Here is a 57,671-nt window from a genome sequence, read left to right as displayed (position 1 = left end):
TAACGCGTATCGGCAACTGACTGGTACGCGTTTTGCAATGGCATCGGCCATGTTAGGATAACTGATTGACCAGTTATTCATTTTGTAGGCAATTCAATTCGCGATATTTGAGTGGCGATAAGCCAACAGCCTTTTTAAATGTCTTTGAGAAGGTAGGGGTATCATAAAAGTGTAAAATAGACGCAATTTTGCCGACCGATAGCTGACGTTGTAACAGCAAACGCTTGGCTTCCAATAATTTAATATGTTGAATATATGCACTAATTGAAAAGCCAAGTTCCTTTTGGAATAATCTTTGAGTGTAATCATCGTTCAAGTTCAACGTATGCAGCACCTGATGGCTATTAATAAGGTCTTGTGGATGGGCACTGATGTAATAAGCCGTTAAGGCCACTTGTTTTGATAGATTCTGATAAGCAACATGAAAATCAAAGTTGTCTAATAAATTGAAGTAGGTGGTAATGATATCGTTACTTAATAGCCAAAATGTCGATGGTGTACAAGGTGACTTTCTCAGAAAACTAAAGAAATATAATCGCAATTTTAGGAAGTCATTTAGGTTGAGATTGTGGGTATAACTAGCTGCTGTTAAGCTGCCAATTAAGCCCAGTAGAAGTTGATTAAGTATTTCTGCATCAATACAATTTATAGAATGAACTTCTTTAAATTTGTTGACGCGACTAATTGCGTGATCAAAATCACGTGTTTTAAAAAAGTGTATCAGATCATGTTCCAATAATGAGAAATTCAAAATAAATTCTTGCTCGGATGATGAGATACGTAGGGGAGTGAAGCGCGCAATATTCATAATTAGAGACCTTCCATCATAATTATTAAATTTGATATTTTTCAATACAAATCGTCAATTGATAACACAAAATTTATTAAATGCAATTTATTTTTAAGTTGAAAGATGTTACTATCATGATTAATTAAGGTAACAAGGTAACATTAGCATGCTTTTGTAAAAAATCGTGCTATATATTCTGCGTTATCAAAGAGATAATGCTATACTTATCATAAATTCAACTGAGAAACTTTAACTACAATGCCCCATTTTATGCCTATCCTTTCGCACGATTTTTTACAAAATCGTGCGAAAGGATAGGTTTTTATGTTAAAAAAGGATAATTTTGGAGAGCCCAAAACGCACTATAAGCTTTATAAATGTGGGAAAAACTGGGCTGTTATGGGGATTACGCTGGTTTCATTGGGGATAGGTACCATTACCATGACACAAGCCGCTGCCGCAGATACCAAAGTGACGAATAATCCAGCATCCCAGCATGTGACGAGCATTTCTACTGACGAGTCTAAAAGTCATCACACGTCTAGTACTGTGGTTCTTACAGATGATAAGAGAAGTGTTAGTACATTAGCTAATCAAGTCACTAGTGCGAGTGGTGTCAAACAGGTCGTCAGCGCAAGCAGTCAGGAAGCTAATAGTGCCCAAAGGACCAGTCAGGCAACCAGTACCAGTAATCAAGCAACTAATAGTGCCCAAAGTGTTAAGCAGGTAATCAGCACAAGCAGCCAGGAAGCTAATAGTGTCCAAAGTGTTAAGCAAGTGACCAGTGCAAGCAATCAAGAGACTAGTAGTGCCCAAAATACTAGTCGGGTGACCAGTCCCAATAGTCAGAGGGCTAGTAGCGTTAAGATTACCAGTCAGGCAACCAATGCAAGTAGTCAGCACACTAGCAGTACCAAAGGGGTTAGTCAGGCGGGGAGTACAAGTAGTCAGAAGTCTAGCAGTGTTAAAAGCCAAGCCCAATCATTAACGACCACTAACAAAGTGGCTCGTGCTACCTCAACTAATACTAAAAAGAACTCCGCCCAGACAAAAGTATCATATAGCACATTATTGCAGCAGCTTCGTACAAGTAAAGCGTTGGTGTCTGACAAAGCAGCCCTGACCCATGTGGACAAGGACAATTTTCTAGAGTACTTTAGTTTAAACGGATCCGCAACGTATGATTCTAAGACAGGGATTGTAACCATTACGCCTAATCAAAATAATCAAGTTGGTAATTTTTCATTAACTAGTAAGATTGATATGAATAAGAGCTTTACATTAACGGGTCAGGTAAATCTGGGATCTGACCCGAATGGTGCGGATGGGATTGGGTTTGCTTTTCACAGTGGAAATACGACTGATGTGGGAAATGCTGGCGGTAATTTAGGCATTGGTGGATTGCAAGATGCTATCGGGTTCAAGCTAGATACATGGTTCAATAGTTACCAAGCACCATCATCAAATAAAAACGGGAGTGAAATCTCATCAACAGATTCTAATGGTTTTGGTTGGAATGGTGATTCAGCGAGCGCACCGTATGGTACATTCGTCAAGACAAGTAACCAAGAAATTTCGACTACGAATGGGTCTAAAGTACAGCGCTGGTGGGCTCAAGACACAGGAAAGTCGCAGGCATTAAGTAAAGCGGATATTGATGGTCACTTTCATGATTTTGTAGTTAACTATGATGGTGCTACAAGAACGTTAACCGTTAGTTATACACAAGCTAGTGGTAAAGTGTTAACTTGGACGACAACTGTTGATAGTTCTTATCAAGCTATGGCTATGATTGTCAGTGCCTCAACTGGTGCGGCTAAAAATTTACAACAATTTAAGTTGACTAGTTTTGATTTTCAAGAAGCAGCGACTGTGAATGTAAAATATGTTGATACCACTGGACATCAGCTAGCTCAAGGAACGGTTAATTATCCAGATGGGGCAAATGTTAACGGGCGATATACCACTGAGCAATTGGTGATTCCAAATTACAAGTTTGTTAAGATGGACGACGGTTCAGTCACCGGTACAACTAGTTTGGATGCCAATGGTACTTTAACTAATGCGGGTAACAACGGTACTGTCATCTATGTATATGCGCCTGCATATAAGGCTACTGTTAAAACTGTTAATGAAACTATCAATTATGTTGATGAAAGTGGTCATGTGTTGACCAATAAGTACACCGCCAACCCTATCCATATATTGACCGTGACAAATCCGGTGGATGGAACGACGACAACCTATTATTCAACAACTACAACATCGATGGAACTAGATGCGACAACTGGTAAGCCAGTCGATGCCGGATGGATATTGGGTAATAGTCAAGATTTTGATGCAGTTACACATCCGCAAATCAAGGGCTATACAGTAACAAGCACTGATGCACCTAATTCAGATTTGCAGCATGTGGCATCACAGACAATCACTAGTGATTCCAGTGACCTTGAGTTTACCGTCATCTACACTAAGAATGATCCAACCGTGACAACGGAAAGTAAAACGGTCAATGAGACGATTCATTATGTTTATACAGATGGCACCACAGCTCATGATAATTATGTGGCGCAGCCTATCACGTTTACGCGGACTGTATCGACAGATGCCGTTACGGGTGAAAAGACGTACGGCGCTTGGTCGGTAGCACAACAGTTTGCGGCCGTGGACAGTCCAGCAATTAAGGGCTACACACCAGATCAGGGTCAAATTGGTACGCAGACTGTTACCGGTGATTCCAGTGACCTTGAGTTTACCGTCGTGTACACTAAGAATGACCCAACCGTGACAACGGAAAGCAAGACAGTCAATGAAACGATTCATTACGTTTATACAGATGGCACCACAGCCCATGATGACTATGTGGCGCAGCCTATCACGTTTACGCGGACTGTATCGACAGACGCTGTTACAGGTGAAAAGACATACGGGGCTTGGTCGGTAGCACAACGGTTTGCGGCCGTGGACAGTCCAGCAATTAAGGGCTACACACCAGATCAGGATCAAATTAGTACGCAGACTGTTACCGGTGATTCCAGTGACCTTGAATTTACGGTAGTTTATAAGGCTGATAGCACACCAACAAAACCGGTTAAACCGGGACAACCAACAACACCAACAAAACCGGTTAAACCAGGACAACCAACAACACCAACAAAGCCGGTTAAACCAGGACAACCAACGACACCAACAAAGCCGGTCCAACCAGGACAACCAATGACACCAGCAAAACCGGTTAAACCAGGACAGCCAACGGCACCTGCAAAACCAGATCAGTCGATGGCATCTGCTAAGTCGGTTCAAACCGGTCAAACAACAACCACTAAATTTGTGGGTCAACGATTACCACAAACTGATGAAACGGATCAACAACATATGACGCTTAGTGGTTTATTACTATTGGCCATGAGTAGCTTATTAGGTTTCTTGGGTATGGCTAAGCGGCAACGCAAAGAGTAGGGCGGAAGTATATGGCAAATCATCAACAAATCAAGACCCAGTTTGAGAGCTTAGAAACGCTACAATCTATTCAGAAGCAGGTGCACCAGATGTTAACGCAAGGGCTTGCCGCAACCGGCCTTTCCATGCGTGAGTGGGAAATATTAGCCTATCTTGAGCAACATGAGCAAGCTAGTGCTAGTGAACTAGCGGATGCATTTAAGGTTACTCGCACACTAATTTCTAGAAATACTTGGGAACTCATTCAAGATGGTTTGATTCAGCCACAAATTAACCAAACCGATCGACGAATAGTTCGGTTATCATTGACCATTAATGGACAAGAAACTATTCAGCAAGTGACTCGACAAGTGCAAGCAAATTTACAAGCTTTTAATCAAAACTGTGAACTAACCATATTAACGAAACAACTGACACGCTTGAAACGACAATTAATGTCATTAAATAATTAAACAGCAACTCTTAAAAGCCCAACAACGTCAAATAAGTTGTTGGGCTTTTGTAGCCACTAGTAAGTGCTATTGTCGTTGATTGTGAAGCTAATGCAGATAAGTTCGTAATTTGGCCGCATTGTGTAATACAGGCGGTTGTAATAGTAAGAGTAGTCCAAGGTATAGCAAGACACCTACAAAAATTTGCAAACCAAGGTTTAAGTATGAGGCGGTCATGGTGACGTTTAGGCGAAATACGAGAGTGAACATTAATCCGCTGGCAAGTGTGTATTTCCAAATTCCAGTAAACAGAGATTGAGTACGCAAGATATGTCGGGTGACGACTAACTGGTAGCCAGTGACACAAACTTCCGAAATTAAAGTAGCGCACATGGCACCGGCCACGCCCCAAAACCAAATAAGCGGAATGTTGCAAGCGATGTTGACGAGGGCCCCGATAGTGACGGAAATCGTATAGGTCTTAGTCTGCTTAGTCGGTAGCAGAAACTGCTGACCAAGCACGTTGCTCATCCCAATTAGGATGATGACGGGTGCCTCAATCATTAACAGTCGGTCGACTGCCCCAAATGCCCGTCCAAAAAATAGAGGTGCGAGCGTCGTTGCGACCGCTGCCACGCCGAGGGCCATTGGAATCGCAATCGCGAGCACAAAGTCAAAGGACATGTATAAGTATTGTTTGACGCGTTCAAGTTGCTGCTTCATGAAGAGGTTGGCAATGTGGGGCAACATGACTGTTCCAGTCGCTGTCACGAGCGCTAAAACGAGCTTGATCAACTTGTCGGAGTAATCATAAAATCCGGCGGCGGTTAGCGAATCCATTTGCCATAACATGGTCTTATTCAAGGCAAGGTAAACCGTCGTTGCGATTTGTGGCACGAATAATGCTAATGAGGGCCGCAGATGCCGAAAGAGATTCAATTGATGCCAGTTGGGCCGTTCGACACTATGTCGTAAGTATGGCCACAGTGTCAGATTGCCCAAAACTTGTGAGCCCGCTAAAATCAAAATGTAGATTCCGGTATCTTGCCGAGTCTTCACGAATACGAAAATCGCAATCACAGAAGCAATCTTGACGAGCATGTTACGGAGCACGGTTTTCTTGAAATCCTCGAGACCCATAAAGTACCAAGAAATATCAACAGCACCCGCAATAATATAAAATGATTGATAGAAAAAATAAATCTGCAATTGGTGCTCAAAAAAAAGAAAAACTAAAAAGGCAAGATAAGCACAACTGATGGTCAATAACTGTAATATTTCAATTTCCCAAAAAGTTTTTGAGCGTTGCCCTCGATTATCGCGAATAAAGGCAATTTCGCGATTACCATAAATTGTAATACCGACCGTTCCGAACAATAGAAAGTAAGTAATGATCGAATTGGTCGTTGCATTGATACCGACGCCGGTCGGCCCTAAGACCCGTGAGATATACGGGACGGTTAGGAGGGGCGTTAGTAAAATTAAGAGGTTATACCCCGCTGTATAAAAGTAATTCCTTATGATTCGCATGAGTGGCTCCTTGTGGCAGTTAAGCAGGCTAACATCGAATTTCTCAACATTCAATTCATTGTATCACAGCCAATTAGCCGGTTGATAGTGGTTTTAACTGGCTAGGGTTGGCTATTAACAAACTTATTATTTTATAAATTGGAAAGTATTTTTATTGTTAATTAACTGAGGAGCGACATAGTTATATCAACGATAATTAAATTGGGAGACTGGCTTAATACTTGGAGAACCCCAGTGAGTTGTGTTCGCGCAAACTATGGTCAAGGACTGAAAAATTTGGCCGGTAGGGTCGTGGAATTAATGATGATTGCAGGAGAGATGAGATAACTTTGATGGTATGGCGAGCGAATGATGCGTGGTGTGTTCAAATCAATGGTTACAAAAACGCGCAACCAAATTCCCCCTTGAGTTTGGTTGCGCGTTTTGTTTTTATGTTTAATAAGCACCGTTTGGTTTGAACATAATGACCACCGTCTTGAATAGAATGTAGACATCGAAGGCCACACTGCGTTTGGAAATATAGGTCAAATCTAACTTGACCATATCATCAAAACCGACACTATTACGAACAGTTGCTTGCCATAAACCAGTACAACCTGGCTTGACGGCTAACCGTTGTTTGTCATAGTCGGAGTATTCTTCGACTTCTCGTGGCAACGGTGGCCGGGGTCCAACTAAGCTCATCGAGCCTTGGAGGACGTTTAGTAATTGTGGTAGTTCGTCAATGCTATACTTACGGATGAATTTCCCAATCTTAGTGACGCGGGGATCATCTTGCATCTTGAACATGGCACCGTCAATTTCATTATTTTTAAGTAGTTCTTCCAACAATTGGTCGGCGTTGGAAACCATTGAGCGAAATTTATACATCTTGAATGGGGTCTCGCCACGACCCAACCGTGTCTGTGAGTAGAAAACTGAGCCCTTAGGATCTTCAGCTTTAATCGCAATTGCGATAATTAAGAAGAGTGGTGATAAGATGATGAGGCCTAAGAGGCTAGCGACAAAGTCAAACACGCGTTTAACGAACCGATAACCATAACGACGATGCTGACGCCCAGCGTCAATCGTAATCGGTCTGATTTCTCGTTCCTTCAATTCCATAAGTAACACCCTATGCTTCCTTTAAATATTTTCCCCCGTAAATCACAGTCAGATTAATCTATTACTAGTGTTCGGGTTACCGCAAACTGACTATGTATGTACTGTATTGATACAACCTAATGATTATAGTACAAAATAGCTATCAAGTAAACATACTTGATATGATTAACTTGGCGGCATCGTTTAAGTTTATTATAGCAAACATTATGTTAGAGTAAACCAGTATTTAAGTCATAATTGTCGGATGGTTAGTTTTAACTAATTTGACTAGCTACAATTTGGCTAACTATAATTTACCAGCATTTTATCAAGATGCAATTATTAGTAGCCTGAAACGCGATAATAATGACTAAATAAAACGCGTGGTAAAATTAGTTAATGAACAGAATGAGGCCAGGCTCAGTAGTTCAAGTTTCTCACATTCCCCCTAGGTTTTCCCCACCGTTCACGGTACAATTAAACCAGAGCTCAAATTCAAGTGAAAAGGATGTCCGACATGAATGACGATTGGATCACGGTTTTTCCCGCGGATTATAATAATTCGTACCACTTAATTTTGAAACGGGGGACGGCCCATTTTGCGTACTACTACTTTAAGGTCGATAAGTTAGATCAGCGGGTCATTTTCTATGATGATATTGAGCGTAGCGGCATTTCAATCAAAACCCAAATTACGCGGACGTTTATGCGGGCACTCGTCAAAGCGATTGATTGGCATCCGGTCGGTAATAGCATTATTATCGAGATTTATCCAGTTGATCGCAATGAGACTAGGGCAATCCGGCTTTCTTGTGATATCTAGCGCCGAACGTGGTGCCATAAGCTAACTGAATAATAATAAAAAAATCCCCGGTCAGCAATTGACCGGGGATTCTTGTAATAGCAGGTAACGCGGATTAAGCCTTTGGTGCGGTGATAATTGGTGTTTCGATGGTTTCAACGTACTTGGCGGCGAGTGGTTCGGCAACGAGGTTCTCGCCGTCCTTAACGAACAGCTTCGTGGCTGCTAGATCCGCCATGGCTTTGCTAACGACATCCTTACTCAAGTTATCGTTGGCGTAGTGTAACTTCAAGTGGTGAACCTTGTTAGTACTGGTCTTAAAGCTTAAGTCTAAAGTTTTCATGGACGTTTCCTCCTATATTATGAGTGTGTTAAGCAACGGGTTGTGGATCGTAGCGGTAGGCGTTGACCAAGTTAGCGGCCATGAATTGATCGCCCGTCAAGACTTCAACGACCTTACCAAAAGCAGCGAGTTGTTCGTCAGTCGCGTCTTGGACGATGCCGTTAAACGTTTGTTTACGTTGTTCGTCCAATTCCGTTGTCGTTTGAACTGTCAGGGTAGCTTTTAACCAAGTTTTAGTCATGATGAGTTCCTCCTCGAATTTTGTGGTGGTAGGCTGGCCAGCTTACATTAATACAGACGGCTGAGCCTGTCGATTTGTGCACCGTTTGACTAAATTTTTTTGACTGGTGAGTGTTTAGTCGGCAAACTCTGTGACAATTTGGACAGTAATACTGATGATTGTGTCAGTAAATAGTGGGCGGAGGGCAGCGATTAGAATGGTGAGATCAGCGTCCGTCAGTTCTTGACCAGCGGACCAGTGTTGATGCGCCTGATGTTGTTTGGTATCAGTTGTTGTAATGATGAGGTGTGTGTTCATCCAATTATGCATATTACGCTCCTTTCGTATTGAGCAAACATCGGTTTTGGCATTAGTTATTGGCTTGTTGCTGATAGAGTTGGTGAGCTTTAGTGAGTAAGCGGGTTCGCCAGTTATAGACGGTCCGACGACTGACTTGATGGCGGTGCATGATACTTGCAACCGACTGTTCTTCCAGAAAAAATTCAGTAAGATAAATACGTTCACCCGGACGACATTGTGCTAAGAGTTCCGTTAATAATGCGGCTAATTGCCAATGGATCTCTTGATCAGCCATCGGGTCAATGGCGATGGGCAGGGCGTGCTCCAGCTTGACCTGCGATTGTGTCCGCAAAGTTTGTTTACGCAAATAGTCAACGGTCCGCCACTTGATGCGTCGAAAAGCAAATTTACGAAAGTCTACCAAGTTGGCAGGCAGTTCTGGCTCATAGTTCTGATAGGCGGCTAGCCAGGTCAGATGCGCCACGGTAACGCAATCTTCAAATTGCGGATGATATTTGGTCACGTGTGCGGCCTTCAAAGCGCCATACAACAGACGTTGGTGTTCAGGTTTTGCGAGCAGGTCAAAGGCAACTTGATTATCAAAACGATCAGCGTGCATTGAAATAACCTCATTTTATCGTTAATTTCCTTGGCCAAGGTTGAGTCTAGTTTAGTGGGTGGTCGGCAAACGTGCAGGTGGTGAAAATGGGCTGAAAAGTGACGATTTGTTTTCATTATTAATGTTCCGGTTAGATTTGAGCGATTCGCCAACCAAGTGCTTTCCTAGATTGTATGTAATTGTTATGATGTGATTAATCTAATTAACCGCGAACGGGCGGGGGCGTTCAGCTGGTGAATGTTAGAGAAAATACTTATCTCTAGGGGGCTTTACCACCTATGACCCAAAATATTGACGATCCGCATCACGTTAACTCTTTTTGGCATCTCGAATCTGGTACTTGGGACACCCGACAGCCACAGCGATTATTACCAATAGCTAAGCGTTCAGATATTGATATAATCGACGTGCTGGAGACAATTTTTCTGCTTGACATTAAACACTTGGCATGCGCCGAGAATACCTTGATTTTTGACCGTCAACGGGGACTGATTAAGACTAAGCTGACAACGCGACAAATCATGATGACTTATGCAGTCCAACTAGGCTTTTCTGGGACCCAACTAATTAAGCGACTGGCCAGTCAGTTAGGACTATCGATGCATAAACTACCGGTGATTCATGGTGCTGCCATCTTGATGCCGTTAGGAACGGCTAAACGAGGAACGACCAGTTGGTATAATCGGCATTATTTAGCGCATATCGAAGACCAAGGCTTTATGACTGACTTGATTTATGACGGTCCCATCACGGTTCGCGTCGATGCGAGCAAGCGGGTCGTTACTCGTCAATTGGCTAAGGCGGGGCAACTGCAACTAGCAGTTCAGGAACACCATCGCCGCCGCGCAGTCCCAAATCAGTCATCACCGACCGTATTGGATACGGATCAAGCGATGATGCAGTCATACACCGATCAGGTCTTAAAACATTATGGAATTTTAGCACTGCCTGGGGAAATTAGTTGGTTGACTCGGCAGTTTTTCGGTAAACTATAATCGTGATGATTAAATGAGAGGAGGGTGATGTCCGTGACGAAGAAAGTGACGAAAATCGTAGCCCAGAAACGTGCGGGGCGCTACAACATATACTTAGACGAGCAGTATGCTTTTCCAATCAGTGAGTCAGTGATGATCAAGTTCCGTGTTTTCAAGGGCATGGAAGTTGATGAACAACTACAAGCGGCAATGATTGCGGCTGACGATGTATCCAAGGCTTATACGCGCGCATTAGATTATTTATCACATCAATTGCGGACGGAGAAGGAAGTCCATGACAAGCTGCGGGATGAAGAGATCGACGAAACGGTGATTGACGCGACGATGCAACAATTACGCGAGTTACGGTTATTGAATGATCAACAGTATGCTGATGCCTTTGTACGGACGGCTAAACGAACTAGTGACAAGGGCCCACGTGTGATTCGGCAAAATTTGCGGCAAAAAGGCGTTGGTGAGCAGTTGATTGATGACGCCCTCACTGGGCAATTTAGTCCTGAAGAACAAGTTGATAACGCCAGTGAACTAGCGCGCAAGTTGGCTAAACGCTATCACCGGCAAGCCTTCAAGACGATGCAACAAAAAGTTCGTCAAGGAATGATGACGAAGGGGTTTGACAACGATACGATTACGGCGGCGATTGCTAGCCTAGAATTGCAACCGGATGAAGATGAACAGTGGACCGCCCTTGTGACGCAGGGCCAGAAGTTGTGGCAACGTAATCGCAAGTATGCTTTTCGTGAACGCACGATGCGTACTAAGCGAAGCCTGTTTCAAAAGGGTTTTATGATGGATGACATCAATCGATTTATCGACGAACAAGTCGCGGATGAGTGAAAAGGTTGAATTACCTGCCCGCACGCTATAAAAATCTGGTATAATGTTTAATGAAATTCGATGAAAATTTACCCTCAAGTTAGAAAGTTGGGTTAATATGGCGCGCGAGGCTAAAGGACCTAAGGAAGGCGACTTCATTACGATCAAAAGCTATAAGCACGACGGAAGTTTACATCGAACTTGGCGCGATACAATGGTACTCAAAACAAGCGAGAACGTACTAATTGGTTGTAACGATCACACACTGGTTACCGAAGATGATGGCCGCCGGTGGGTGACGCGGGAACCTGCCATCGTTTATTTTCATAAGCATTATTGGTTTAATATCGTGGCGATGATTCGCGATAACGGCGTTTCATACTATTGCAACTTAGCATCACCATACGTGTTAGATAAAGAGGCTTTGAAGTACATCGATTACGATCTGGATGTTAAAGTCTTTCCTGATGGTGAGCGGCGGTTGTTAGATGTGGATGAGTACGAAGAACACGGTGCCCAATGGCGATATTCAGCTGATACTGATCGCATTTTAAAAGCAAATGTGAAAGTATTGGTTGATTGGATTAAAAACAAAAAGGGCCCGTTTTCGCAAGACTACATCGATATCTGGTATAGTCGCTATCAAGAATTATCACGTCGGCAATAGTTCTGTTGACGGTCTGTCAGCGGCGTAATTAAAGTACTAAAGGGAGTGCCCCTACGGTGGGGTGCTCCTTTTGTGTTGGTTCGGTCATCTTTAGGGATGTTGATTAAAGTGATTAACTGACCGTCACAGTTGACACAGTTTGCTATAATTAAGAAAATAAAAAATGGCCCACAAGCAGCGCTTGCGAGTCATTGGGGAAAACTTGAAGTATCAATATAATTAAGCACCGAAGTTGACCGGACGTGAATAACCGACGGCATGCCACCAAGGAACATAGACTTTTTCATTCTTAACGCCATTATCTTGGGCATCAATCATCTTTCCACCACCGACATAGATGCCGACGTGTGAAATCGAGCCAGTATTACTGCCGAAAAATACGAGATCACCCTTTTGAGCGCGTTGCTTAGAAATCTTGGGATACTGACGGTATTGCGCTTGCGCGATCCGCGGCAGGGTCTTTTGGGCCGCTTGTTGGAAGACGTATTTGGTATAACCAGAACAATCGAAGGTGTTTGGACCGACTGCACCGTAAACATAGCGATGACCAAGCTTAGACTTGGCGACGTTGTAGAGGTTGGTGAAGGAGCGGGTGCTCTTCTTAACGGAACCGGTCTTGACCCAGCCCCGAACGCGGTTATTCGCACTCGTGATGAAATAATAATTAGCGGTCGTACGATTGGCTAAGCGGACTTGCCGTTGTTGGGTAACAAACCAAGTTGGATTGCCGTAACGACGGAGCGTACCGAGATTTTTGATTTTGAGATTGTTAGTTGCGCCACTCATATTATAAAGCCCACCCTGTGGATTTTTAGTAAGGTAGGCGCTTCGTGTGACGGTCGTGGTTTTGATGATACGATTGGTTGCTTGGGCATCGACGTTCGGCGCTTGCCAAAGTCCAATTGCGATGCCTAAAATAGTAACAATCAGTGCGATAAGGCGTTGTCTCATATGTAGTTCCTCCCCGAAATTCCCCGTGTCCATTCCATTCATTAACGCTGACCTTATCATAAGCGGTCATTGTGACAAAGCTGTTGCAAATGGATTGCGGTTCGATTAAGTAATGTCAACAGCTTGAGTGAATTAATAATAATTGATGAGATTTTGATTGATAGGAGTGACGAAGATGGCTTTTTTGAAGATTGATAATGGTGAACTACTTAAAAACATTCGGCAGTTTGCCAAGAAGAATGGGCTCACCTTAGCGGAAGTCGCAACCTTAGCGGGGTTGAGCGCGAGTGCCATCTATAGTTGGAAAAAACACACGCCGTCAGTGGGCACGCTTAAAGAAGTGGCCCAAGTGCTCGGTACGAGTTATACCAAGTTGGTTGGTAAGGATAAAGAACCGACTGCCAAGACTACGAATGCTGCGGCGGTCGATCTGAAAAAAGTAGTTGAAAACAAGAAAAATCAGTTTGAATATGACGGCCAGCCAATTACTAATGAACAGATGAAAATCATTCGCAACGTCTTGAAATCAATGTTCAAGACCCCGCGACTTTAATTTTAAGTAAAACTCGGTTCTTTTAGGTGCAACTGGGACCTGCTTAGTGTAAAATATTGCTCAGTTACTCGAATAATTGCTAGCAGCGCTTGACGGTTTTAGACGAATGGTGCACAATGGCAACAATTATGGAACGAATTGGGAGATGGGCGTATGAAAAAAGTTACTACCGCATTAGCAAAAAAGAATATCAACCAGTTGTTAACGATTGTTAATCAAAGCCACGATACCATTGAGGTGGAAAATCCCAATACCCAAGATTCGGCGGTGATGGTTAGTATGAAGGACTGGTTACAGATTGTTAGTCAATTAGCCAAAACGAATCATCATGATATGGAATTTAGTTAAATCAATCAAGCGAACTAACTTAACATCAGCAGGTTGGTTGTTAGTCCGATAATTTTAAAAAGGCATCGTCGACAGTGATTGTCGATGATGCCTTTTCAGTATGGGTTAAAGCGTTGCGGCTTGTGTTAAGATTTGCTCGATTTGGCCACCAATTGTATTCATAGTCGCCCATTTTGCTTGATTGGCAAAGAAGATCATCGTAATTTTACTATTATTAGAACCGACGTAAAGGCTGTACAAATTGTTATCGGCACCGCCGATGCGAATTGTCCCGTCATTTCGGTAGTAGATCCCGCCGGAATAAGTTGGCTGCAGCTTGTTAGCCAGTTCTTGGAAGCCTGTTGGTGTCACTAATTGACCATCGACCAGGTTATGAATGAAGGTGTAGAAGTCGCCAACACTAGCATATAAATTACCACAACCAAGTTCACTGGACAGTAAATTAGTTGAAATTGACCGAGGAACCGAAGCCCCGTTGCTAAAAGTGTAGGGCAACGGATGAACCGCGGTGGCTGGGACTTGGTTATAAACGAACGTATGTTGCAGATTGAGTGGCTTCAAGATGTCTGCTTGGACGTTAGCACTGAATGATTGGCCCGTCAGTTGGTCAACGATCCCAGCCAATAATGTGAAATTGGCATTAGAATAAGACCAATGATGTTGATTAGTCGAAGTCAGGTGGTTCAACGTGAAGGCGACAGCCTGTTGATCATCAGTTAACGCTTGTGCTGGTACTGGCTCGCCCATTTGAATGCCTGAAGTGTGGTCAAGTAATTGCCGAATCGTAATCGACTGGGCATAAGGGACTTGGGGGTAAAAGTGATCCAAGGTAGTGTTCATCGTCAGTTTACCTTCGTTAATTAGTCGTTGAATAACTGCTCCTGTCACTGATTTTTCTAGTGAAGCCAGGGGATAGGATTCATCGGCAGTATTGGCAATGCGTTGATTCAAATCAGCTGAGCCAAAGGTTAAGGTCTTAACACCCGCTGGCCCATTATTTGTGACGAGTAGGGTTCCCATGAAATGATTAGTGGTCATGAGTTGATTAATTGCCTGTAACGCTTGCTGCGCCGTATATTTGGGTGCTGGCGTGGCACTGGCTTGATTATTTGCCGAGGTACCAGTTGAGTGGGGACGACTTGATGTCGCAGCTGAGGAAGACAACTGTGCGTTGGTTGCTCCAGCGGTTTGCGTAGTTGTTTGAGCGGTACTGGCATTGGATGGGTAACGCATGCCTTGGGGATGGCTCGAAGCTGGTGGAACGGTGGCCGGGCTAGCAGCTGAAACGGAATCTTTAGTATTAATGTTTATGGCTGACGCAGAAGTCTGAGTGCTAGCGTTAATAGTTGCATTTGAATGTTGCTGATCGTCTTGACTAACCGGTACGTTAGATGTCGGGGGAATCTGCCGCACCACTTGTGACGGTTTGGTGACACCAATATTGGATTTAGTGGGTACTTGACTGGTGGCGGTCACGGTGGTCACAGTATGACTGACGTGATCAGCCGGTGTTGCCAAGGGTACCGGACTAGCGACGTGGTTATCATGGATTGGTTGTTGCGTATTCGTGGTTGCTGTTGTGTTCGTTGGTTTTATAGCGGGGGGTGCGGAACTAACCGTTGCGGTAAACTTCTGGTTGGATCGAACCATTGTCGCTGGGGATGTTGACTGTGGTACTCGTATCGGTTGTGTGTCGCCGTGCACCTGTGTTTGTTGGGCATTTGGGATATTAGTAGGAGCTAGCTTAGCTGGTGTCGTTTTGATGACTGAAGTGTGTCGCGGCGCTGAGACCGCAGTGTTTTTATCAATGTATCGGGATTTAACGTTGGTGGTTGTCATTGTTTGACTCTTGGTAGTCGTGTTCAGTTTTGCCAGTGTCGGTGCTTTGACAGTTTTTGTGAGCGCCTGACGTTGACCACTTTTTGATTGGAACCTTGCCTTAGTTAATCGCTGTTTTGGACGTGATTTAGCTGTCGTAAGCTGGGATTGCCTATTAGTGATTGGTAGCCGCGCGTGAAAGCCATGGTTGCCGATAATCTGGAAGTAGTGCTCATGAGTTGTCCAGACGATCTTGCCGATACGTAGATGTAGCTGCTTAAACTGTTGGCTGCTAAAGCGGTGTTTTATTGCCAATTGCAACTTACGGTTGGTAAGGTGTGGCCACGTAGCCGAATTTGTTGACGATATTAAAGCCGGCTTTGCTACGTGGTTGCGGGTGATTTTTAATGGGCGTGTTGTTGAATGAATCGTAGCCGGGATTACAGTGTTGGCAGCAATCCAACCACCGTAGTGGCCAATGATGATCTGCAAGTAATCACCGCCAATTCCACGTTGTTGCCGACTGATCTTAAAAGTTGTGGCCGTTAAACGGCGTGTGAAGTGGCCACGACGTAACTGTTGCCGATTAATTGGTAATCGAGGATAGATCGTGACCCCATGGTTGGCACGGAGGTGACCATAAGTCGGCTTCGTTGTGGCCAGCACTGGTTGAGCTAGTGCACCGCTACTGAGGCTGATCAAGGCCAATAGGGTGGTTACGGATAATCGATTTTTTAACGTCAAAGCAATTCCCCCTTTTAGTTGCCCATTAATATAAAACGGGGGAGCGTGGTTTGCACGTTTTTTCGAATTGGCGGTAAATTTCCTAACATGTTTTGGTAGGGACCGGTGTTTCTTAAGTTAACGTTGTTTTAAAGGGCGCCCTAATAAAAACCGGTTAGCGAGTATTGAGCTCGGTAACCGGTTAGAATAATCATATGCATTGAACTAGTTATTGTTTAGTGTGAATCGTGGTTAAAAGATGTCGTTGTTAGATTACTGTTTGTCAGCAATGCGCGTCCTAGGCTGACTTCCGGGGCTGGGGGCTAATTGCTGGAACGTAGCCGACGTCGATTTGAGCTAACGCCCAACCCGCGTCATCTCAAATACGAGTCTTATTCTAAGCCGGAAGAAATTCACTTCCAGCTAAGAATAATTTGGCTACTGAGCATTGTCCCCCAGCCCCTCCGGTCTAAAAGCCTGTGCGGGGTCACGGGTTGAAGCCGAGCACGTTTCGGCGGCTGCTAAAATGGCTGATAAACGTTCACGATCCTTGATACAATTGATTGTGGAATAGTTGTTGTGTGGAACTTTTAGCTAACCATGGTGTTAGTCTGAATCTGATGTTTGAAATACTGAAATATTAGCATGGCAACTAAAAAACGAACTGATTGCAGCTATTGCCAATCCAAATAATCGCATCTTAAGCTGTTGCTGTATATGAAACAACGACTAGTTTAATTAAAGTAGAGACCATCAATAACTGCCATTCAAATACAATCTCGGCTGGAAGGTATTTCTGACAATGCTCAGTGGTGAAATTCCACTTAGCAAGCGTCCTTTGCTTGGTTAGTGGAAGACCAGTATTTGAGACGCGAACTTCGGCTCAAATCTGTGTCCACCACGTTCCAGCAATTGGCAGGAATGCCTGGAAGCCGACGTAGGACGTTCCAACTAAACAAGTTTACACTAATTGAACTGTTTCCAGCAGGTCTAAGTTGGCGGCTTTTAAATTAACTAACGGCATCTTTTTAACCATAATTAATAACAAATTACTAGCAAAACGCGTGTCATCATATATGAGCGCAGTTAACTGAGTATCAGCTTAATCAGTCTGACTTTCCGCATACTTTGTCTTGATGTAATCTGCTGAAACTTGTAATTTCTTTAATTCTTCATCGGTCAGATCCAATTGAACTTGTTCGACGATGCCGTTGCGGCCAACGACTGCTGGATATGAGAGGTAAACGCCGTATTCTTCCCGGAAGTTTGAGACGGGGAGTTCGGTGAGTGCGTCATTTAAGACCGTGGTAGCTAAGCGCACCGCAGCCGTTGCAACGCCGTAACTCGTATACTTTTTACCATGAAAGACCCGGAAGCCACCATCCCGTGATTCGGCATCTAATTTTGCTAAATCCAAGCCGCGTTTGGCCGCTAATTCAGTAATGGGCTGGCCCAGAACTCGGACGGTTGACCAAGCCGTGAATTGAGAATTACCATGTTCGCCTAAGTTGTAGCCGGCCACTGATCGTGAGTCAAGGTGTAAGGCACTGGCAACAGCGCGTTTCATCCGTGCAGAGTCCAGCAGAGTCCCGGTTCCAATCACGTGATTCTTAGGCAAACCAGTAACTGCTTGGTAGATCGAGGTGATGACATCCACGGGATTGGTGATGACAACTAAAATCCCGTTAAAGCCACTCGCTTTGATCTTAGCAGCAACGTCCTTGACTTGTGTGCTGGTGAAGGGCAGTTCAAGAAAGCGGTCGTTAGTTGGTGAATCTTGTAACTTAATATTACCAACGGCTGAAATAATAACGTCGGCATCAACTAGACTGCTATAGTCATTAACGATAATGTTTGTGTGGTAAGGTAAATTGGGCATGGCGTCTTGAAAATCGAGAGCGTCGGCTTCTACTTTGCTATTATTCGTATCAATCAGAACGAGGTCGTCTGCAAATCCGTTGGCAACGATGTAGTGTGCAGCGGTTGAACCGACGTGGCCCATTCCGATGATGGCAATTTTACGTGACATAAATAAAAACTCCTTTAAAAGTTTATCGTTCATTAATTAAATTACCATTATTCTCATTGATTTTAAATAGAATTTGTGAGAAACTTCAAAATCGTATTCGAATGAATTGAAATAGGGTATAATTAACGCATTATATGGTTGTATCAGGAAAGGGAGGAGCGCGAGTGTTTAAGCGCCTAAAAGATTCGGCCTTGTTATTTTGGTCACTTGAGATTTTAATTGTAGCGACCTTAATCTGGGTCTGCACGAACATTGGCTTTTTATTTCAGCCGATTGGCACCTTTTTAAGTGTCGTGTTCATGCCAATTGTGATTTCAGGATTTTTATTTTATATGTTGAATCCCTTAGTCAAATTATTGACGAAGGTTCATTATAAGAAGTTTCGAATTTCGCGAACCGGGGCCGTTGCGATTGTGTTTGTGCTATTATTTGGCCTATTAGCGTGGGGGGCCGTTTCCTTGTTGCCACGGTTAGTCAGTCAGGTCACCCAACTGATTTATAACTTGCCAAGCATTGCGACTGAAATGCAAAAGGCCGCGACTAAGATGATCAACAATAGTTCGGTGTTGCAAAAAATCGACATCTCTTCTTATACTAAGCAGTTTAATGGGGAGATCAGTAAGTACGCCCAGAACTTTTTGTCATCATTGTCAAGCAGTGTTGTGACCGTGATTTCCACGGTGACGAGCGTGACAATCATGGCGATTACGATTCCAGTCGTGTTGTTCTACATGTTGAAAGATAGTGAAAAGTTCATCCCAGCCATTAGTCGGTTCTTGCCTAAGAAGCAACGGCCCGAAGTCATTGGTTTATTACAAAAGATGGGCGATACGATTTCAAGTTACATTAGTGGTCAAGTGATCGAATGTCTATTCGTGGGGACATTTACGGCCATCGGTTATATGCTAATTTCCCAGCCATACGGGTTATTACTCGGGGTGATTGCTGGGTTAACGAATATTATTCCATATGTTGGTCCGTACATTGGGATTGCGCCATCATTAATTGTGGCGTTTACCAAGTCACCGATGCAGGTAGTGTACGTAGTCATTGTGGTGGTGATCGTGCAACAGGTTGATGGTAACTTGATCTACCCGAACATTATTGGGCGAACACTCAAGATTCATCCGTTGACAATTATTATTTTGTTGCTGGCGGCGGGAAATATTGCCGGTATTTTGGGCATGATCCTGGCGATTCCATTCTATGCCGTGGTACGGACCGTGGTCGTGTACCTCTATAATATTGCCGAGTTACGTAATGAGGAGCACTTGCGTAAGCAAACAACGGTCTATCAACCACAACCACCCAAAGCGACTAAGGCTGATTTGACGGCGAACTCAAAATTAAAGAAGTAACCTGTGCTATAATGGGTGAATTAATCTTGAACGCGTCACAAGGAGTGATTTTTTGAAGAAAGTAATTACGTACGGGACATTTGATTTGTTGCACAAGGGTCATATCCGGTTACTCAAGCGTGCACGCGCTTTGGGTGATCATTTGACGGTGTGCGTCTCAACCGACGAGTTTAATGCCGAAAAGGGAAAGCATGCGTATACGTCGTATGAAGACCGCAAGTATATTCTACAGGCGATTCGCTATGTTGACGAAGTGTTACCTGAGAAAAGCTGGGATCAGAAAATTAGTGATGTCGTCGATAATGATATTGACGTTTTCGTGATGGGAGACGATTGGCGCGGTAAGTTCGACTTTTTGAAAGATTACTGTGAGGTTGTCTATCTACCCCGCACCGCGGGTATTTCATCAACGCGTATCAAGCATGATTTAGGTAGTCATCTAGATGAACAGTAGCATCGTTTGACATTGAATTAAGCGACTATCAAATACCGTCGTTACTCAGCAAGTGGATTGCGAGTAACGACGGTATTTGATTTAGTGCCGGTTTAAGCTGACATAATGGTTAACTTGTTACCAGATTAACTGATATGTAGCTGTCACCAGGCCGGACTTATAGATTTAATGGAAAATAGCATTTAAGGCCAACACGCCACCGAGACCACAGAAGGCAATAATGGTTTCCAACATAGTCCACGTGAGCAAAGTCTGCTTGACGGTTAGGTCGAAATATTCTCGGAACATCCAGAAGCCAGCATCGTTAACGTGTGAAGCGGCGACACTCCCAGACCCGATGGCAATTACCATTAAGGCCGGATCGATACCTGCTTGAGTCATTAATGGGGCAACCAGACCGGCTGCAGTTAAGGCTGCGACGGTCGCTGAACCGAGTGAGACCCGCAAGATGACGGCGACTAACCAACCTAAAATCAGTGGTGAGATGCTGCTGCCGCTAAATAACTGGGCAACAGCTTTGCCGACACCACCATCGATTAGAATCTGCTTGAAGGCCCCACCACCACCAATGATTAGGAGCAGCATGGCGATTGACTTTGTAGCATCTTCAATAGTGGCTGTCATCGCTTTATTGGTCTTGTGTTGATGAATCCCCATAGACCAAAGTGCGAATAAGAGTGAAATCAGCATGGCGATACCTGGGGCCCCAATCAAACGGATGATTTGATCCGTTGTTGAGGGGTTCTTAGGTGTGACACCATGGTCGACGACCAATTCATAGACAGTAGTGATCGTCATTAAAATCACGGGGAACAAAGCAGTCAATACACTCAGACCAAAGCTCGGTGCTTCGGATACTTTGAATTGCCGTTTACTACTGTTGAGCGGTAAGTGCGGTTTGGCAGCGAAGGCTTCCGGCACCATTTTTTGTGCCCACCGTGAAAAGAGCGGGCCCGCAATATAGACAGTGGGGATCGCGATAATAATCCCAAATAATAACACGTGCCCAACGTTGGCATTTAACGTAGTTGCAATGGCCGTTGGTGCCGGGTGGGGTGGTAAGAAGCCATGAGTGACGGATAGGGCCGCCCCCATCGGTATTCCTAGGTAGAGAACTGGAACTTGGGCTTCAATGGCGATGGCAAAGACGATTGGGATCAATAAGACGATACCAACTTCAAAGAATAGTGCGATCCCAATAATAAAGGATGCGATCACAATGGCAATTTGTAGACGTTTGCGACCAAAGATATCAATCAACGTGGTCGAAATTGTATACGCACCACCAGCATCTGCCACTAAGCGGCCAAGCATCGCGCCGAAGCCAAAGACGAGGGCCAATTCACCGAGCTGTCCGCCAATGCCGTTTTGGATACTAGTCGCAATCTTTGTTAGGGGCATTCCTAGACCGATCCCGACGACAACCGCCGTAACGATCAAGGCGATATAAGTATTCAATTTGAACTTAATAATGAGAATTAATAATAATAAAATGCCGAGTGTCAGAACAACGAATGGCATGATGGTCACTTCCTAACGGTTTAAAGTTGCAATTTCATGGTATAAAGGTACTAATTGCGCCGTAACGTGGTCAAAGACGACTTGATGTTGATGATAGCGTTCGTGGTTGACGGCATTAGGTTGATACGTTTCGGTAGCCCCAATCATGGCATGAATGGCATTTAAATCATCAATGTGGCCAAGTGCTTTTAAACCAATAACCGCAGCTGCCAAGCAGGAACTCTCAAAACTAGCCGGAATTGTGATTGGTTGGCCTAAGACGTCCGTTAAGATTTGACGCCAGAGACTTGAACGTGCAAAGCCCCCGGTCGCCCGAATCGCGTGAACGGGTTCGGCAGCGGCGGTCAGTTGTAAGACGGTGTTCAAGTTCATCACGATGCCTTCCAAAACAGCCCGGGCAATGTCAGCTTTGCTCGTCGTGGTCGTCACTCCGAGCAAAGAACCGCGCGCATCGGCATTCCAGAGTGGTGCCCGTTCGCCACTTAAGTATGGGTGGAATAATAGGCCATGGGCACCGACGGGAACGGTCGCGGCAAGCGCTGTCAATTGATCATAAGGATCTTGTTGATTAGCACGGGCCGTTTGACTTTCCGTGGTAAATAGTTCGTCGCGAACCCAGCGAAAGACTTGGCCACCGTTGTTGATCGGTCCACCGACAATCCAGTGATGGGGGGCGACGTAGTAACAAAATAGACGTCCCTCGGGATCTAAGTACGGCTGCTTAGTCATCACACGCACTGCCCCAGAAGTACCGATCGTAATAGCTGCGACACCGGGTTCATCGGCACCAACGCCTAAGTTAGAGAGGGCACCATCGCTGGCTCCCATGATGATTTTAGTGCGGGCTGTCAAGCCAAGGGCTGTAGCGGCGTCAGGAGTTAGACCATCAATCACGGCATCAGTATCAACTAACGGTGGCAGTTGAGTTCGGGTGATGTGAGCATAGTCTAGAGCAATTGGTTCCCAGTCAAAATTATAAAGGTTGAATAAACCAGTGGCGTTAGCCATCGAATAATCCATTTGAAGTTGACCAGTCATTAAGTAAATCACGTACTCTTTGATGCCGACCACGTGGCCAGTTTGTGCAAGTAATTCGGGTTCATGGTGAGCCAGCCAGTGTAATTTGACGAGTGGACTCATCGGGTGAATCGGCGTTCCTGTGAGGTGATAAAGCTGGTCACCGAGTGGTTGCGCCTTCAACTTGGCCGCGTCCTGGGCCGCACGATTATCTGCCCAAGTGATGACTCGGGTCAGCGGTTGCTTGTTGTCATCTAGCAAGATCAAACTGTGCATGGCGGATGAGAAGGCGATACCTTCGATTTCGGCAACATCAATGCCAGCGCTCACTTGATGAATCGTTTGTTGGACCGCCCGCCAGATTTCACGGGGGTCTTCTTCAGCCGTCGTAACGGTATCGTGATAGAGTGGGTAGCCAACGTTGGCACTCGCAATTACGTGCCCTTGATGATCGTATAAGACAGACTTGGTACTAGTCGTTCCTAAATCAGTTCCAATTAAATAAGTCATGGTGCTAGGTTCCTCCTATTCGTGATCGACAGCGTGACCGCCAAATTCGTTGCGTAACGCAGCGACAACTTTACCAGTGAAGGTATCGTCAGTCTCTGAACGATAACGCATCATTAAGGCCATCGCAATAACGGGAGTCGCAACTCGTTGATCCAAGGCAGTGTCTAAGGTCCAACGACCTTCTCCGGAAGAATGCATGACGCCCTTGATTTCGTCTAAGTTGCCATCCTTGCTGAAGGCATCTTCTGCGAGGCCCATGAGCCAGCTGCGAATAACTGAGCCGTTATTCCACATCTTAGCAACGGCGGCGTTGTCGTAAGTGAACTGGCTATGCTGTAAAACATCAAAGCCTTCACCTATTGCTGCCATCATACCATATTCGATTCCGTTATGGACCATCTTCAAGTAGTGACCACTACCAGTAGGGCCGGTGTACAAATAACCATCGGGAGCAGCGATTGCTTTAAAGATTGGTTCAACTATTTTGAAGATAGCGAGATCTCCACCAATCATGAAATTACCGTTTTGCCGCGCGCCAGCTTGACCACCGGAAGTACCGACGTCTAAAAAGTTGATATGGTGCGTAGCTAATTGTTCGCCATGGCGAATGCTATCTTGATAGTGCGAGTTACCACCGTCAAGGACGATGTCACCGGCACTGAGCATAGTTGTTAGTTGATCAATGACATTAGTTGTTGCTTTGCCCGCGGGGACCATGATCCAAACAATCCGGGGTGTTGGTAATTGATCAAGCAAATGACTGAGATCAGTTGCCGTTGCGAGCCCCTGATTGGAAGCGGTCTGGAGATTGTATGGATTTAAATCCATACCGACGGGCGTGTGTCCGTTGTCTTGCATATTTAATGCCAAGTTCATACCCATTTTTCCTAAGCCAATCAATCCTAATTTCATAATGAAACCCCTCTTTTAATTGAAAATTATAAGTGCTTTTTGTATTCGCTTACATTGTAATAAAATTATTTACATAAATCAACCTTATATTTGTAAAATATTTTCACGTTCAGCCAAATAATGGCAACTAAGCCCAATTTGACAGGCCTAGTTGCCATGTGGAAATTTTTGTTAAATTGCTGACCAAACTGCCGCGCCGATACTTGGGAAGAGGGTGACTAGTTGTTCACGTTGTGCCGGAGTCAGTTGATATTGAATAGCTGGTAACAACGTATTGATGGTGTTTTCAGCCTGTTCACCTAATTCGGCTGCACCAATTAAGCGTTGTTCGCTATCGGTGACAAGTAGGTTATGGCCCACCACGTCGCGCGTAGTTTGTCGGAACCAGTCGTCTTTTAGATCATTGACGGTGACCGTTACGTCACTGGTTGTATCGGTCGGAATGGTGCCGACTTGGGCTAGGCGTGGTGACGTAAAGACGACTGATGGAATGGCCGGATACTTGATGGGGGCGGTGGTATCGCCCGTAAACAAGTGGGTCAGATATTGTGACTCGAAGATGGCCGTCGGGGTCAGTTTCGGTTGGTCCTTAGCAAGGACGTCACCAGAAGCGTAGATCCCAGCAACACTCGTTTGTAAATGGTCATCAACGGTAATACCGGCGGCGGTGTAATCGACACCAATCTTTTCAAGGCCTAAGTTGGCTGTGTTCGGTTGGCGACCGGTAGCATCTAAGATCCAATCAGTTGTAACCGTATCATCGTCACTGATCACAGCTAATTGATCACCTGCAGGCTGGATGGCCGTCGGAATCCATTCCCGTTTGAGGTTCAAGCCCTGGTCAACGAGCTTGGCCAGTAGTCGCTCAACAAAGGGTTGGTGGAAACTACGGAGCGCTTGATCGCCACGCATCAGGAGCGTAACTTGACTGCCCGCGGTCAACGCCATGTTGGCAAATTCAAGACCGATGTAGCCGGCACCAATTACCGTAATGTGATGCGGTAAAGTCGTTAAGTTCAAAAAGTCATTACTATCATGAGCGAGGTCGGACCCTGGAATATCGAGGCGGTGAGGGTGCTGACCCGTTGCAATGACGATCTTATCAGCGGTGTATGTCTTATCCGCTACTTGGACCGTGTGGGTATCGACAAAGGTACCATGGCCATGAATAAGCGTGACGCCAGCGCCGGTCATTAACCCGGCAATCATATCCGGTAAGCCTTCAATGACGGCCCGTTCGTGTTCGAAGTTCGCTTGCCAGTCGATCGTTGGTTCACCGGTCAGACCGTAGCCTTGAAAGTTGGCAACTTGGCTTTTTAACGCAACTGGCTGGTCTAAGGTGATTTTGGCATTGCAACCGCGGTTGGGACAGGTACCACCAATCAGATCAGTTTCGATGACGGCTACTTTTTGACCACGTGCCGCTAACGGAATGGCCCCGTCAAAAGTACCGTGACCACTACCTAAATATAAAACATCAAATTTTTCTGACATATTAAAATCCTCCTCGTTCCCAAGTGACACTTAATTTAAAAACAAATACATTGTACACAACTTAATTTGCGATGCCAAATAGAATGCAACATTAATTTAGTTCGATGGTATGTAAAACGGTTACAAATAGATGATAACGACTTAGTAAGGTGAATTCGCAATGAATCATCGTAAGATAATGGGTGGTACTGGATTTTTTAGTCAAATATCAGTAAAATATATAAGGCTATGTTTTTTTACGGTGGGACGGTACCACCGTGCACGTTGAATATACAGGTTATGATGAAAGGAATTTTTAATGAATAAGACAGAACTAACCGCCGCGGTCAATACCCGGCGTACCTTTGCGATTATTTCTCACCCGGATGCCGGGAAAACGACCATTACGGAACAGATGTTATTGTTTGGTGGTGTCGTTCGTCAGGCCGGTACGGTCAAAGCCCGTAAAAGCGGGAACTTTGCTAAGTCTGACTGGATGGAAATCGAAAAGAAGCGGGGCATCTCAGTGACGAGTTCCGTGATGCAATTCGATTACGATGGTAAACGGATCAACATCTTGGATACCCCCGGACATGAGGATTTCTCGGAAGACACTTACCGGACGTTGATGGCGGTCGATTCCGCTGTCATGGTCATTGACTCGGCTAAGGGGATCGAACCACAAACGAAGAAGTTATTCCAAATTTGTAAGATGCGGGGCATTCCGATCTTTACGTTCATGAACAAGTTGGACCGTGATGGTCGCGAACCATTGGATCTGTTGAACGAAGTCGAAGAAGTCTTAGGGATTGAGACGTATCCAATGAACTGGCCAATGGGCATGGGTAAGGGACTGAAGGGCTTATATGATCGTTATAATCATCGTGTCGAACTTTATCATAATGAAGCTCATGGTGAGACGTTCTTACCATTAGATGACAATGGCGAACTTGATCCTAGCAATGAATTAACGAATGATAGTATTTATCGCGACACGTTAGAGGAAGTTGAATTGATCAACGAGGCCGGCAATGACTTTGACGAAGCTAAGGTCATGGCTGGAGATATGACGCCGGTCTTCTTCGGCTCAGCCCTGACTAATTTTGGGGTCGAGACGTTCTTGAAGACTTATCTCCAGTATGCGCCTAAACCAGCGGCTCATAAGACGCGCGATGATCAAGTGATTCAACCAACTGATGATGAATTTGCCGGTTTTGTCTTCAAGATTCAAGCGAACATGAATCCAAATCACCGTGATCGGATCGCCTTTGTCCGTATCTGTTCTGGCGAGTTTGACCGGGGGATGGACGTGGTCTTGCAGCGAACTGGCAAGAAAATGCGGTTGAATAATTCAACGCAATTCATGGCCGATACCCGTGAAACGGTGGAAACTGCCGTTGCTGGCGATATCGTCGGCCTCTACGACACAGGTAACTTCCAAATTGGAGACACGATTTACGCGGGCAAAAATGCGGTTCAATTCGAAAAATTACCACAATTTACACCAGAATTGTTCATGCGGGTCACGGCCAAGAACGTGATGAAGCAAAAGTCTTTCCACAAAGGAATCGAACAACTGGTTCAAGAAGGGGCCGTGCAATTGTACACGTCATATTCAACGGGTGACTACATTCTCGGGGCGGTCGGTCAATTGCAATTTGAAGTCTTCAAATTCCGGATGCAAAATGAATATAATTCGGAAGTTGTCATGGAACCGATGGGTAGCAAGACGGCCCGGTGGATTGATCCTGAACAATTGGACGAAAAGATGTCCAGTTCACGGAACTTATTAGTCAAGGATCGCTACGGTGCACCACTCTTCTTATTTGAAAATGCCTTCGCGGAACGTTGGTTTGCGGATAAGTATCCGGATGTCAAGCTGACATCGAAGCTGTAGGATCTAGCTAATAATTGCCGGATTTGAGTTAATCGAGATAAGCCACTTTCTGGCGCACGTTTCGACAATATTGTATAGAAAGATTGTCTCGGTTTCTTGAGACGAACCAGCCCTTGTCAAGTTGACAGATGAAATAATATAATTTTGTGCTTCACTAAACGGCCTTATTCCAGTATTCTGCTGGGGTAAGGCCGTTTTTTTGCTGATGAACGGTCTCGGTTGCTGAATATAGTTGGATACCTTCTTCAACTAATTGCACTTAGAACCGGTCTGGTTTCAAGTTGGAACTAACGGAACCATTTGATTGTGTGTTAATACCAAGCTGTTATCAACACATGAGACGTTTGTGCTAGTTACTGTTTGGGATAAATCATGATTAAAACGTGCTGGTTAGGTGGTTTGTTGTTCGTCCTATGCCGACCTCCAGGGCTGGGTGCCAATTGCTGGAACGCAGCCGACGTCGATTTGAGCTAACGCACGGCCCGCGTCATCTCAAATACGAGTCTTATTCTAAGCCGGAAGAAGGTCACTTCCAGCTAAGAATAATTTGGCTACTGAGCATTGTCACCCAGCCCCTACGGTCTAAAAAAGTGTGAGGGGCCGGGTTGAAGCCGAGCATTGGCTGGCCAACGGATTAATGTGGTCTTGGCATTAGTTCGTTGGCGTAGCAAGCACAGGCTTCAGTGGCACCGAGCACGTTTCGGTAAGCCGCTCGAATGGCGGATGAACGGCCACTTAACTTGGTACAATTGCTGGTTGTATATTCTGATATTGGAACTTCAATTGAACACTAAGTTATCATTGGCTATTTTTTAATACTAGTATCGTGATTTAGAATCAGACAAACTATCACAATAGCATTATTAGTCTGACAGTTGAATGACAAAATTACTGATCGTGAAAAGCAACGACTAGTTCATCAAAAAGTTGGGTACGTCTATGTCAGCCATTCGAATACCATCCCGACTGGAAGGCGTTTCTGCCAATGTTCAGCACTTCAAGAGTGTGAGGTCCAACCGGGTTGGGTTGAGGATTAGCCTAGCGATGTTGCTAAGCGGGTGGTCTTCCCCGATTGGCAATATTGTGTAGCTAACCGCAGACCCAGGTTGGCCCGAACACGTTTCGACAATATTGCATGCCTATGGAAGACCAGTATTTAAGACGTGGTCTTCGGCTTAAATCTGTGTCCACCGCGCTCCAGCAATTGGCAGAAATGCCTGGAGGTCGGCGTAGGACGCAGTTAATTAGGCAGGTTTACGCTAACTCGAATTGTTTCCAGCGGGCCAAAGCTGGGTGCTTTTGACCTTAGCTGTTTGGCACGTTTTAATTATGATTCATGATAGATTAATTAGCACAACGCGTGGGCTACTGATCACTGCTCACAAGTGGCTGTCATATGTACTTGGATGTGACCATATTGTTGTAAATTCACCATGTAAACCAACATTGCCATTCTACTAACTTATTAGAATTACGATACAATCGACCTGCAACTCATATTGTGTAGGGGGCGATGAGAGTGAGATTAAGAGGGCGCTGGTTATTGGGACTATTATTAGGGATGGGGTTATGGGGTGAAATAACGGTGCAAGCGGCGACTGACATGGTTCGTTGGCCGGTGGTACAAAGCTTGACCCCTCGTAATTGTGAACTCAAAGCTAAACAAACCCGACTATATCAACTAAATTATGCAACCATGCAAGTTACGCCACGCGGGATTGCCCGGACTACTAAAAAATGGCAACGAACTGGGCAAGTGATGCTAACCCAAAACGGTCGGCTAGTGACTTACTGGCAAGTACATCAGCTACGCTCTAATCAATCCGGTTGGGTCCTAGCCGCCAATGTTCAAGTAACCGGGGCGCGTGCTAATGATATTGTCATGCCTAAGCGACAACCAATGCATCCAGTGACTCAGTATCAACAAGTAGCTGCGGTAACTAAAACGGTGGCTAAAACCAGCTATTTGTCACTGAAAGGTGCGGGCCGTTACACTACCAACCGGATTTTATTCCACCCAACGGCTGCGTACGTGGCAACGCAGGGAATGCAAAGCCGACCAGACAAGTTGATGCAAAGTGGCGGCTACCGCGACCATTATCATTTTAAAACGGCGCTATATTTGCCCCAACAACTGGGAAGCCGGCCGCTAAATGACCCTCAGAGTGCGACCTTTTCAGCTGATAACCGCTACTTGTACGTTATGTACGTCAATGATCAGCAAGTTGCGGGTGCCAATCAGACTGGGTGGGTCGTACGCTATGATTGGCAACGATTGATGGCTTTAGGTGCAGGAGAGTCAGGTAAGATGTCGATGTTAAGGGTGGCAGCGGCCCACCAATTTGATGGGACCATGACGGCCTTTGACCGGCGAGTATTGGCTGCCATTGAAGTAGGACCGGAATTTACGGCGGGACATGTGCAATCCCTGGCTCTGAATCCCAAAACGAACGAACTTTGGTTTATTGCATCTACAACACGTAATCACTTAGCGAGCGTTGCCCGATTAAATCCACAATCATTAACGCCGGATCTCAAGATTGCTTTCACAGCGGGTGGCGGGCGCCTAGGTGACGAACTAACTTTTGATCGCGCCGGTCGGGCCTATTACTGGACCCATGCGAGCCAGTTGCGCAATGGAAAAGTTAATCTTTATCGGGGGACTATTAGTCCGTCGACCGGTGTGCACTTTGAACAAGTGTCACAAGGACTGGCTAATAATCCCGGCTTTTTTGCACAGTCGATGGGCTATAATGAGGTAACGGGCCGCTTATATCTCGTTGCTGATGAGAGCATTACGTCTATTCCGGCGGCTCAATTGGGTCATTTGACGGCTAGTCAGGTCGGCGAGGCTAATTTTGCTGGTGATCGTGAATTTGAAGGGTTAGTTTTCATGCATCGTAAAGATGTGGGCTTCTTGCTGACGAATCGTGGGATTGAAATGATGCGGATTGTCGTTGATAAGTAGCCGTTTAAGCATATAAAATCGCCATCATCTAGACATAGTGTGTGCTAGTCCCTGTCAATCTTAAGAGGACTATAGTAGCGAAACTAGATGGTGGCGATTTTTAAGTTGGTTTAAAATAGCGAGAAGACTATTGAGCAAACTATTAATGCCGTGGATCTTAAGCAAATGGTGGATCTAATTTAGTTAAGTAGCGACCAGGCAAGTAACCTTGGTCCTGAAGTCGATACCAGACAACGCCATTATCATCAGCCATCCGTTCAATAAGGTTGACGGTGTCGCCATGGCTCACAGTGGTTAAGTAACGACCATACGGCTCAATGTAGGTATGAACCTGTTTGCCGGGGACAAAGCTGACAACGCCGGTCTGCCGCACGGGGCGTTGATTTTGTACGCGATAGCCGGCTGGTAGTTTGAGCAATAAATTATCACCCGTGGTTAACTGTAGATGGGTCTCTGGAATCCACTGGTCATCACCAATCGCATACCAAGTTTCATGGGTGACTAGGCGCACTCGCATGTACGTTTTGTAAGTACTACCGGGTTGGAGCTTAGTTAAGTAGTTGGTTGTAGTTGCCCCAGGATAAGGGTAGACGGCAGTCAACTGATTAATTTGGATAAAACCAGTACTGAGGTCCGTTTGCTGCCAGTTTTGATTACGGTAGAAGAAGAGCACTGTTTTTGAGGTGGTCGTGTATTCACCGGTGACGTCCCCAACGGATCGGAGCAGTTTAAAACCAGCGACAGTTGGCGCGGTGACTTCGTATGGGGTTCCTAATTGCCCCCGGTACATTGTGGGCCGACCAATCAGCTCGCGTCGATCAATATCGTAGGCGTACATCCAGATTGGTTGGCCGGCTTGACGCTCGTAAGTTAACGTAATGCTAGCTTGCGGTGCTGTAAACCAACGGGTCAGGCCTTCAATATGGACGAGATGATAACCAGCAATATTAACGGCTGGTAAGTGAATTTCTTCACCGATAGTTCCAGCAATCATATCGGCAGCCTGTAATTCGTTACCGTTTTGGTCAAGGTGATGGACAAGAATTAGCGCTTCCGTTTGGTTAACAGCGGGAGTCGCAGTATCTTGAGCGGTAATCGCCCGTGGCGTGGCGGTTGTTTCGTCAACGACTTCTGTGCTATTTAAGGCTTGTAGCATATTTTTGAGCCGATCGAGAAATGACACGTGACCACTCCTTTCATTAATAAATTAATTATCACTAGTATAACGCATTCACGACAGTTCTGGCACGTCTTAAATAAAATGTAAAATACCGGCTTGGTAAGACGTGTATACTGATATTTAATTACAGGGGGGCGCTAACGGATGAACTTGAAACAATTACAATATTTTTTGGCAGTTGCAGAAGAGGGCCAAATGACGGCCGCTGCCAAGCGATTACATGTTGCACAGCCACCGTTGAGTTATCAGATCAAGCAATTAGAACTGGAACTGGGAGTCACACTCTTCAATCGGTTGCCGCAAGGTGTGACGGTCACCGAGGCCGGCAAATTATTGGTGGGCTATGCACAGCAGCTTACCCAACTATCGGCGACGGCGGAAAATAAGGTGCGTGCCTTGGCGCATGGTATTACGGGGACCATTAATCTGGGCACGGTGTCATCGTCGGCAGGGGTGATACCCAATCCAGCACTATTAAAGTGGTTGGCTCAACATTCAGACGTGCAATTAGCCATTACAGAAGGCAATACGTATGAATTGTTAGATGATTTACATAAGCGGTTACTGGACGTGGCGGTGTTACGAACGCCGTTTAACGCGCAGCATTTAGTCTGTCGTTACTTTTCCGCAGAACGGATGGCGGCGGTTATTCCTATGCGATATACTCAGTTTGAAAAGCGTCGGCAGTTACGATTAAGCGACCTCGCAACGTTACCATTGATCAAATACCGACGTTTTAACGAATTATTTCACGTTGCTTTTCTGGAAGCGTCGGTTACGCCAACCTATATTATGACTTGCGATGATGCCCGGACGGCGATGCACTGGGCGAACCATCAAGTAGGCGTTGCCCTAGTTCCCCGTTCATTAGCGGAAACGTATGACGGTGGTGATGTCTTGATTCGTTCATTAGCTGATCATCGTTTTGAGACGCGGCTTGCCTTGACGACTACGACTGAAGCATTGGCAACACCATTAGTAGCTGGTTTGATGGCGCAATTTAAGCAGGCACAATCGCTAGACGAGTTTAATTAATTTGTTATCTAAAAATTTAATCGCAAAAAAGACTAATTCCTGATTTAACGGTATTGTTAGCGCTTACTGTGGGGATAAACCGTTAGATAACTTGGATGCTTAATTATCGCTAAAGCCTTTCATATCAGTCAGCACCGCGCCTTCATTGAATAATTAGATGTGGTCTCCATTAAATGGTACACTAACAGTTGAAACTTAAAGGGTGAAGGTGAATGCAATGATTTATTCGTTAGGTCTGATGCTCGGTGTTGGGGTAATTGCCGGGATTTTTGGGGCCATTTTAGGTATCGGTGGGGGGATGATTGTCACGCCGATTTTGACACTGGGTCTGGGGTTAGATATTAAGTATGCGATTGGGGCTAGTATTATTGCCGTGATTGCAACGAGTTCTGGTTCCACGATTGCTTATTTACGTGATGAGATGTTGAACTTACGGGTTGCCATGTTTCTTGAAATTGCGACTACGGTTGGCGCCGTCCTCGGTGCGGTACTGACTGGGGTACTGAACGCGACTTTCTTATATTTTTTATTTGGTGCGCTATTAGTGTTTACTACGTACAATATGATTCGCAAGTTAATGAGTAAGAACGGTGAATTGCCATCAGTCAAAGACGACAAGTTAGCAACGCAGCTGAATTTGAATGGGACTTATTATGATAAGGCACTGAATAAGCAAGTTGATTATCAGGTTGAGAATGTTCCCGGTGGGTTTTCCATGATGTTCGGGGCCGGCTTTGCCAGTGGTCTGCTCGGGATTGGGAGTGGTGCTTTCAAAGTACTCGCCATGGATACGATTATGCATATGCCGCTCAAACCATCATCAGCGACTTCTAACCTGATGATGGGCGTGACGGCGGCGGCGAGCGCGATGGTCTACTTCTTTAATGGCTCAATCAAGCCCGGGATCGCGGCGCCGCTGGCAATCGGCATCATCGTGGGGGCTTTAATTGGCTCACGGATTATGACGCGACTCAAGCCACGGCTGATTCGGATGATCTTTGTACCGGTAATGCTTTATTTAGGGATTCAAATGATTGCTAAGGGATTCGGGGTGACGATCTAATGGATAATCAAAAACCAACTAAAGCCCAAGAAATGCATGCCGTTGAAATGATGATTGGTTATATTTTAAGAATTGGTGTCATCGTGTCAGCGATTGTGATCATTATTGGGATGCTTCTGATGTTAATTGAAGGCAATGGCGGCTACGCGAATGGTATGGAACCGCACACGGTTGCTGATATTTTAGCCGGCATTGTGGCACTTAAACCGTATGCCGTGATTATGTTAGGTCTATTTCTATTGATTTTAACGCCAACATTGCGGGTCGCCGTTTCGATTTACGCTTTTGCAGTAGAAAAAGATCATCTATATGTTTGGATTACGACGGTAGTTCTGATTATTTTAATTGTCGCGTCGGTGATTGGCTATTTAGGTAATTAGACCTAAATTAGGTGTTTGAAAGTGTCCCGGTGATTCAAGTTTTAAGGTTGATATCGGATTGACCGGCGTGAATAAATGGGGAAACATTCAAAAACCGCTACAATAATAATTTGGTGCTACTGGACTAACTCAATGAATGTACTGACGATTGTTAGCGGTTAGTGACCACGTTATTATAATTAGTAAAGTCATTTAAATAATAAGAGAATGCTGATAAAAAATCAGCATTATTTTTTTGTCGGTGCGCTTTTAGCTGTTTTGACTAACTCTAAAAAGTCTAATTATCGTCAAGATTGGATTGATTTGAATTATTTATTAAGAAAAATTGACGATTGTGTTCACTTGATAATTGAACATTTTTGTGGGACTATAAACGTTGATAAATATGCATTTTGAGTGATTAGTAATAATGCGAATAATATTGATTAATCAGAATAATTAAGACAATTATGACGAAATAATGATAAAAATTAGAGTTTAGGATTGATTTTAATTTATTTATAATATACAATTACTTTAACTTTTCGAGGGAAAAGCACACACAGACTATTTTAAAGTTAGGGGTTGGGTTATATGAATTTCAAAACAGCTGCAAAAGTAACCGTCGTTGCCGGCGCATCCGTACTATTCTTAGCTGCTTGTGGCTCAAGCAAGAGTTCATCAAGTTCGTCTAAGCAAACGGCCAATTGGACCGAATCAGCGGAATTACCAACGATGGACATTTCTAAGTCCACCGACGTGGTTAGTTCTAACGCGTTGAATAACACCAATGAAGGGTTATACCGTCTTGGTAAGAACGGTAAGGTTACACCCGGAATTGCAAAATCCACTAAGGTTACTAATGGTGGGAAGACATATACGTTCACTTTACGGAAGAACGCAAAATGGAGTAACGGGGATAAAGTTACTGCCAAAGACTTTGTTTATGGTTGGCAACGGACCGTTAATCCAAAGACTGCGTCACAATACGCATACTTATATTCAGGGATCAAGAACGCTGACGCTATCGTCAATGGCAAGAAGCCCGTTTCTAGTTTAGGAATCAAGGCTGATGGCGATTACAAGTTGACGGTCACGTTGGATAAGCCAATTGCTTACTTTGACAAGCTGATGGGCTTTGTCAACTTCTTCCCACAAAATGAAAAAGTGGTTAAGAAGTACGGTTCTAAGTATGGGACGAGCAGTAAGGCTATGGTTTATAACGGCCCTTACAAGATGACTGGTTGGACTGGGACAAACCTTTCTTGGACCTTGAAGAAGAACAATGATTATTGGGATAAGAAAGCTGTTAAGATGGACAGCATCAAGTACCAAGTTGTTAAGGATGCTTCAACTGGCTTGAACTTATTTAATTCCAATAAGCTCGACTTTACGACGCTTTCCAACGAACAAGTTAAGAATTATAAGAATGATAAGAACTACTTAGTTCGGAAGACGGCCTCGACTTTCTATATTGAATTTAACCGTAAGGACAGCGATGCAACATTGGCGAAGGCTTTCAAGAACCAAAAAATTCGTCAAGCCTTGTCATTGGCTATCAACCGGAAGTCATATGTAAACAATACCTTGGGTAATGGTTCAACCGTTTCTAAAGGATATGTTTCTGAAGACTTAGCTAAGAACCCAACGACTGGTAAGGACTTTACGACCGATGCCGCTGTTCCTTCTGCAGTCGACTACGACTTAACGAAAGCTAAGAAGTTGTGGAAAGAAGGAATGAAAGAAATTGGCGAAACGAAGCTGAATGTTAAGCTACTTTCTGACGATACTGATGGTGGTAAGAAGACGACTGAATTTATTCAAGGTGCTTGGGAGAAATTGCCTGGTCTGACTGTTACTAACCAGAACGTGCCTTTTAAGACCCGTCTCCAACGGTCACAAAATGGTAACTTCGATACAGTGGTCTCTGCCTGGAACGCTGACTTCACTGATCCAATTTCCTTCTTGTCACTCTTCACGTCTGACAACTCATACAACAATGGGAAGTACGACAGTGCCGCATATGACGCTGCTGTGAAGAAGGCTGAAGGGGCCGATGCCAACAACAAGACGGCTCGCTGGGCTGACATGGTCGCTGCCGAAAAGCAATTGATGAATGATCAAGGGGTCATCCCAATCTATCAACAAGCTTCAGCAACGTTGACACGGAAAGATTTGAAGGGCATCATCTACAACACTGCGGGCTCTAACTACAACTTCAAGTACATGTCCGTTAAATAATGATGTAAATCCACAAAAAAGTGTGTGTGCTTTAACTGAATGAATGTGAAGCAAAGGGGTAAGGATTGACACATTGTTAATCCTTACCATTTTGTTTTATAATGAGGGATGTCATTATTTTTTAAGTTGATTTTAATAGAATGCGAGGAATTCTCATGAGAAAGTATCTTTTAAAGCGGATATTTTACTTGTTCCTGACATTATTCATTGTGGCGACTGCCACGTTCTTCTTGATGAAGTTAATGCCCGGAACACCGCTGCAAAATGAAGCTAAATTGACCCCTAGCGAAAAGGCATCGATTTTAGCCCAATATGGGTTGGATAAGCCCGTATGGTTGCAATACTTCATTTATATTGGCGGAATCTTCAAAGGGAGCTTAGGATTATCCTTTCAGTTCTCTGATCAAGCCGTTAGCTATTTAATTGGTAGCCGGATGGGACCATCCATGCAATTAGGTGGTCAAGCCATGGTTGTTGGGATCATCTTTGGGATAATCCTTGGGGCCGTTGGGGCCATCAGAAAAGATACTTGGGCTGACCGCTTAGCAACGATTTTATCGATTCTAGGAATTGCGGTACCAAGTTTCGTGTTGGCAATCTTGCTTCAATACTACCTTGGCTTGAAGGCCGGCTGGTTCCCAGTTGCTGGTTGGGAAGGCTTCGCTTACACGATCTTACCAACGTTAGCTTTGGCCGCCAGTCCGTTGGCCGAGACGGCTCGGTTTATCCGAACCGACATGGTCGACGTGCTAAGTTCGGATTATATTGAACTAGCTAAGGCCAAAGGGTTGTCGAAGTTTGGTATCGTGTATCACCATGCGTTGCGGAACAGTTTGATTCCAATGGTTACGCTGATTGGACCATTGGCCGCCGCATTGATGACGGGTTCAATGGTTGTTGAAAATATCTTCTCAGTACCTGGGATTGGGGAACAATTCGTTAAATCAATTCTGGTTAACGACTACCCAACGATCATGGGTGTGACGATTTTCTATTCAGCACTCCTTTGCTTACTATTATTGTTGACCGATATTGTCTACGGAATTATTGATCCGCGGATTCGTTTAAATGGAAATGGGGACTAGTTAATGGCAGAAAATCCAAGCAGCATTGATATTAAGCCCGGCGACTTCGAGCCGTTAGATAAACAAGCGGGTCCTGATAATGAACGGATCGCAGCGCCTTCATTGACGTTCGGCCAAGATGTTTGGCGGCGGTTGAAATCAAATAAGACTGCCTTTGTCAGCTTTATCGTATTAGTATTCTTGTTCTTAGTGGCGTTTGGTGGCCGCGCAGTCTATCACGTTGATCCTAACGCACAATCACCACGGTACGCGAACTTACCACCGAAGATTCCGGGTGTTAGTATCCACGGTTTGAATGGTCATTTGACCCAATCTGGTAAGGATGTCGATGCGTACGCGGCAGCTGGTGCCAAGTCGGATGTGCATTATCTTCTTGGGACTGATTATCTCGGCCGGGATTTACTTGCACGGATCATGTATGGGACCCGGATTTCACTTGAAATTGCGCTGATTGCTACGTTGATTGACTTGACGATTGGGGTCGGATTCGGGATACTCTCCGGTTGGAAAGGTGGGCGAGTCGATTTGTTCATGCAACGCGTGATTGAAATCCTCTCGTCCATCCCACAATTGGTTATCATGGTGTTGATGGCCACAGCCTTTACAAAGACTGGGATGGCCTCAATCATTGCGGCGATCGCGATTACTGGTTGGACCACGATGGCCCGGCTGACTCGGGCACAGACCTTGCAATTGAAGAACCAAGATTTTATTTTGGCTGCGCGGACACTGGGTGAATCACCCGTCAAGATTGCTTGGAAACACTTGTTACCAAACCTTTCAAGTGTCATTATTATTCAAACGATGTTCACGATTCCCAGTGCGATCTTCTTCGAAGCGTTCTTGAGTTATATCGGGATTGGGATCAGTTCACCACAAGCTTCATTGGGGACATTGATCTCTGATGGGCAGAAGAACTTCCAATTCTTGCCATATCAGATGTGGTACCCAGCCATCGTGCTGATCATCTTGATGCTCGCCTTTAACTTGTTAGGTGACGGGATGCGCGATGCGTTTGATCCAAAGTCAAAACGTTAGGAGGACGGCAGCACTATGGAAAAACCAGAAAATGTGATTGAGGTCCGCAACTTGGAAATCAATTTCCATACTTATGCGGGCGAAGTTAAAGCCATCCGTGACGTTAGCTTTGATTTGCGTAAGGGTGAAACCTTGGCAATTGTTGGTGAGTCAGGCTCAGGTAAGTCAGTGACGACCCGTTCACTGATGGGCCTGTTAGCACCCAATGCTGAAATTAAACGTGGGAGTATCATGTTCCACGGTGAAGATATTATAAAGAAGTCCGAAAAAGACATGCAACACATTCGTGGTAAGGATATCGCCATGATCTTCCAAGATCCAATGACTTCGTTGGACCCAACGATGCGGATTGGTATGCAGATTGCGGAACCTTTGATGAAACATAAGGGTTTGAAGAAAAAAGAAGCGATTGCCCAAGCGTTAGAAATGCTGAAGCTGGTTGGGATTACTAATCCTGAAGGCCGCATCAATGATTATCCATACCAATTCTCAGGCGGGATGCGGCAACGGATTGTGATTGCGATTGCGTTGGTCTGCTACCCCGAAGTCCTGATTGCTGATGAACCAACGACTGCCTTGGACGTCACGATTCAGGCCCAAATTTTGGATTTGATGAAGGATTTGCAAAATCGAATCGATACGTCGATTATTTTCATCACCCATGATTTGGGAGTTGTGGCCGGAATGGCTGATCGGGTTGCCGTCATGTATGCCGGTAAGATCGTGGAATACGGGACGGTCGATGAGATCTTCTTCAATCCACAACATCCTTATACTTGGGGGCTACTCAACTCGATGCCAACCTTGGATACTGAAAGTGGCTCATTATCCGCGATTCCAGGGACCCCACCAGATTTGTTGGAGCCACCAGTCGGCGACGCTTTTGCCGCGCGGAGTGATTACGCGATGAAGATAGATACTGAGAAAGAACCACCATTCTTTAAGGTATCTGATACCCATTATGCGGCGACTTGGTTATTACACCCAGACGCACCAAAGGTAACGCCTCCCGCCGAAATCGTGCGGCGACAACAAAAGTTTGCGGCTATGCAAAAACCGCAAGCACCAATTTCAGATTCCGTAGCAAAGGAGTAAGTAGACATGCCTGATGAACGCAAAAAAATTCTAGAAGTTCGCCATTTAAAGCAGTACTTTAATGTCGGCAAAAAAGATGAAGTCCGGGCCGTTGATGACGTCTCCTTTGACATTTATGAAGGTGAGACATTCGGTTTGGTTGGTGAATCTGGTTCTGGGAAGACCACGACGGGTCGCTCGATCATCCACTTATATGAACCGACTGATGGTGAAATTATTTTTGACGGCAAGGACGTTTCCAAATTACACACTAAGAAGGAACGCCACGAATTCCGGCGAGAAATCCAAATGATTTTCCAAGATCCATATGCCTCACTGAACCCGCGGATGAAAGTTAAGGATATTGTTGCTGAAGGCATCGATATTCATGGTTTAGCCAAGGACGATGCTGACCGAACGAAACAAGTAGAAGACTTGCTTGAAACTGTTGGGCTCAATAAGGACCATTCTAGTCGGTATCCGCATGAATTTTCTGGTGGGCAGCGACAACGGATTGGAATTGCCCGGGCATTAGCTGTGGAGCCCAAATTTATTATTGCTGACGAACCGATTTCAGCGCTGGATGTCTCGATTCAAGCACAAGTTGTCAACTTAATGAAGGAACTTCAAGTTAAGCAGAATTTAACGTACTTATTTATTGCCCATGACTTGTCCATGGTCAAGTACATTAGTGACCGAATTGGAGTTATGCATTACGGTAAAATTCTTGAGATTGGTCCAGCTGATGAAGTCTATAATCATCCGTTGCATAAATACACCGAGAGTTTGATCTCAGCAGTGCCGGTCCCTGATCCGGAATTTGAACGTAATCGTAAGCAGGTGCCTTATGACGAAACGACCGAGCACGACGGCAAGAAGCGTCGAATGGTTGAAATTGCTCCGGGACACTTTGTACGAGCTAGTGAGGAAGAAATTCCAGTCTATACGAAGCGGGCAGTTGAGGCCGGCTTAATTACGGAATTTTCTGAATAGTGGTTAGTAAAACAGACATTGAGTGCGAATACTCGATGTCTGTTTTATTAATGCAATCGAATATTTGAGCCAACTGTTTTTATAAGTTTAATGATTGATAACTATTATAATCAACTCATGTTAACTTGATATGTAAATTTAATATATATAAAAATTCGCAATGAATGGCAATTGAAATACTGATACTATAAGGATAGCGGCTAGCTCTTAATCACACAAACTGTGACCGGTAGTCAAAGTTATTTGTGTAAAGCGTGTAATTATGCAATAATAATGTTAATAAAGTTTATTAACAAATATAACTATTCATCTTAATAATTGATTCGCACCATTTTTAAAAAAATACTGCGAGTAAAACGGTGATTTCATTGAAGTTATCCAGGATAAGGTTAGCAGCAAGTAATGACCAATTACATTGAAAAGGTTGCTTTAATAGTAATCAGCTCGCACTATTTTTTTAAAAATCATGCGAATGACGGTTTGACTATTTGGGTGGTTAGTGAAAAATGACAACTTTCAGGAAGGATGCTATTAACATGCAACAATCAATTAATTATATTATGAATATCATGCACCTTGAACGCGACCTAAAACGACTCACATCTAATTGGTCGTCCGCTACGGGGCTTAGTTTGAATGAATTACGGATTTTGGTCTACGTTGAACAACATCCAGGCATTCAGATTGGTGACGTTGCGGATGCGTTGAACGTGGCTAAGGCCTCATTGGCACAAAATATTGGGACTTTGATTACCCAGGGATGGTTGAAAAGTCAACCAATTAAACAAGACCGGCGTTTGCGGGTATTAACACTCACTAAAACTGGTCAGGAGCGAATGAAAGAAGTCGATGCTCAGTTGACCCAATCACTCGATACAACGCCGGCAACGCAATTAGCGGATCAATTATCGGCCTTACAACTATAGACTGACGTACACGCTCACGGATGATTAAGTGAAGGTATAACCTTAACGCGGGACAAAGGGAAAGACTCTTTGTTCCGCGCTTTTATTTTAATATTTACTGATGAGAGGAGCGTTATAAGTTAACAATTGCTTAGTTTAGTTTACGCTGGGTTAAGTAATTTGGAGTTAATAAAATTGATTGAGGTGTGATAAAACGTATGCATTATAATGTTGAACCGTTGCGAACTGCACAAGAAATCGATGATTTTTTATGGGCTGTATCGCAAGCGCGTTATGGGGAGCGTAACCGCATGATTGTTTTGGTGGGTATTAATACCGGGTTACGAATGAGTGACATTTTAAGACTAACAGTTGGACAAGTTCGTGGCAGAGATCGCGTCATGATCATGGAACAAAAGACTGGTAAGAAGCGGTGGCTATTTTTGAAAAATCTCAAGGCTGAATTGGGCCGCTTTACGCGCTATCGGGCCACTAGTGAACCATTATTTTGCAGTGATCGGGGGGGTGCGTTGACTGTGAATGGTGTCTATCGGGTCTTCCAGACTGCTAGTGAGTATCTTGAACGTGATGATATTGGGACACATACATTGCGTAAGACCTTTGGTTACCACTATTACCAACAGACGCATGATATTGCTGGTTTGATGATGATTTTTAATCATTCTAGTGAACAGGTCACAAAACGGTATATTGGTATTGAGCGAGATAACTTAGAGCGGCAATTATGGGACTTTAAACTAGGGGTTTAGTTGTGGGTCATGTTGCTAACACCGTTTTGAAAATTGAAATAAAAAAAGAGCTAGTGACGTAAATGAGATTTACATCATTAGCTCCTTTTTACAATTTTAATCAGTCTTAGTCTCAGCCGCTAAAACAATCTTACCGTCTTCAACTTTTGCGACCATATTCTTAACGTCGCCATGGTCCAAATAGAAGTCGGCGATGCGATCTTCGATTTGTTCCTGGATAACGCGCCGAAGTGGCCGAGCGCCCATTTGTGGGTTGTAACCTAGTTCAACCAGCTTTTCCTCAACGGGTTCCGTCACGTGAACATGTAAGCCTTGGTTAGCTAACATGCCGTTGACATCTTCAATCATCAAGCCAACAATCTTCATCAAGTTTTTCTTGGATAGCGCGTTGAACTGGATGATGTCATCAAACCGGTTTAAGAATTCTGGTTTGAAGTAATCTGTCAACCGGCTAGTGATGTCGTGAGTCTTACCTTCAGCAGCAGCGCCAAAGCCAACGTTAGCCTCACTGTCGCCAGTTCCGGCGTTGGAAGTCATGATGATAATCGTATCCTTGAAGCTGACTGTCCGGCCTTGTGAGTCGGTCAACCGACCATCATCGAGGATTTGCAAGAACATGTGCATGACATCTGGATGAGCCTTTTCAACTTCGTCTAGTAAGACCAAGCTATAAGGATGGCGCCGAACTTGTTCAGTTAACTGACCGGCCTCTTCGTAACCAACATAGCCAGGCGGTGAACCAATCAACTTAGCCACTGAATGAGGCTCCATGTACTCACTCATATCAAACCGAATCATGGCATCTTGTGAACCAAACAGTTCTTTAGCCAGTTGCTTAGCTAATTCAGTTTTACCAACCCCGGTTGGGCCGACAAACATAAAGGAACCGATTGGCCGTCCCGTCCCATTGAGACCAATCCGATTACGCCGGATGGCCCGGGCAACGGCTTCAACAGCTTGGTCTTGGCCGATAACCGTACTCTTAAGATCGGGTGCTAAGGTCTTCATTTGGGCCTGTTCCTTAGCTTGTAAGTCACCAACAGGAATACTCGTCTTTTCTTCGACGATTTGTTCCATGTCCTTGACTGTTACAGTGGCAGTGTCGTTATTAGGCTGGCCGGCACTTTCATCAGGCTTAGCTTTTTCTAACTTAGCCACTTGATCACGATAGTAGGCCGCTTTTTCGTAGTCTTCCTTCTTCAAGGCGTCCTGTTTCTGCTTTTCGGCCTCGTCGATCTTTTCTTGGATCGTCTTTGGATCGACCGTCTTCAACGTCAAATTCTTACGTGAACCGGCTTCATCGAGTAAGTCGATGGCCTTGTCAGGTAAGAAACGATCTTGAATGTAACGGTTTGATAACTTAACTGCCGCTACAATAGCATCTTGATCATACTTAACGTGATGATAGTCTTCATACTTCTTTTGAATCCCTTCTAGAATCTTGATGGATTCTTCGACACTTGGTTCGTTAACCGTGACCGGTTGGAACCGGCGGGCGAGGGCGGCATCCTTTTCGATGTCCCGGTATTCATTTAATGTCGTGGCTCCAACTAATTGGAAATCACCACGAGCAAGGGCGGGCTTCAAGACGTTACCAGCATCCATACCACCTTCAGCATTGCCGGCCCCCATGATTTCATGGATTTCGTCAATGAAGAGGATAATGTTCGGATTACTTTGAACTTCCTTCATTAATTGCTGCATTCGTTGTTCAAATTGACCCCGAATACCAGTCCCTTGAACAAGCGAAGCCACGTCCAAACGAATAATTTCTTTATCTAACAGTTTTTGTGGAACTTGACCAGAAACGATCTTCTGTGCTAAACCTTCTACGACCGCCGTTTTACCAACCCCAGCTTCACCAATCAAAACGGGGTTATTCTTGGTCCGGCGATTTAAGATCTCGATAACACGATTGATTTCGTTATCGCGACCAATCACTGGATCAATTTTGCCCTGTTTAGCTTGCGCAGTTAAGTTGAAACCGTATTGGCCAAGGAGGCCACCGCCGTTGTTATTGCCACGACGGTTACCGCCATTAGGACCAGCTGGCTGGGTCGGTGGGGTCTGTTGTTGCCGGTACGCGTTAGAATCAACGCCGCCCTGCATTGCACGGAAAATGTCGTCAAGACCACCAAAACCGAATGGATCTTGTGCCATATCAGCACCTCCAACTCCGTTATTTGGTTGCTGTTCCTGATTCTTTAGCAGTTGATAGCAATTTTGACAAAGGTTGATTTGTCGCCGCTGACCGTTGACGCTCGTATATAAATGAATCGTCGCTTCGTTCTTATGGCAATTGTCACAAAGCATTATGCTGTCACACACCTTTCGCATCAGAAATATAACTAAATCGATTAGGATCATAGTTAAAGGTTCATCGGCTCTTTGACCTTTGTTGACCTTTGACTATTAGTATAGCGAATTTATGGACTGTTGCAAGTGAAAAGCCTCAGGGTCAAAACTGGACGTGCGGCCTAATTAATTCGCAACGACTAATTGATTCAAATATTTCTGAAGAGTCTGGATAGTTGCAACTCATAGCTTGTCATGTAACCGGATTCGTTGTATATTAATTATCTGGCTAGGATAAGTTATGTGTGCAACTGTCTGTCTATATTATAGTACAAAGCGGTTTTTTTGCATGCATCGAGCCTGACCAGTTTTGATGTTTGTTAGGAATGGCCTTTCATTGGCAGTCACCAACTGTCAGTGAGCGGCGGAGGGCCTTAACCAACGGCATTGATTGTGATGCAGCAATGTGTCAACCTAACTTTGAGGAGGCGGTAATTGTTTGGCAACGGATTATACCCAATTAATGGAAGCGTTACGTCATGGCGAACGCGAAAGTTTTACCGTGACGCCGGATGAATTTATGACTTTTCACGATGCTTATATGAAATATGAGTATCGGAAACGAGTCATTGGTATGGCGGACTTAGATGGCCGTATCGTTTACCATTTCGAGAAGGATGGTAAGACAACCAATTAATAGGCCTAGCTTGAATGAAAGGGCTTGTATTTTAATTGGATAATTGCTATCATCATTATTAAGGGCTCTTGAGCATACGTGTTGGCGGCAACTCGAATGGACTCGGAACCAATTTTAAATTTATTTATCTTGAAGGAGATCGAATAGTTATGGAAAAGAAAGAATTTCACGTAATCGCAGACACTGGTATCCACGCACGTCCCGCAACTTTATTGGTACAATCAGCAAGTAAGTTCAACTCAGAAATTACGTTGCAATACCAAGACAAGTCCGTTAACTTAAAGTCCATCATGGGCGTTATGTCACTCGGTGTTGGTAAAGATGCTGACGTTACCATTTCTGCTGAAGGTGCCGACGAAGCCGACGCCATCGCAGCTTTAACTGATACGATGAAGAAAGAAGGATTATCTGAATAATGGCTGAAAAGGTACTAAAAGGAATTGCGGCCAGTGATGGTATTGCAATTGCTAAGGCCTATATGCTAGTTGATCCAGATTTATCATTCGAAAAAACAACGGTTTCTGATACGGATGCCGAAGTTGCACGGTTACATGACGCTTTCGATGCTTCCAAGGCTGAACTAAAGGTCATTAAAGACAAAGCGGTTGAAAACTTGGGTGAAGAAGAAGCGGAAGTTTTTGAAGCTCATATCACCATTTTGTCTGACCCAGAAATGCTTGGGCAAATTGAAGGTAAGATTAAGGATGATAAAGTCAATGCTGAAGAAGCGTTGAAGGAAGTTACCGATACTTTCATTTCAATGTTCGAAGCAATGACGGACAATGCATATATGCAAGAACGAGCTGGTGATATTCGCGACGTGACGAAGCGGGTCTTAAGCCATTTGTTAGGGGTAACCTTACCAAGTCCAGCTTTAATCGACTCCGAAGTAATCGTGGTTGCCCACGATTTAACACCTAGTGATACGGCTCAACTTGATCGTAAGTATGTTAAGGGCTTCATTACTGACATTGGTGGTCGGACTAGTCATTCGGCTATCATGTCACGGACGCTTGAAATTCCAGCGGTCGTTGGTTCTGAATCTGCTACGACTGATATCAAAGAAGGCGACACGGTTGTCTTGGATGGTATCAATGGTGACGCTTTAGTTGCGCCAACGGATACTGAAGTTGCCGATTACCAACAAAAGGCTAAAGACTTTGTTGCGCAAAAGGCCGAATGGGCGAAGTTGAAAAACGAAGCCACCGTTTCTAAGGATGGCAAGCACTTTGAATTAGCTTCTAACATCGGGACACCGGACGATATGGACGGCGTTTTGGATGCTGGCTCTGAAGCCATTGGGTTGTTCCGGTCAGAATTCTTGTACATGAATAGTTCAGAATTACCTGACGAAGATACCCAATTTGAAGCTTACAAGAAGGTTGTCGAAGGGATGAACGGCAAACCGGTTATCGTTCGGACTATGGATATCGGTGGTGACAAGGAATTACCATACTTGCCATTACCTGATGAAATGAACCCATTCTTAGGTTACCGGGCTATTCGGATTTCCCTTGATCGCGATGACATTTTCCGGACCCAGTTACGGGCGTTATTACGGGCGTCACATTACGGTCAATTACGGATCATGTTCCCAATGATTGCCACGCTTGATGAATTCCGTAAAGCTAAGGCCATTTTTGAAGAAGAAAAGGCTAAGTTGGTTGCAGCTGGTACGCCAGTTGCTGATGATATCAAGCTTGGTATCATGATCGAAATTCCAGCGGCAGCTATTTTAGCTGACCAATTTGCTAAGGAAGTTGACTTCTTTAGTATTGGGACTAATGACTTGATCCAATACTCCTTTGCTGCCGATCGTGGTAACGAACAAGTGTCATACTTGTATCAACCGTACAACCCATCGTTGTTACGCTTGATCAAGCATGTCATTGACGCTGCTCATGCTAACGGTCGCTTCACGGGGATGTGTGGTGAAGTTGCTGGGGACCAAATTGCGGTACCATTATTGATGGGCTTAGGCTTGGATGAATTCTCAATGAGTTCAACTTCCGTGCTTAAGACACGTTCATTAATGAAGAAACTTGACACTAAGGAAATGGCTAAGTTAGCTGATAAGGCACTTAACGAGTGTGTCACTAACGAAGAAGTCAAGGAATTAGTTGAAAAGAACGTCTTTGGTAAATAAACGATTAAGCTAAGAGCAAATCTGCGGATTTGCTCTTTTTTTGTACGCTGGCATTGGTAGTACGGTAATCCATAATGACTGCAATGGTTGGTGAAAATTAGAACAGTCCAGCCAGACATTATATTTGTAAGTGGCGTCATAAGGCTGGCGTTCTTAAAGATAGTTTTTGGCGCTTACCTTGGAAGTGTGCATTTCTAGCTGACATAATTTCAGTTGGGGTATATCCGCCTAGGAGGATGGAAGGATTAGCATTGGTTAAAAGGCTTGTGACCGGCTGTCAGCTAATAGTACTAAAAAGCAAAATGTCGTAGCACTGTCGTAGCACGCATTTTGACGAGCGAGGAGGTAGCCGCTTGCTACGAACTGGCATTGATGGTGCTAAGGGACTTACAACGTGCTTACATCGTGGAGACAGAATATGGCTTAACATTTTCATAATCTGTGACTAATTTTCAGTCAGCGCTTAGATGGGATTTCTTTGCCACGAACTCTTAATTTATATTAAGATTATTTGCAACTCGGATATTTAACCAATATAATGTTTATAATATAGGCATTAAGTCGTATTTCGTCACGACCGTGTATTAATGGTCTAAAAGCGGTTAAGCAACATCAGTTAACGACATTGTTGATTGATGGAGATAAGGGGAGAATCTACGTGAATATCGGGATATTTACAGACACATACTATCCACAAGTGAGTGGGGTTGCAACGTCAATTAAGGTGTTGCGCAATCAACTCGAACGGGCTGGTCATCAAGTCTATATCTTTACGACCACGGATCCCCATGTTGATAAGAATATCTATGAACGAAATATTTTTCGGTTTACGAGTATTCCGTTTGTTTCGTTCACGGATCGGCGAATCGCTGTCCGCGGACTGTTTAAGGCTTACCAAGTTGCTAAGGATCTCGGACTGGATATTGTTCATACTCAGACAGAATTCTCAATGGGGATGATTGGTAAGTTTGTTGCTAAACAATTAAAAGTACCGTGTATTCATACTTATCACACGATGTATGAAGATTATTTACATTATATTGCAAACGGCAAACTGTTAAAACCTTATCACGTTAAGGAAGCCACCCGAGCTTATTGTTATCATCTCAATGGAATTGTGGCACCTAGTGAGCGAGTAGCTAAGACACTTACTGGCTACGGGGTCAAGGCGCCAATTCGGATTATTCCCACTGGAATTGACATTAATCAATATGAGCAGCAATCGACGGTTGATTATCGACAAAAGCTTGGTTATCAGCCAGAGACACCAGTTTTATTGTCATTAAGTCGGTTGGCGTATGAAAAAAACATTCATGAAGTCATTGCGGCATTGCCAGCAATCTTAGCGCAAGTGCCGACTACTCAATTACTAATTGTTGGAGATGGCCCAGCACGTGAAACGCTGGAAAATCAAGTTCAAGATGCTGGACTAACAGCCCACGTCAAATTTACTGGTGAAATTGATAATGATGAAGTTTATAACTATTATCAGATGGCGGACCTATTTGTTTCGGCTTCCAATTCGGAATCGCAGGGGCTGACGTACATTGAAGCGCTGGCTGCGGGACTTAAAACGGTGGTTGCATCTAGCCCGTATACGGATCAGTTATTAGATGATCCATCATTGGGAACGACATTTACTAGTGAGGCCAGTCTGGTCAAGGACGTGGTTCGCTATTTACAGCATCCTAATACTTTTAATGATCCCAAGCCTCGTCAAAAGAAACTTTATCAAATTTCAGCGGAGTATTTTGGCAAGCAAGTCATCAATTACTATCAAGACGTGCAGTTGGCGTATTCTGAATCATCGGATAAGTCGGCCAATATTAGCAATTAACGTGTGTCGGGAAACGAACGAGTATCACTGATAGTTCAGGGATGCTTATTCGGTATGGGCCACGTTGTGAGGGGACGAATTATGTTAGACATTACTATGTTTTCAAAAGCTGACTCGGTCAAGGGTCAGGGGGTCGGCAGCGCCTATTTAGAATTAATGCGGTTGTTACGAACCCATTGGCAAGATGAATTTAATATTAAGGTTAATCGGTATGGTCATGCGGCAATTTCACATTACCATACGGTTAATCCGATGTTTTATTTATCCACGTTTATGCCCAATCGTGGTCGCAAGATTGGCTATGTACATTTTTTACCAGAGACACTTGAAGGGAGTTTGGAGCTACCGCGACCGTTTCAGATGATTTTTAATCGCTATTTGATCTCGTTTTATAAGCGAATGGATCATATTGTCGTCGTGAACCCGACCTTTATTCCGAAACTAGAAGCTTATCATATCAAACGGGCGGATGTGACCTATATTCCTAATTTTGTTAGTAAACGTGAATTTTATGAAATGACCAAGGCCAAACAGTTGCGCTTACGCCAACAGTACGGTTATGATCAAAACAAATTTATGATTATTGGGACCGGTCAGATTCAGGATCGGAAAGGTGTCCCTGACTTTATCACGCTAGCGAAGCAGAATCCAGATATTCAGTTCGTGTGGGCCGGCGGATTTTCATTTGGCCGGATTACGGATGGCTATCAAGAATTGAAGCGCGTGGTGGATAATCCGCCAGCTAATCTGTCTTTTCCAGGAATTGTGCCGCGTGAAAAATTAGTGGATTATTATAACATGGCAGACTTATTCTTGCTGCCTTCTTATAATGAACTCTTTCCAATGTCGGTCTTAGAAGCCTTTAGTTGTGGCACCCCAGTCTTGCTACGGGATTTAGATTTGTACCGGGCCATCATTGATGGTTACTACCAGGCGGCCAGTGATGTTGATGACATGCAACAGCAGATCGACCGCTTACGACATAATCCAGCCGGGTTGCAATTTTTACATGATAAGGCGGTGTTAGCTGCTCAGGATTATTCTGAGGAACGGCTGGCTAAGATTTGGCATGATTTTTATTTGCAACAGGCAAAAGAGGGGTAGTCAATGACAAGAAAAAACATCTGGTCATTACTCGTGATGGTTGCGCTAGGTGTCGGCATTTCTTGGTACTCGTTGCGCAACGTTAAGTTAAGTAATCTGATGGATGACATCCTCACCTTGAATTGGTGGTGGTTGTTAGTGGCATTAGGTTGTGTTGGACTGTACTTTGGCCTAGAAGCGGTGGTCGTACAAAAGTTTGTCAGACATCGTTATCGAAACTATACGTTTAAAAATGCTTTACGTGTCCCCTTAGCGGAGCAGTTATTCAACGGTATTACGCCGTTTTCTTCAGGTGGTCAACCAGCTCAGATTTTTGTGATGGCCCAGTCAGGAATCGATGCGGGGCGTGCGAGTTCGGTAGCACTGATGAAGTTCGTTGTCTTTCAGGCGATGGTGGTGTTAAACTTCTTATTTGCAATGTTAATTGGGTTTCATTACTTGGCTGAGAAGTTAAGCTACTTATCGTTATATGTGTTGTTAGGGTTTCTCATTCACTTTGCAGTGATTGTTGGGCTACTATTAGTGATGTACTGGTATAACTTTACGAAGCGAGCGGTGAAGGTGGTATTGGCACCCGTGGGTTGGTTCATGAAGGCCGAACGGTTTGCCAAACTTGAAAGCAATATTAGTGAAAAAATCGACTCGTTTTACGAAGAAAGTGTTCGAATGACCAAGGACTGGCGGATGCTGGTCGAAGTTTGTATCGTGACGTTTTTGCAGTTGTTGGTTTACTACTTGATTCCGTATTTTATTATGCGGGCGATGGGGATTGATGACGTTAATTTGATCATGGTGACGAGCCTGAATGTTTTGATTTTCTTGGTCACATCACTGTTCCCAATTCCTGGTGGGGCTGGTGGCGCTGAGTTTGGTTTTACTGCCTTGTTTGCAAAGTTTATTCCTAGTCATAGTAAGTTAATTCTGGCAATGCTAATTTGGCGGATCTTGACGTACTATTTGGGTCTATTTTTAGGGATGATTGCAATGGCGATGCGGCCCGAGAAAGCTGAAGAAATTCCGATTGTTGCGCCTGATCAGTCGGATTCACAAGAACAGTAATTTGAATGAGTCGACGTCATTGTTCGGCTCATTTTTCGCGGTTATTTAATTAGAGGAAGGTACTATGTTAAAGTTAATTAAACAGCGGTTAGTCTGGGGATTAGTGTTGATGACAGCTGTCGGTGGCTGGTTAAGCAACGGTCAAACGGTCCAAGCAGCCAGTAGTAAGGCCGATGAAGTCAAAGCAGCTTACGTGATGGATGCCAAGACTGGTCAGGTGGTCTACGCGCAAAACGCTGATCAGCAGTTGCCAATTGCATCCTTAAGCAAATTGATGACACTCTATTTAGTTGAACGAGCCATTGAACATGGTCAAATTAAGTGGACGGATACGGTACCCATCCAGAAAAATATTCGTAAGATGGCGACTAGTGCAACGTTGTCAGTGATGCCAATGCCTGCTAAGGAAAGCTTTACAGTCAAGGAATTATTCGCGGCCACTTTGGTTGGCTCCTCAAATAGTGGGGCAATTGCGTTGGGTGAGTACGTTGCTGGTAGTAATGCTAAGTTCATTAAGCTAATGAATCAACAAGCAATCAAATGGCACCTAGATGCCAGCTTTATTAGTGCATCGGGGCTTGATAATACGGACTTAACCAATTACAATCTCAAGCTTAAGGGAACCAGTGAGCAGGGGCAGAACCTAGTGTCAGCTCGAGCAGTCACGACCATTGCACAACATTTGATCAATGACTATCCAGAAGTTATCGATGTTGCTAACCAGCGTTCGGTTAAAATTCATAAGTATACTGTCCCGACTTCAGTAGAAATCCTAAAGGGAGAAAAATCCTATGATCCCCGAGTACCAGTGGATGGATTGAAGACGGGATATACAAATCAGGCAGGGGCTTGCTTGGTGGCGACCTATCAACAAAATGGTCGGCGAATGATTGCCACAACGCTTGGTGGTGCTTGGCAGTTTACGGCTAATAACAACTTGCGACTGATGCTCAAAACGACGGAGCGGTATCAGCCAGTCGTTTCGAAGAAAATTAATTATCAGATTCCGGGAACAACAACGAAGGTTCCCCTGGTGACAAAGAGCAATACGACGATGTGGGCTAACAGTAAGCATCCGTTAACGCAGACGAAGATTGCTTTATGGCCACTACATCGAACTGAACCGAACTATGTGGCCGCGAATACGGCGGTTCTCAAAGTTCGGTTGACCGACCCGCTATCGGGAACAACACAAGAAGTGGTTTATCGGACGCCGGAAGCATTGACGATGTTAGGACCACTACAATGGGCAACAACACCGGCAAAAAGCACTGTGACGACGCCAACTGGTGCGTATGCGTTTGCGAAGTAGTTTGTTGCAGATTAGAATAATGGAAACAAAAAGGGACGCCAATTGCTGGTAAACAGTAATTGGCGTCCCTTTTGGGGGTTACGGGAAATGGATTGGTCACTGACCAGCTTTCCCGCAATGATTCAAAGTATTGACTATCACGATACTAGTTTATTAAAACAAGGTTGCTGTTAGTTGACACGGTTACTTGGGTTTTGCATATAAGCAGTTAATCGGTCCATGGCCTGGTGTAGCTTTTCCATGCTGGCGGCGTAGCTTAACCGAACGTAGCCTTCGCCCTCGACACCAAAACCTGTACCAGGAATAATAGCGAGTTGATTTTTACGCGCAAGGTCTTTACAGAAGGCCATCGAGTCTTGCTGGAAACCAGCTGGAATCTTAGCAAAAATGTAAAAGGCTCCGGTTGGACGGGCAATTTTGAAACCAAGCTTCGACATCGTTTGGTAGACGAAGTCACGACGTGTTTGATATTCTTGCCGCATTGGTTGTGCATCATCAATTCCGTTGGTAAGGGCTTCAACCCCAGCTTTTTGAGCAATCGTGGTTGCAGCGGTGACGTAATACTGGTGGACCTTCTTCAGTTGTGCGGTCATTTCCTTGGAAGCGAATAGGAACCCAATCCGCCAGCCGGTCATCGCATGCGACTTGGACAAACCATTGATTAAGATCACTTCGTCAGGAATGAACTTGGCAATTGAAACGTGGTCACTGCCATAAGTTAATTCACTGTAGATTTCGTCGGAAACAACCCATAAGTTGTGGCGGTGGAAACAGGCGGCAAGTGCTTTGATTTCATCTTCAACGTAAGTGACCCCGGTTGGATTGTTGGGGTAGTTCAACACGATGCCTTTGAAGTTTTCATCAGGATGGGCAGCGATGAAGTCATCGACCATCTTAGGCGTGATGACAAAGTCATTAACGCCGGTGTCCATGAAGAGCGGCTTGGCGTGCGCTTCTTGAATGATGGGAATGTACGCTGGAAAGATTGGGGACGGAATGATAATGGCGTCGCCAGGATTACAGATTGTCGTCAATGCAGTTGCAATGGCTTCAGTTGCTCCCACGGTCACTAAGACTTGGTCTTCAGCATCATAATGGATGCCGTACTTTGTCTCTTGGAAGTGTGCTGCAGCTTGGCGTAGTTCCAACAGACCAGCCATGCCGGTGTAGTGAGAATAATTATCATCGATGGCTTTTTTAGCAGCGGCCTTGACGTGTTCAGGGGTGTTGAAGTCAGGTTCGCCGAGTGTTAATTTAACCATGTCAGGAATCGCACTAACTTCTTCATCAAATTGACGGATGGTGGAAACTTGAATGTGACTGATTGTTTCATTGAGATCGTCTCTAAATAATGTCATATATCCGAACTCCTTTTAATTTATAAGTTGTTCTAATTTTAGCACAACTTCTCATCGTCTTAGCAGGAAGTTAGGGTATAATTATAAGTGTGAAATTTTGTGTTAAAAATAGGTTTTCTATGAAAAAACGTGTTATTAGTCCTATTTTTTGCTAGAATATAAACAAAACTTGAAGGAGCGAGATTAGTATAATGGATAAATCTGAACTATCAGCAATTCTCAAACGATTAGAAGCCATGCGGACAACTGAAGCGACCGAAGTGCAATCACGACGGTTTGAAAAGGAAGGCGTTCAACGTGGCCAAGTAGCGTACGATCCCGCCACTTCGACATATACGTTGCAAGAATTTAACCCGGACCAAACGTTTGAGTTCGATAACATCGACCTAGTTGCCATTGAATTATATGATTTACTAACGGATAACTAGTATTCCCCCAAAATCCAGATAGGTTTTCGATAGATCCATATTATGACGCGTTGTAATGTTGAAGAATTTTTGAAGAAATCTTCAAGATATTGCTAAGTAGGGCGCAACCGTTATAATATGGATTTGTTAATAGCAATAACGGAGGAAGAAATTACCATGCCTAAATTTATAAAAAACACGGTTGGGAAGGTCAACACGACGTTGGGCTTTTACCTCCTAACCGTGGTCTTATTTTGGCTAAAGACATATATCGCTTATAAGAGTGAATTTACTTTAGGGGTTAAGGGACCCGTTCAGGAATTTATCTTATTCTTGAATCCATTTCCGACAGCAATTGTGTTGCTCGGTATTGCCTTATATTTCCGGGGCCGATTAAAGTATTGGATTATGATGATCATCGACGCTTTACAGACGACGTGGTTATTTGCCAATATTTTGTATTACCGGGAATTTTCTGATTTTATGTCGGCAGGGGTAATTAAGAGTTCTGGTGCTGCTAGCAATAATCTCGGCAAGAGTTTAGGGCAGATTATTCACGGAACTGACTTTTTAGTTTATGCGGATGTTGTGCTATTGATTCTGTTATTAGCCTTCAAGGTGATTCGAATCGATCCACGGCCCTTTAAGATTCGGTATGCGGCAACGCTGACCATGATTGGGGTCGCATTATTCGCTGTTGATCTCGGGATGTCCGAGCACGACCGTTCAGATTTGTTGACGCGGACGTTTGATAACAACTACATTGTTAAGTACTTAGGGCTGAACACATATGCAGGGTATAGTTTTTATCAGACTGAAAAGGAAAGTGCCACGCGCGCCCAAGCAAGTAGCAGTGATATGAAGAGTGTCCTTGCTTACCTGAAGAAAAATCAGGCTGGCGAGAACGTCAAGTATTTTGGTAAAGCCAAGGGGAAGAACGTTTTTGTTATTCACTTGGAAAGTTTCCAGCAATTTTTAATTGATTATAAGGTTGATGGTAAGGAAGTCACACCAAACCTGAACAAGTTTTATCATGATAAGAGTACTTTGAGTTTTGATAATTTCTACCATCAAGTGGCACAGGGAAAGACCTCTGATGCTGAAATGATGATGGAAAACTCATTGTTTGGGTTACCAACTGGGTCAGCGATGACACAGTATGGGACGTCCAATACATTCCAGGCAGCGCCAGCAATTCTGTCACAAAAAGGCTATACGACAGCAGCTTTTCACGGTGATGTGGCCAGCTTCTGGAATCGGGACAACGCTTATAAGTCGTGGGGGTATAACTACTTCTTCTATTCTTCTTACTATAAAGAGAAGTCAGACTACAATATTGGTTATGGCTTGAAGGATAAAATCTTCTTCAAAGACTCTGTTAAGTATTTGGAGCAATTACCACAACCATTCTACGCAAAACTGATTACGTTGACGAACCACTATCCATACGAATTGGATAAGAAGAACCAGACGATTGACAAGACGACGACCGGGGATTCAACCGTTGATGGCTACGTTCAGACGGCCCATTATCTTGATCAAGCATTTGCCGAATTCATTAGTTACTTGAAGAAGGCCGGCTTATATAAGAATAGTATGATTGTGCTTTATGGGGATCATTATGGGATTTCAAACAACCATAAAGCTGCCATTGCACAGTTATTGGGTAAAAAGTCGGTAACGAGTTTCGACTTGGCTCAATTCCAGAAAGTACCATTTATGATTCATTCTGAAGGAATCAAAGGTGGTATTAACCACACGTATGGTGGTGAAATTGATGCGTTGCCAACGATTTTTGACCTGTTAGGGATCAAGAACAAGGGCTACATCCAGTTCGGAACAGACTTACTGTCGAAACAGCATAACCAGACAGTGGCTTTCCGGAACGGGGATTTTGTCTCACCGACATATACGAAGATCAGTGGGACAGTCTATGATTCGAAGACCGGTAAGAAGCTAACGGATATGACGACGAAACAGAAGGATACTGTCAAACAGATGCAAAATCATGTGACGACGGAACTCTCACTCTCTGATCGGGTCATCCAGGGTGACTTACTACGGTTCTACACGCCTAAGGGCTTTAAGAAGGTCAATAAGTCGGACTATAGTTATAAGCTGACTAAGACCCTCAAATCATTGAAAGAGATCCAAGCTGAGAAGAAGACGAGTGTTCTCTCGAAGCATAAGGGCAAATCAACGGAGAGTCTGTATAAGACGGATGCACCAGAACTGTCTAGCTCAAGTGACAGCAGTAGTAGCTCAAGTAGCAGTTCAGATTAAGTGAAGTAGTTTGGTATTAAGGATAACGCTAACGGCGTTATCCTTTTTTTGTGATTGTAATGCGGCAAATCCGGTATTAAATATATAGTGCAGGCTAAGTGGAAAGGTCATGCGTTTAACTAGTAGGTCGGGTGGCTCCATATATTTGAGAGATATTGTAAGCTAATTATGGTAGGACCAATTATTGGTTGAGTCAAAGCTGTTGCTGAATACTAGATTAATGATGCTGATAAACAGCGGTTGTAGGGAAGTCGCTGAGGGATGAGGCCAGGAGTGCGATGTTCAGCGAGTAGCTTTTGCTGGTGGCACATCCAAAGGCTGATTAATGGAAGTAAAAATATTCATTGAGGCTGGTAGGGCGAGTTGTGAAAAATAGTGATTGAAAATTAAGAAAGTGTTTTGTTAAAGTTTTACTTGCTATCTTGGTGAAAACCCCGTAAAATGTAGTCTATTGCGACATTAATCGGTGTTTAAAACTTTTCTGAAATTAATTCATAAAAAGGGTTGACCCGGGTCGTTATTCTTGGTATTATATTTCTTGTCGTTAAGAGCGATATGCAACATTACTCATTATTATGAATATTCAAATTGATGTGAGCATTTACATTGAATAGTTATTCAAAATAATTTATAAAAAGATGTTGACAGCTTGTTCTGATGATGATAAACTTTAATAGTTGCGTTGAGGTAATCAACGAACGATTTAGACCTTTGAAAACTGAACAAAGTTTCGACGAATCAAATGTGTAGGGTCTCTTGGTTTTGGATCAAGAGCAAAAACATTTGCGAAGTCAATTCGCTAGCAAATAAATTTTAGTACAACTTTAAATGAGCTTTTTAGAA

48 protein-coding genes are annotated in these 57,671 nt (G+C 44.2%); 31 read left to right on the top strand and 17 right to left on the bottom strand.

Features of this window, described 5'->3' with window-relative positions; genetic code table 11:
- Window positions 1-73 precede the first annotated feature (73 nt).
- A complete protein-coding gene (locus RXV91_RS15020) occupies window positions 74-808 on the bottom strand; it encodes a helix-turn-helix transcriptional regulator (protein WP_316440508.1) in 735 nt (244 codons plus the stop codon).
- A 306-nt stretch (window positions 809-1,114) separates the two neighbouring features.
- On the opposite strand from RXV91_RS15020, the gene RXV91_RS15015 reads away from it, so the two are divergent.
- Together RXV91_RS15015 and RXV91_RS15010 are read left to right on the top strand one after the other, a co-directional pair.
- On the top strand, window positions 1,115-4,249 hold the full coding sequence (locus RXV91_RS15015; RefSeq protein ID WP_316440507.1) for a lectin-like domain-containing protein: 3,135 nt from the start codon (window positions 1,115-1,117) through the stop codon (window positions 4,247-4,249).
- Between the two features lie 11 nt (window positions 4,250-4,260).
- A complete protein-coding gene (locus RXV91_RS15010; protein ID WP_316440506.1) occupies window positions 4,261-4,701 on the top strand; it encodes a MarR family transcriptional regulator in 441 nt (146 codons plus the stop codon).
- 87 nt (window positions 4,702-4,788) lie between these two features.
- Here the strand turns inward: RXV91_RS15010 and RXV91_RS15005 are convergent, their stop codons facing one another.
- Together RXV91_RS15005 and RXV91_RS15000 are read right to left on the bottom strand one after the other, a co-directional pair.
- Window positions 4,789-6,210 (bottom strand): polysaccharide biosynthesis C-terminal domain-containing protein, encoded by a 1,422-nt coding sequence (locus tag RXV91_RS15005; protein ID WP_316440505.1) that lies wholly within the window; start codon window positions 6,208-6,210, stop codon window positions 4,789-4,791.
- A gap of 435 nt (window positions 6,211-6,645) precedes the next feature.
- The gene (locus RXV91_RS15000) at window positions 6,646-7,314 is read right to left on the bottom strand and encodes a sugar transferase (RefSeq protein WP_021732378.1); all 669 of its coding nucleotides are present in this window, start codon (window positions 7,312-7,314) and stop codon (window positions 6,646-6,648) included.
- Window positions 7,315-7,810: 496 nt separating this feature from the next.
- Between RXV91_RS15000 and RXV91_RS14995 the strand changes: the two genes are divergently transcribed.
- A complete protein-coding gene (locus tag RXV91_RS14995) occupies window positions 7,811-8,116 on the top strand; it encodes a hypothetical protein (protein ID WP_021357387.1) in 306 nt (101 codons plus the stop codon).
- A gap of 94 nt (window positions 8,117-8,210) precedes the next feature.
- On the opposite strand, the gene RXV91_RS14990 is transcribed toward RXV91_RS14995, so the two are convergent.
- The 4 genes from RXV91_RS14990 to RXV91_RS14975 all read right to left on the bottom strand — a co-directional run bounded on the left by RXV91_RS14990 (window position 8,211) and on the right by RXV91_RS14975 (window position 9,577).
- Window positions 8,211-8,438 carry a DUF2922 domain-containing protein gene (locus RXV91_RS14990; RefSeq protein ID WP_021357388.1) on the bottom strand — a complete coding sequence of 76 codons (228 nt, stop codon included), beginning with the start codon at window positions 8,436-8,438 and terminating at the stop codon, window positions 8,211-8,213.
- A 28-nt stretch (window positions 8,439-8,466) separates the two neighbouring features.
- Window positions 8,467-8,679, bottom strand: a complete 213-nt coding sequence (locus tag RXV91_RS14985; protein ID WP_316440504.1) for a hypothetical protein — start codon at window positions 8,677-8,679, stop codon at window positions 8,467-8,469.
- Between the two features lie 114 nt (window positions 8,680-8,793).
- Window positions 8,794-8,988: a hypothetical protein gene (locus RXV91_RS14980; protein ID WP_316440503.1), complete on the bottom strand. Its 195-nt coding sequence runs from the start codon at window positions 8,986-8,988 to the stop codon at window positions 8,794-8,796.
- A gap of 40 nt (window positions 8,989-9,028) precedes the next feature.
- Entirely contained in the window at window positions 9,029-9,577 is a 549-nt protein-coding gene (locus RXV91_RS14975; RefSeq protein WP_316440502.1) for a sigma-70 family RNA polymerase sigma factor, read from the bottom strand.
- Between the two features lie 278 nt (window positions 9,578-9,855).
- Between RXV91_RS14975 and RXV91_RS14970 the strand changes: the two genes are divergently transcribed.
- From RXV91_RS14970 to RXV91_RS14960, 3 genes are all read left to right on the top strand, one after another.
- On the top strand, window positions 9,856-10,572 hold the full coding sequence (locus RXV91_RS14970) for a hypothetical protein (RefSeq protein WP_316440501.1): 717 nt from the start codon (window positions 9,856-9,858) through the stop codon (window positions 10,570-10,572).
- Window positions 10,573-10,605: 33 nt separating this feature from the next.
- Window positions 10,606-11,409 (top strand): recombination regulator RecX, encoded by an 804-nt coding sequence (gene recX / locus RXV91_RS14965; protein WP_316440500.1) that lies wholly within the window; start codon window positions 10,606-10,608, stop codon window positions 11,407-11,409.
- 97 nt (window positions 11,410-11,506) lie between these two features.
- Window positions 11,507-12,055: a DUF402 domain-containing protein gene (locus tag RXV91_RS14960; RefSeq protein WP_003643214.1), complete on the top strand. Its 549-nt coding sequence runs from the start codon at window positions 11,507-11,509 to the stop codon at window positions 12,053-12,055.
- A 219-nt stretch (window positions 12,056-12,274) separates the two neighbouring features.
- Here RXV91_RS14960 and RXV91_RS14955 read toward each other — a convergent pair whose 3' ends face one another.
- Complete coding sequence (locus RXV91_RS14955; RefSeq protein WP_316440499.1) at window positions 12,275-13,006, bottom strand: NlpC/P60 family protein; 732 nt, start codon at window positions 13,004-13,006, stop codon at window positions 12,275-12,277.
- A 175-nt stretch (window positions 13,007-13,181) separates the two neighbouring features.
- Here RXV91_RS14955 and RXV91_RS14950 point away from each other — a divergent pair, with 175 nt between their 5' ends.
- Window positions 13,182-13,559 (top strand): helix-turn-helix domain-containing protein, encoded by a 378-nt coding sequence (locus RXV91_RS14950; protein ID WP_021732370.1) that lies wholly within the window; start codon window positions 13,182-13,184, stop codon window positions 13,557-13,559.
- A 153-nt stretch (window positions 13,560-13,712) separates the two neighbouring features.
- Window positions 13,713-13,907 (top strand): type II toxin-antitoxin system Phd/YefM family antitoxin, encoded by a 195-nt coding sequence (locus tag RXV91_RS14945; RefSeq protein WP_021732369.1) that lies wholly within the window; start codon window positions 13,713-13,715, stop codon window positions 13,905-13,907.
- Window positions 13,908-14,012: 105 nt separating this feature from the next.
- Here RXV91_RS14945 and RXV91_RS14940 read toward each other — a convergent pair whose 3' ends face one another.
- Both RXV91_RS14940 and RXV91_RS14935 read right to left on the bottom strand, forming a co-directional pair.
- Complete coding sequence (locus RXV91_RS14940) at window positions 14,013-16,469, bottom strand: serine hydrolase (protein ID WP_316440498.1); 2,457 nt, start codon at window positions 16,467-16,469, stop codon at window positions 14,013-14,015.
- Between the two features lie 1,081 nt (window positions 16,470-17,550).
- Window positions 17,551-18,477 carry an L-lactate dehydrogenase gene (locus RXV91_RS14935; protein WP_316440497.1) on the bottom strand — a complete coding sequence of 309 codons (927 nt, stop codon included), beginning with the start codon at window positions 18,475-18,477 and terminating at the stop codon, window positions 17,551-17,553.
- Between the two features lie 164 nt (window positions 18,478-18,641).
- On the opposite strand from RXV91_RS14935, the gene RXV91_RS14930 reads away from it, so the two are divergent.
- Both RXV91_RS14930 and tagD read left to right on the top strand, forming a co-directional pair.
- Entirely contained in the window at window positions 18,642-19,835 is a 1,194-nt protein-coding gene (locus tag RXV91_RS14930) for an AI-2E family transporter (protein WP_021732366.1), read from the top strand.
- Between the two features lie 52 nt (window positions 19,836-19,887).
- Complete coding sequence (gene tagD / locus RXV91_RS14925; RefSeq protein WP_033610093.1) at window positions 19,888-20,289, top strand: glycerol-3-phosphate cytidylyltransferase; 402 nt, start codon at window positions 19,888-19,890, stop codon at window positions 20,287-20,289.
- Between the two features lie 165 nt (window positions 20,290-20,454).
- Here tagD and RXV91_RS14920 read toward each other — a convergent pair whose 3' ends face one another.
- The 4 genes from RXV91_RS14920 to RXV91_RS14905 form a co-directional block, all read right to left on the bottom strand.
- On the bottom strand, window positions 20,455-21,810 hold the full coding sequence (locus RXV91_RS14920) for a gluconate:H+ symporter (protein ID WP_316440496.1): 1,356 nt from the start codon (window positions 21,808-21,810) through the stop codon (window positions 20,455-20,457).
- Window positions 21,811-21,822: 12 nt separating this feature from the next.
- Window positions 21,823-23,337: an FGGY family carbohydrate kinase gene (locus RXV91_RS14915; RefSeq protein WP_316440495.1), complete on the bottom strand. Its 1,515-nt coding sequence runs from the start codon at window positions 23,335-23,337 to the stop codon at window positions 21,823-21,825.
- A 15-nt stretch (window positions 23,338-23,352) separates the two neighbouring features.
- On the bottom strand, window positions 23,353-24,249 hold the full coding sequence (gene gnd, locus RXV91_RS14910; RefSeq protein WP_316440494.1) for a phosphogluconate dehydrogenase (NAD(+)-dependent, decarboxylating): 897 nt from the start codon (window positions 24,247-24,249) through the stop codon (window positions 23,353-23,355).
- A 171-nt stretch (window positions 24,250-24,420) separates the two neighbouring features.
- On the bottom strand, window positions 24,421-25,743 hold the full coding sequence (locus RXV91_RS14905) for an NAD(P)/FAD-dependent oxidoreductase (RefSeq protein ID WP_316440493.1): 1,323 nt from the start codon (window positions 25,741-25,743) through the stop codon (window positions 24,421-24,423).
- Window positions 25,744-26,041: 298 nt separating this feature from the next.
- Between RXV91_RS14905 and RXV91_RS14900 the strand changes: the two genes are divergently transcribed.
- On the top strand, window positions 26,042-27,619 hold the full coding sequence (locus RXV91_RS14900; RefSeq protein ID WP_316440492.1) for a peptide chain release factor 3: 1,578 nt from the start codon (window positions 26,042-26,044) through the stop codon (window positions 27,617-27,619).
- A 1,513-nt stretch (window positions 27,620-29,132) separates the two neighbouring features.
- Window positions 29,133-30,587 (top strand): hypothetical protein, encoded by a 1,455-nt coding sequence (locus tag RXV91_RS14895; protein WP_316440491.1) that lies wholly within the window; start codon window positions 29,133-29,135, stop codon window positions 30,585-30,587.
- A 157-nt stretch (window positions 30,588-30,744) separates the two neighbouring features.
- On the opposite strand, the gene RXV91_RS14890 is transcribed toward RXV91_RS14895, so the two are convergent.
- Window positions 30,745-31,770 carry a MucBP domain-containing protein gene (locus RXV91_RS14890; protein WP_316440490.1) on the bottom strand — a complete coding sequence of 342 codons (1,026 nt, stop codon included), beginning with the start codon at window positions 31,768-31,770 and terminating at the stop codon, window positions 30,745-30,747.
- 141 nt (window positions 31,771-31,911) lie between these two features.
- On the opposite strand from RXV91_RS14890, the gene RXV91_RS14885 reads away from it, so the two are divergent.
- The 10 genes from RXV91_RS14885 to RXV91_RS14840 all read left to right on the top strand — a co-directional run bounded on the left by RXV91_RS14885 (window position 31,912) and on the right by RXV91_RS14840 (window position 42,330).
- Window positions 31,912-32,802 (top strand): LysR family transcriptional regulator, encoded by an 891-nt coding sequence (locus RXV91_RS14885; protein ID WP_316440489.1) that lies wholly within the window; start codon window positions 31,912-31,914, stop codon window positions 32,800-32,802.
- 217 nt (window positions 32,803-33,019) lie between these two features.
- Window positions 33,020-33,865 (top strand): sulfite exporter TauE/SafE family protein, encoded by an 846-nt coding sequence (locus RXV91_RS14880; RefSeq protein WP_003644203.1) that lies wholly within the window; start codon window positions 33,020-33,022, stop codon window positions 33,863-33,865.
- Complete coding sequence (locus RXV91_RS14875) at window positions 33,865-34,245, top strand: DUF1634 domain-containing protein (RefSeq protein ID WP_316440488.1); 381 nt, start codon at window positions 33,865-33,867, stop codon at window positions 34,243-34,245. Before RXV91_RS14880 ends, RXV91_RS14875 begins: the two co-directional genes overlap by 1 nt.
- Before the next feature lie 573 nt (window positions 34,246-34,818).
- Complete coding sequence (locus RXV91_RS14870; protein WP_316440487.1) at window positions 34,819-36,465, top strand: peptide ABC transporter substrate-binding protein; 1,647 nt, start codon at window positions 34,819-34,821, stop codon at window positions 36,463-36,465.
- Window positions 36,466-36,620: 155 nt separating this feature from the next.
- Entirely contained in the window at window positions 36,621-37,550 is a 930-nt protein-coding gene (opp3b, locus tag RXV91_RS14865; RefSeq protein WP_021732352.1) for an oligopeptide ABC transporter permease, read from the top strand.
- A 3-nt stretch (window positions 37,551-37,553) separates the two neighbouring features.
- Window positions 37,554-38,588 carry an ABC transporter permease gene (locus RXV91_RS14860; RefSeq protein ID WP_021732351.1) on the top strand — a complete coding sequence of 345 codons (1,035 nt, stop codon included), beginning with the start codon at window positions 37,554-37,556 and terminating at the stop codon, window positions 38,586-38,588.
- A 15-nt stretch (window positions 38,589-38,603) separates the two neighbouring features.
- Complete coding sequence (locus RXV91_RS14855) at window positions 38,604-39,683, top strand: ABC transporter ATP-binding protein (protein ID WP_316440486.1); 1,080 nt, start codon at window positions 38,604-38,606, stop codon at window positions 39,681-39,683.
- A gap of 6 nt (window positions 39,684-39,689) precedes the next feature.
- Window positions 39,690-40,655, top strand: a complete 966-nt coding sequence (locus tag RXV91_RS14850; RefSeq protein ID WP_316440485.1) for an ATP-binding cassette domain-containing protein — start codon at window positions 39,690-39,692, stop codon at window positions 40,653-40,655.
- A gap of 536 nt (window positions 40,656-41,191) precedes the next feature.
- Window positions 41,192-41,581: a MarR family winged helix-turn-helix transcriptional regulator gene (locus tag RXV91_RS14845; RefSeq protein ID WP_021732348.1), complete on the top strand. Its 390-nt coding sequence runs from the start codon at window positions 41,192-41,194 to the stop codon at window positions 41,579-41,581.
- 197 nt (window positions 41,582-41,778) lie between these two features.
- Window positions 41,779-42,330, top strand: a complete 552-nt coding sequence (locus RXV91_RS14840) for a tyrosine-type recombinase/integrase (protein ID WP_316440523.1) — start codon at window positions 41,779-41,781, stop codon at window positions 42,328-42,330.
- A 96-nt stretch (window positions 42,331-42,426) separates the two neighbouring features.
- On the opposite strand, the gene RXV91_RS14835 is transcribed toward RXV91_RS14840, so the two are convergent.
- The gene (locus RXV91_RS14835; RefSeq protein ID WP_316440484.1) at window positions 42,427-44,643 is read right to left on the bottom strand and encodes an ATP-dependent Clp protease ATP-binding subunit; all 2,217 of its coding nucleotides are present in this window, start codon (window positions 44,641-44,643) and stop codon (window positions 42,427-42,429) included.
- A 481-nt stretch (window positions 44,644-45,124) separates the two neighbouring features.
- On the opposite strand from RXV91_RS14835, the gene RXV91_RS14830 reads away from it, so the two are divergent.
- The 7 genes from RXV91_RS14830 to RXV91_RS14800 all read left to right on the top strand — a co-directional run bounded on the left by RXV91_RS14830 (window position 45,125) and on the right by RXV91_RS14800 (window position 52,780).
- Window positions 45,125-45,322 (top strand): hypothetical protein, encoded by a 198-nt coding sequence (locus tag RXV91_RS14830; protein ID WP_316440483.1) that lies wholly within the window; start codon window positions 45,125-45,127, stop codon window positions 45,320-45,322.
- A gap of 149 nt (window positions 45,323-45,471) precedes the next feature.
- Window positions 45,472-45,738 (top strand): phosphocarrier protein HPr, encoded by a 267-nt coding sequence (locus RXV91_RS14825; protein WP_021732342.1) that lies wholly within the window; start codon window positions 45,472-45,474, stop codon window positions 45,736-45,738.
- Window positions 45,738-47,468 carry a phosphoenolpyruvate--protein phosphotransferase gene (gene ptsP / locus RXV91_RS14820; protein WP_316440482.1) on the top strand — a complete coding sequence of 577 codons (1,731 nt, stop codon included), beginning with the start codon at window positions 45,738-45,740 and terminating at the stop codon, window positions 47,466-47,468. Before RXV91_RS14825 ends, ptsP begins: the two co-directional genes overlap by 1 nt.
- Window positions 47,469-48,126: 658 nt before the next feature.
- Entirely contained in the window at window positions 48,127-49,305 is a 1,179-nt protein-coding gene (locus RXV91_RS14815; protein WP_316440522.1) for a glycosyltransferase family 4 protein, read from the top strand.
- 81 nt (window positions 49,306-49,386) lie between these two features.
- On the top strand, window positions 49,387-50,409 hold the full coding sequence (locus tag RXV91_RS14810; protein ID WP_316440481.1) for a glycosyltransferase family 4 protein: 1,023 nt from the start codon (window positions 49,387-49,389) through the stop codon (window positions 50,407-50,409).
- 3 nt (window positions 50,410-50,412) lie between these two features.
- Window positions 50,413-51,468 (top strand): lysylphosphatidylglycerol synthase transmembrane domain-containing protein, encoded by a 1,056-nt coding sequence (locus RXV91_RS14805; protein ID WP_021732338.1) that lies wholly within the window; start codon window positions 50,413-50,415, stop codon window positions 51,466-51,468.
- 64 nt (window positions 51,469-51,532) lie between these two features.
- The gene (locus RXV91_RS14800) at window positions 51,533-52,780 is read left to right on the top strand and encodes a serine hydrolase (RefSeq protein WP_316440479.1); all 1,248 of its coding nucleotides are present in this window, start codon (window positions 51,533-51,535) and stop codon (window positions 52,778-52,780) included.
- 170 nt (window positions 52,781-52,950) lie between these two features.
- Here the strand turns inward: RXV91_RS14800 and RXV91_RS14795 are convergent, their stop codons facing one another.
- Entirely contained in the window at window positions 52,951-54,138 is a 1,188-nt protein-coding gene (locus RXV91_RS14795) for a pyridoxal phosphate-dependent aminotransferase (protein WP_316440478.1), read from the bottom strand.
- Between the two features lie 191 nt (window positions 54,139-54,329).
- Between RXV91_RS14795 and RXV91_RS14790 the strand changes: the two genes are divergently transcribed.
- Both RXV91_RS14790 and RXV91_RS14785 read left to right on the top strand, forming a co-directional pair.
- Complete coding sequence (locus tag RXV91_RS14790; protein ID WP_003643297.1) at window positions 54,330-54,566, top strand: YkuJ family protein; 237 nt, start codon at window positions 54,330-54,332, stop codon at window positions 54,564-54,566.
- A 156-nt stretch (window positions 54,567-54,722) separates the two neighbouring features.
- Window positions 54,723-56,828 (top strand): LTA synthase family protein, encoded by a 2,106-nt coding sequence (locus RXV91_RS14785; RefSeq protein WP_316440477.1) that lies wholly within the window; start codon window positions 54,723-54,725, stop codon window positions 56,826-56,828.
- The last annotated feature ends 843 nt before the right edge of the window (window positions 56,829-57,671 follow it).

This window comes from Lactiplantibacillus sp. DA1 (assembly GCF_032681335.1).
In the GTDB taxonomy this organism is placed as follows: domain Bacteria; phylum Bacillota; class Bacilli; order Lactobacillales; family Lactobacillaceae; genus Lactiplantibacillus.
Note: the sequence above shows the minus strand (reverse complement) of the source record. Positions and strands in the feature narration are given on the sequence as shown.

What these genes read in the sequence shown, in the direction of transcription:
- RXV91_RS15020 (WP_316440508.1), bottom strand. Translation starts at nt 808, where the DNA reads ATGAATATTGCGCGCTTCACTCCCCTACGTATCTCATCATCCGAGCAA.
- RXV91_RS15015 (WP_316440507.1), top strand. Translation starts at nt 1,115, where the DNA reads ATGTTAAAAAAGGATAATTTTGGAGAGCCCAAAACGCACTATAAGCTT.
- RXV91_RS15010 (WP_316440506.1), top strand. Translation starts at nt 4,261, where the DNA reads ATGGCAAATCATCAACAAATCAAGACCCAGTTTGAGAGCTTAGAAACG.
- RXV91_RS15005 (WP_316440505.1), bottom strand. Translation starts at nt 6,210, where the DNA reads ATGCGAATCATAAGGAATTACTTTTATACAGCGGGGTATAACCTCTTA.
- RXV91_RS15000 (WP_021732378.1), bottom strand. Translation starts at nt 7,314, where the DNA reads ATGGAATTGAAGGAACGAGAAATCAGACCGATTACGATTGACGCTGGG.
- RXV91_RS14995 (WP_021357387.1), top strand. Translation starts at nt 7,811, where the DNA reads ATGAATGACGATTGGATCACGGTTTTTCCCGCGGATTATAATAATTCG.
- RXV91_RS14990 (WP_021357388.1), bottom strand. Translation starts at nt 8,438, where the DNA reads ATGAAAACTTTAGACTTAAGCTTTAAGACCAGTACTAACAAGGTTCAC.
- RXV91_RS14985 (WP_316440504.1), bottom strand. Translation starts at nt 8,679, where the DNA reads ATGACTAAAACTTGGTTAAAAGCTACCCTGACAGTTCAAACGACAACG.
- RXV91_RS14980 (WP_316440503.1), bottom strand. Translation starts at nt 8,988, where the DNA reads ATGCATAATTGGATGAACACACACCTCATCATTACAACAACTGATACC.
- RXV91_RS14975 (WP_316440502.1), bottom strand. Translation starts at nt 9,577, where the DNA reads ATGCACGCTGATCGTTTTGATAATCAAGTTGCCTTTGACCTGCTCGCA.
- RXV91_RS14970 (WP_316440501.1), top strand. Translation starts at nt 9,856, where the DNA reads ATGACCCAAAATATTGACGATCCGCATCACGTTAACTCTTTTTGGCAT.
- RXV91_RS14960 (WP_003643214.1), top strand. Translation starts at nt 11,507, where the DNA reads ATGGCGCGCGAGGCTAAAGGACCTAAGGAAGGCGACTTCATTACGATC.
- RXV91_RS14955 (WP_316440499.1), bottom strand. Translation starts at nt 13,006, where the DNA reads ATGAGACAACGCCTTATCGCACTGATTGTTACTATTTTAGGCATCGCA.
- RXV91_RS14950 (WP_021732370.1), top strand. Translation starts at nt 13,182, where the DNA reads ATGGCTTTTTTGAAGATTGATAATGGTGAACTACTTAAAAACATTCGG.
- RXV91_RS14945 (WP_021732369.1), top strand. Translation starts at nt 13,713, where the DNA reads ATGAAAAAAGTTACTACCGCATTAGCAAAAAAGAATATCAACCAGTTG.
- RXV91_RS14935 (WP_316440497.1), bottom strand. Translation starts at nt 18,477, where the DNA reads ATGTCACGTAAAATTGCCATCATCGGAATGGGCCACGTCGGTTCAACC.
- RXV91_RS14920 (WP_316440496.1), bottom strand. Translation starts at nt 21,810, where the DNA reads ATGCCATTCGTTGTTCTGACACTCGGCATTTTATTATTATTAATTCTC.
- RXV91_RS14915 (WP_316440495.1), bottom strand. Translation starts at nt 23,337, where the DNA reads ATGACTTATTTAATTGGAACTGATTTAGGAACGACTAGTACCAAGTCT.
- gnd (WP_316440494.1), bottom strand. Translation starts at nt 24,249, where the DNA reads ATGAAATTAGGATTGATTGGCTTAGGAAAAATGGGTATGAACTTGGCA.
- RXV91_RS14905 (WP_316440493.1), bottom strand. Translation starts at nt 25,743, where the DNA reads ATGTCAGAAAAATTTGATGTTTTATATTTAGGTAGTGGTCACGGTACT.
- RXV91_RS14900 (WP_316440492.1), top strand. Translation starts at nt 26,042, where the DNA reads ATGAATAAGACAGAACTAACCGCCGCGGTCAATACCCGGCGTACCTTT.
- RXV91_RS14895 (WP_316440491.1), top strand. Translation starts at nt 29,133, where the DNA reads ATGAGAGTGAGATTAAGAGGGCGCTGGTTATTGGGACTATTATTAGGG.
- RXV91_RS14885 (WP_316440489.1), top strand. Translation starts at nt 31,912, where the DNA reads ATGAACTTGAAACAATTACAATATTTTTTGGCAGTTGCAGAAGAGGGC.
- RXV91_RS14880 (WP_003644203.1), top strand. Translation starts at nt 33,020, where the DNA reads ATGATTTATTCGTTAGGTCTGATGCTCGGTGTTGGGGTAATTGCCGGG.
- RXV91_RS14875 (WP_316440488.1), top strand. Translation starts at nt 33,865, where the DNA reads ATGGATAATCAAAAACCAACTAAAGCCCAAGAAATGCATGCCGTTGAA.
- RXV91_RS14870 (WP_316440487.1), top strand. Translation starts at nt 34,819, where the DNA reads ATGAATTTCAAAACAGCTGCAAAAGTAACCGTCGTTGCCGGCGCATCC.
- opp3b (WP_021732352.1), top strand. Translation starts at nt 36,621, where the DNA reads ATGAGAAAGTATCTTTTAAAGCGGATATTTTACTTGTTCCTGACATTA.
- RXV91_RS14860 (WP_021732351.1), top strand. Translation starts at nt 37,554, where the DNA reads ATGGCAGAAAATCCAAGCAGCATTGATATTAAGCCCGGCGACTTCGAG.
- RXV91_RS14855 (WP_316440486.1), top strand. Translation starts at nt 38,604, where the DNA reads ATGGAAAAACCAGAAAATGTGATTGAGGTCCGCAACTTGGAAATCAAT.
- RXV91_RS14850 (WP_316440485.1), top strand. Translation starts at nt 39,690, where the DNA reads ATGCCTGATGAACGCAAAAAAATTCTAGAAGTTCGCCATTTAAAGCAG.
- RXV91_RS14845 (WP_021732348.1), top strand. Translation starts at nt 41,192, where the DNA reads ATGCAACAATCAATTAATTATATTATGAATATCATGCACCTTGAACGC.
- RXV91_RS14840 (WP_316440523.1), top strand. Translation starts at nt 41,779, where the DNA reads ATGCATTATAATGTTGAACCGTTGCGAACTGCACAAGAAATCGATGAT.
- RXV91_RS14835 (WP_316440484.1), bottom strand. Translation starts at nt 44,643, where the DNA reads ATGCTTTGTGACAATTGCCATAAGAACGAAGCGACGATTCATTTATAT.
- RXV91_RS14825 (WP_021732342.1), top strand. Translation starts at nt 45,472, where the DNA reads ATGGAAAAGAAAGAATTTCACGTAATCGCAGACACTGGTATCCACGCA.
- ptsP (WP_316440482.1), top strand. Translation starts at nt 45,738, where the DNA reads ATGGCTGAAAAGGTACTAAAAGGAATTGCGGCCAGTGATGGTATTGCA.
- RXV91_RS14810 (WP_316440481.1), top strand. Translation starts at nt 49,387, where the DNA reads ATGTTAGACATTACTATGTTTTCAAAAGCTGACTCGGTCAAGGGTCAG.
- RXV91_RS14805 (WP_021732338.1), top strand. Translation starts at nt 50,413, where the DNA reads ATGACAAGAAAAAACATCTGGTCATTACTCGTGATGGTTGCGCTAGGT.
- RXV91_RS14800 (WP_316440479.1), top strand. Translation starts at nt 51,533, where the DNA reads ATGTTAAAGTTAATTAAACAGCGGTTAGTCTGGGGATTAGTGTTGATG.
- RXV91_RS14795 (WP_316440478.1), bottom strand. Translation starts at nt 54,138, where the DNA reads ATGACATTATTTAGAGACGATCTCAATGAAACAATCAGTCACATTCAA.
- RXV91_RS14790 (WP_003643297.1), top strand. Translation starts at nt 54,330, where the DNA reads ATGGATAAATCTGAACTATCAGCAATTCTCAAACGATTAGAAGCCATG.
- RXV91_RS14785 (WP_316440477.1), top strand. Translation starts at nt 54,723, where the DNA reads ATGCCTAAATTTATAAAAAACACGGTTGGGAAGGTCAACACGACGTTG.